This is a genomic window from Paenibacillus sp. J31R34 (assembly GCF_059383715.1).
Genome location: NZ_JBXENU010000004.1, coordinates 173,015 through 230,685, shown reverse-complemented (window position 1 = coordinate 230,685; position 57,671 = coordinate 173,015). Strand labels below are relative to the sequence as shown.

The window sequence follows — 57,671 nt, the reverse complement described above, 5'->3', positions numbered from 1 at the left end:
GATGTCCGCGAATTTTAATTTGCGAATCCCGACGTCCCACATATTCAATTGTGCCGTCCGGCAGCAGCTTCGCAATATCGCCTGACTTATAAATTTGACCATCGCCAAATGGATTGGCTACAAACGCATCCGCCGTTTTTTCCGGTTGATTTAAATACCCTTTCGCAAGTCCAATTGTTTCAATCAGCACCTCGCCATGCACATGTACGGGGCATAGCTGGTTCAGCTCGTTGACGATATACACTTTGTAGTTTTGAATTGGCTTGCCAATTGGCACGTTTGTCAAATCATCGGAAATATAGCTGCTGATTTTATGCGTAGTGGTGCACACCGTGCATTCCGTTGGCCCATATACATTGACGATCGCAATGCTGTCCTGGAACTTCCGCTGGAACGCCCGAACCTGCTCGCCATAAAGCGCCTCTCCTGCTACAGTGATCAGCTTTACGCCTGCAAGCTTTTTGTAACCCTCATCTGATAAATAAGCAGAAAGCTGGTTAAAAAAGACAGTTGGCAAAATCGTAATAATCGTCGTTTTCGTCCGTTCAATGGCTGAAGCAAATTCCTCAACAGATACGCGCTCCTCTGGAGAAAGCAAATACAAATGCGCACCATAGAACAGCGCTCCAATCGTATCCCATACCGATGCGTCAAAGCTGTAGGTGGCGAACTGCGTCAGTATATCCTCATGTCCGATTTCACAGTCCAGCCGCACCGTGTCGCCTAGATTGACGACGCCTTCATGCGCAATGAGAGCTCCCTTCGGTCTTCCCGTAGAGCCGGACGTATAAATAATATAAGCCAAATCATCCGGCGCTACCTGAGCATTCGGGTTCGAAGCCTCTACCCGGTCATAAGCGATATGCTCCACTACGATGATTTCCTTCAACTGCTCAAGCCCTTCGGACTGATGCTGCGCCTGCTCCTCATATTTCGCTTTGGTCAGCACGAACACCGACCGGGTATCTTGCAAAATGTAACGGTTGCGCTCCTCCGGATGCTCGGGGTCTAGCGGCACATAAGCGGCTCCCGCCTTCAAAATGCCAAGCAAGCTGACGATCAATTCCAAGCTTCGCTCCATATAAATGGTGACGAAATCGCCTTTGCTCACGCCTTTGCTGATCAGCAGGTTCGCCATTTGATTCGCCTGCTCATTGAGCTGACGGTAGGTAAGCTCCCCGTGTACAGATGATACAGCCGTTCGCTCGCCATGCTGCGCAGCTGCAAGCTCAATCATGCCATGAATCGTCTGCTTGCGGTCATAAGCGCCGGTTGTTGCATTCATTTTCTCATAGACGAGCCGGTCCACATCGGTTAATAGATCAATGGCTGCCACACGCGCGGCCGAATCAGTTAAGGCCGCTAGGAACAGCGTCGTATAATAAGCGGCATAGCGGTCGACGGTCGCTTTTCCCAGCAACGATTGATCATATTGAATGCTGAGCTGCCACTTTCCACTGCGTTCTTGAAGCTGAAGGTTAATCATTTCCGAAGTAGGCTGTACCGGGTGTCGATGCGAGAAGCGAGTGTCATAATGGGCTTGGTCCGAGGATGATCCATCATCTACAGCATGCAATAACGAGGTTTTCAGGCTTGCAAATGTGTTCGTTTCTTCGATATGGGCTAGCCATGGCTTAACCTTGCCTTGGGCTCCCTGCACGCCGATGAGCAGCTGCTTCTCGCTTGAAAGTCGGTACAAGAGCGCTGCATACGCCGCAGCGGCCTCTGCTTCTAAATCCTGTTCTTTTCTCGTTTCTATCAGTTGGCTTACCTGTTCGCCCAGCGCGTATTCTTCCGTTGCATAAGAATACGTGCGGTTATGACGCGAAAAATCTAGTGGGATTAATAAGACAAATTCGCTGGAAGCAATCTGGTTAATTGTAGTGTGTTTATTTTCCGTCATAATTGTAAAACCTCCTGTGGGGGAATTTCCCTGCAGCTGTAAGCAGCCGCAGGGCTCCCTTTATGATAGTTATACTGGGATTAAGAAGTACGGACTTGGAAATGGTTGATGAGCTCTTGCAGTTCTTCCGACATTTGTGTCAATTGCGTCGACGATTCCACAATGGCATTCATCGATTCTTTTTGCTCGGCTATCGATTTAGAAATTTTCGCACTGTTTGCTGCTGTAATGCCTGCGGAAGCCGATAGATTTTCAGCCGTAGCCGTCAACTCTTCCGTACCTGCAGAAATTTGCTCTGTAGAGCTCGATACTTCTTGAATTTGGAGCGTTACACTGCGAGTAGCGGACAAAATATCGTCCAGAAGCGAACCCGTCTCGCTGGAAATTTGCAAGCCCGTACGAACTTGGCCTGTCCCCAGATTCAATGCATCAACAGCTGTCGTAATTTCCTGCTGGATTTCTTTAATCAATGTGGAAATCTGCGTTGCCGAGCTATTGGACTGCTCAGCGAGCTTGCGAACTTCGCCTGCTACGACTGCAAAACCTTTGCCATGTTCGCCGACTCTAGCCGCTTCGATCGCTGCGTTCAGCGCTAGAAGATTCGTCTGCGTCGCAACTCCCATAATGAGCGAAACGATGTTTTCAATTTCCTGTGAACGGCTGGCAAGGGATTGAATCGCACCGGAGGACTCCACCACAAACTTTTCAATCTGCTCCATTTGCTCAACAACTTGGCCAACGACCTTGTTGCCTTCCTTCGATTTGTGTTCCATATCGCCAGCTTCTACTGCTACGCTCGACGAGCTGTGAGCAATGTTCTGAATAACGGTTGACATTTCATTCATCGCTTTGGCTGCTTCGCTGGAGGACAGCTCCTGGTTAGCAATTTCAACGTTGATTTCCCGCATGTTTTCGGTAATTTCTTCTACCGTCTTGCTGTTCTTTTCGGAAAACTCATACAAGGATTTAGCAGAATCTGTTACAGCATTCGACGTTAGACGCACTTTGACCATCATGTCGTTGATCCGGCGAATCATAATGTTGAATTTGTGATTGACGACACCTAGATCGTCTACGCCCGATTTCAGCTCGACATTCAAGTTGCCTCCGCTCACTTCCTCAATGCCTTTAATGAGCTCTTTAATCGGCTTCATTGTCATACGTGAAATAAAGAACTGAAGCAAGAAAATGAGCACAAGGAAAATGAGCATGATCGAAATGCCGCTGATCAGCAGCGTGTGCAAACCGTTAGGCACAGCACTCGCATCTACATCCGCCGCGAAGAAAGCAAATACATTGCCACTACTGTCTTTAATCGGATAAAGAATCGTCGTCCAAATACCAAAATCATCGGAGTAAAAGCTGGTGAATGTAGGTACTCCTGTATTCAGCATTTCCCCTATAGCGGTCGACATCGCCGCTGGCTGCTCATACATCGTGCCCACGCCCATATTTTCGCTGGAGAAAGCTTCTACCAGATTCGTAGGCATAGCAATAATTGACGTTTGATTGCCATTCGTCAGCTCTGTTCCGAATACATAAGCCTGCGCGATATTCGGATTATATTTATGTATCAGGTCCAGTGTTGCTTTCAATTCCAATTGTGTGGCACCTTCGTAGCTTTTCTCGTTGATCGCTTGCTGGATTTTCGCAGGGTCCATTTCCTGTGCCCATTCCTGTGTAATTGCACTAATTTGTCCGCGAAGCTGCTTTATCAAAATATCCTTTTGAATGATGTAGCCTGATGCAATTAAGATCGATCCAATTAGTACAATGTTAAAGAAGGCAAGCAGCAAATTTTTAGAAAAAAAGGACATTCGTTTTATGAATTGCATTCTGTCAACGCTCCTATGTGTATGATGTAATGCTACTTTCAAAAAAATGGTGATGGTTCGCTCACGGTTTTATCATCCGGCTGTTGCAGTTGTCTGCATTCTATTCGCTTCCCATCCGCGACTGAGACTAAAGATCTATCTTCGAAATTTTCTAATTCCCGATTCGTTCTTTAGCCTTATACAGGTTTATTTATCAGAAAATTCTAAACATTAACCACTCCCTCGCTCTTCTACCTATTTCTCTATATATGATCTGCCGAAAGTTTCCCCTCAAACTAGTTCAATACATTATTCAACAGATACTATTAATACTATCGACCTATTCGATACGAATAGTAATAGATTTTGCTAAATTGTTATTTATCTTATGTAAAAATTTATACAACAGGCAAAACGCAAATAAGCGGACGACAGGAAATCCCTGTGTCCGCCTGCTTTCAAACCGAGTATAACAGCTTGCTAAAACGACTATATCACTTGCCTGACCACACCACTGTAATTTCGTTATAGCCATCTTTGTCCCGGTCAGGAGCACCGGTAATCGTTACAGCTATATCATCACCCTTTTTGCCTACCATCGTTAAAGATGTGCTGCTTACATCCTCTGAAGTGTCCGTCAGCTCTTTCGTTTGGAAATAGGCTTTGTAGGATACGCCAAGCGAGTCTAAATCATTTTGCGTCTCATAAACGAAGTACACTGATTTTTTGTTGTCCCGGTTGTTTTCCACCGTCTCTTTTATTTTCGCATCTTTCGGAATCGGGAAATCTGCCGGCAAATATTTCGGGCGTTGGCCCGTGTACACATTGCTGCCGGTACCTCCGCCTCCCGTGGAGCTGCTGCTGCCAATTTTCACTTTATTGCTCCCTGCATCATAAGTAACGGGCACGTTCAAAGCATCTGCAATCGAGCGTACCGGCAAGTAAGTAGAGCCTTTATAAGTAATTGGAGCCTGCTTGGCGCCATTGCCATCAACTGGCGTATAAGTGCTGCCATTAAGCTCGATTTTCAAACCATTATTCAAATATGCTTTAATTTGCTCCAAATTGCTTCCTGCATATACACCTGCCGAGCCGGTAAGCACCATGCAGAATACCGCTGCGGATATGACCATTTTTTTGCTTTTCACATCTATCTACCCCTGTCTATTGATAATAATATTCCCCCAATCATTACCTCCTCTGCATGCGCTTAAAACCATTTTCTGCAAAAATAGTTCTAATTTCCTTGCTGCTTCCGGGCAGCCGTCTAGAAGACTGCATCTGAGGAACCAGAAGCGGTGCTGCATTAGCCCGTTTCTTCAAGCAGCTCTTTGGACAGCAGGCAGGCTGTTCCATACCGGATGGTTCAAAATCGTCCTTCCTTGCTGTTCATCGACTCCGGTATGGGCAAGCGAAAAAACACCCGGTCACCTGCATAAACGGGCAGCTCCTCCAGCTGTATCGGCATCCATTTCAGCTGCTTATTCCGCTCCGTCATTGCTTTCAAACGCTCCGGCTGCTCAAAGCCGCCCCCTTGATAGAGCGTATGCCCAAAATGATGTGTCCCATACATATACAGCGTCTGATCCACATAAACGAACGCCGAAGCCGTCTCGCCCAATTCCCTAGCCGCTCACCCATCGTACGCAGCCGTCCATACACATCATCCTGCCAGCTCACGTGTGCCATAGGCGCAGTTTTTACCAGTTGATCGACGAGCGCCGCCTTTGTAAAACTGGGATATAAAATCAAATCGGGATTGAGCCGCACAATTTGCTCTGCATCAACAGGCTCCTCAATACTATGAACACCGCGCAGCAGCTCTTCTGCAAAACAGGGAACATCGCGCTGCTCCCCGCAATCGGACGAATGCCAAGCGCCAGCAGCTCCCCAATTTATTGAATCGAAAATATACGCGGAGCGCGACCGAACTCCTGCATGTATTGCGTCGGTGTAAGCCCGGTCATTTGCTTGAAGCGCCGGCTAAAATAATATTCATCTCCGAAGCCGACCCGCCCGGCAATATCGCGAACACGGGACGTTTGACTCAGCAGCAGCTGCTTCGCCCGCTCAATCCGCAGTGCAGTCAAATAAGCGGTTGGCGTACTGTCCGTCAACGCTTTGAACTTTTCCCCATATTGCCAACGGCTCATATTCACTTCCTGCGCTGGAGCGCCTCCAGCTTTCCACGGGGCGGCTTGTCACGAAGCGACAGCAGCATGTCTTCCAATAATGTAAATGGCTCAAGGTGAAACGGCTGTCGCCGTCCTCTGGTGGCGCGGCGCGTTTCATTCCGAGAAATATAGAGAAAGGATGGAAAAATCATATCCTTTCCTACATTTAAAAAAGAAGCCTTCACACGCCAAAAAAGCGCATAAAGACTTCCTAAGAATTTTGCGGCGGCCTAACCTGACCTAAACGGCGGCAAACAACAAAAAAACCACTGGGTTACAGTGGTTTTTTGTCAAGCTCTGCATTCTCCGGCTTCTCCACATCCAGCACATCCATAAGGAACATGAAGATAGGGATACCGATTATGAGACCCCATATACCCATATAATGCTGGGAGAAAATGAGGATGATAAAGGTGTAAAACATCGGAAGCTTTGTTTTATGTGCATACAGCCTTGGATTCAAGAAATACGTCTCCACTGCGTGAATGAACAAAATAATGCCGATCGCCCACAATACCATCGGCAGCCCGCCAATCTGGTAGCCGATAATACCAATCGGGATGAACGAAATGATCACGCCTGCAACCGGAATCAGGCTGAGCAGGAATACCATAATCGTCAGCGCGATTAAATAAGGGAAACCGAGTATCCAGAGGCCAATCATCGTCAGCGCTGTATTAAACAGGGCGATCAGCAGTTGAACCTCTATCACCTTACCGAAGGAAGAAGCAAATTTGCTGCCGAAATAATGAAACTCCCGATAGGCCCAGGAAATTTTGCTATAACGGAATTTCTCGGTAAATTGATCGACCTTGTTTTTTTGCAAAAGGTAGAAAAAGCTGAGCAGAATAACGAACAAAATAATTTCCAGCCATTTTCCCAGCTTCATAATATAATCAACGGCACTGCCCAAATACTTCTGGTAGTCCACCTTCTCCAAGGCATCGACCAGTACTCCAACAACCTGGTTGTCTTGAGAGGTATCTAAAAACCTCGTAATATTATTAATCATATCCACAACTTGATTGATCATCTTAGGCAAATAATTTGATATCCCGAAAACTAATCCGGTCACCAACAATATGTACAACACAACCGTCACCAAGACGGGCGATATAGGAAACAGCTTGCTAAGCTTTTTCGTTACAAATCCTTCAAGCCGTCCCATAACGAACGTTACAAGAAAGAGCAGCAGCAGTAAATTAAGCATATTGTGTAGGCTGTAGAATAACAGCACAACCAACATAATAAACAATATTCTTCTAACAACTGAATGGGCAAAAAATGTGCGCATCGCTTCCATAGACTTCCCTCATTTTTATCTAGTCTCGTCTCTTGAACCCTTTCACCTTATACGGCGCAAGCCTGTACATGTTTCACTTTTTTTGTAGAAGGCTACGGACTTAAAGCAACGTGTTCATCACTAATAGTACCTGATACCTAAGCGAGACACAAGCAATCGCCGCGCTTTTATCCTTCATATAAAATTCAAACAAAATCATAAATTTACGGCATCGCAACCAGCCCGGCCAAACCTTTAAGATAAAGGAGGATGGAACATCAGCTGATTTAAGCAATCCGCCCTTTGGAGGGGATCTATGACTACGATGAAGCTTAAAGATAAAGTCGTCTTTATTACCGATGCGGACAGCGGATCTGGAAGAGCGCTTTTTCGCCTTTTTGCCGAGCAGGGCGCGCATTTTATTTTAAATAGCATGTCTGATGGTGCCCAAATTAACGAGGAGCTTAAGCGGGCCAGTACCTTGGGGCTTAGTGTCTTCGTGAGCACTGCAGATCTTTGCAGCAGCAGTGGCCTGCATGCGGTGCTAGAGCAAGCAACGCTCAAACTTGGCCGAGTAGATGTGCTTATTCATAATAATGATCTCATGAAACCAACCTCTATTGAATATGGCGAGGAGGATTTGTTTCTGGATCTACTGAATACGAATGCTAAATCCGCTTTTATATGTACGAAGGTAATCGGCCAGCAAATGGCTGAGGCTGGGTCAGGTTCGATTATCTACGTCTCCTCGATTCATGCGCAGAAGCCGACCGGCTCCTCCTTCGCCTACAGCGCGTCCAAAGGCGCGGTCAGCATGCTGGCGAAAGAAGCAGCTCTCGTACTTGGGCGCAGCGGCGTAACCGTCAATACGATTGAGCTGGGCCCCATCGAAGGCGATGATGAACGGTTCGCGAGTGAGCTATCCACGCTATATGTGGATTACGCGTACAAAGTGCCAAATGCAGTACTCGGCAGCTATGATGATTTGGCTCAGCTTTCGCTGTTCTTAGCCTCTGGCGAGGCGCAATACGTGAATGGCGCGGACATTCGGCTGGATGGCGGATTTTTGCAGCATTATATGGATTTCAAAATGAAGCGTCCCCCACTACTGGACAGTCAAGGAGGATGAGCATGGACCTGACAGGCAAGGTGGCCCTCGTAACGGGTGCCGGAACAGGTATCGGCCAAGGTGTTGCCGTCCAGCTCGCACAATGTGGCGCGAAAGTCGTCATTCATTATAATCGCAGCGATGCCGGAGCGAAAGAAACGCTAGCGCAAATTCAGGCAGCCGGTGGAGAGGCCGTTATAGTGCAAGCCGATGTTGCCAGCAAAGCAGAAATCGAACGGTTGATGGAGCAAGCCGCACATGCTTTTCCTGCATCGGAGTCTGGAGGCTCAATCGATATTTTAGTCAACAATGCCGCTTTGCAGCTTAATTATGGGCTATTTGACCATGACGAGACGTCCTTTGACCGCATGATGAACATTAATTTAAAGGCTTATTGGCAGTGTATGCAAGCAGCTATTCCTTATATGAAAAATAACGCTGCTGGAGGCCGTATTATTCTCATCTCCTCAGTTCACAGCAAGCGTCCAACTGATTTCGACGCCGTTTATTCCATGACCAAGGGCGGCATCCGCATGCTGGGGCGGGAAGCGGCGATCGAACTGGCTAAGTATGGCATTACCGTTAATACAATAGAGCCTGGGCAAATCAACGTTGGCGTACAGTCTGCAAGAGAATCTCGGCCCATTGGACCTACTGCCTCAGACACGGACGGAGCAAAGCCCGTACGCCCAAAGCGGGATATCCGCAAAAAGTTTCCGCTCGGACGCGTCGGCAAGCCGCTTGATGTCGCTCGGCTCGTCTGCTTTATCGCATCTGATGAAAGCGAGTTTATGACCGGCTCCGCCATCCGATTGGATGGCGGCAGCATGCTGCTGTAGCTGATGGGTGATTCTTACGATAACGATAATAGGGGAGTGACGGTTGTGATTAATAAAGAAACGTATGAGGAAACGCTAGCCCATGTGCCAACAAGCTCCAATCCGACACAGCTTCGCATTACCGATATCCGGTTTACTGACATTGTAGGCGGACCTTTCCACAGCAGCCTCATTAAAGTGTATACAAATCAGGGACTGGTCGGGTTTGGCGAAGTTCGTGACGGAGCCGATAAGGTGTATGCACAAATGCTGAAGGCACGGCTGCTGGGTGAGAACCCTTGCCATGTCGATAAGCTGTTCCGCCGCATCAAGCAGTTTGGCGGCCACGCCCGTCAAGCCGGCGGGGTAAGCGGCCTTGAAATTGCCCTATGGGATTTGGCTGGAAAAGCTTATGGCGTTCCCGTCTATCAAATGTTAGGCGGACGCTTTCGCGACCGCATACGCATGTACTGCGACACGGAAGTCGTAGGCAAAGACACCGGTAAAGCAATGGGCGAAGCCTTGAAGAAGCGTATGGACGAAGGCTTTACTTTTCTAAAAATGGATCTCGGTATTGGCCAAATCATCCATGAACCGGGCACCTTAAGCGCGCCGCTCGGCTTTCTCGAGGAAATGCGGGAAAAATCGCGCAACCGCTACAATCAAAATTTTGACGGCATGTCAGATGAACAGCTTCGCGAAATAACGAACCGCCATTATGATATTTATAATATTGCTCACCCGTTTACCGCCATTCAGGTGACTGAAAAAGGGCTCGATCTGCTTGAGCAATATGTAGCGGATGTCCGTTCCGTCATCGGCTATCAAGTGCCGCTCGCTATTGACCACTTTGGACATATCGGGCTGGAAAGCTGTATCAAGCTTGGCCGCCGCGTCGAGAAGTTCAACCTCGCTTGGATGGAGGATATGCTGCCGTGGCAGTATACCGAGCAATACGCTAAGCTTGCACGGGCAGTGGCCACGCCGATTTGTACAGGCGAGGACATCTATTTGAAGGAAAACTTCAAGCCTTTGCTGGAAGCGGGCGGCGTATCCGTCATTCATCCGGATGTGCTGACGACCGGGGGGATATTGGAGACGAAAAAAATCGGTGATATGGCTCAGGATTACGGGGCGGCGATGGCCATCCATATGGCGGAGAGCCCGATTGCCTGCTTGGCGGCCGCGCATGTTGCAGCCGCAACGGAAAATTTCCTCGCCCTCGAATACCATTCCTGCGAGGTGCCTTGGTGGGATGATATTATAATTAGCAGCAAGCTGCCAAACAAGCTGGTGCAGGATGGCTTCATTACGATCAGTGATGCGCCTGGACTTGGCATTGATGATTTGAATGACGAGGTGCTTGCCGAGCACCTGCATCCCGATATTCCCGGCATCTGGGAGTCTACCGACTCGTGGAACAAGCTGCTGTCGAATGACCGTTTGTGGAGTTAGTCAAACGGCAGAATACGAAGGAACCATCATTTTAGTAAAGATAAGTGTGTATAGCAAACAAGCTGCTTCACATGTCCTAAAGGGATTTGTGAAGCAGCTTGTTTGCTCTTGCAGTTCCCTTTTTGAGGATAGCTTGTTGATGAGCTCCCCGCCGTTCATGACGAGGAACAAATTCGATAATCATTCCTTTATGGCCGCTGAACTTGTTATAATGGACAGGAAGTGTTAACTGCAAGATAAAAACAGGAGTGCACCTATTGGAGGTAGAGAAATGACTGCAAACCAAGCAGCCTATGAAGTAACCAGCTATATCGATACGTATCAGATCTTTGAGCTAAAGGAACACGCAACAAATTCCCGCGTCCTCATCTGCCCTGAACGCGGCGGCATCGTAATTGGCTGCCAGCTGCAAGGCCAAGAGCTGCTGTACCTCGATCGCGATACCTTTATTGATCCGGCTGCCAACATTCGCGGCGGCATTCCGGTTTTGTTTCCCATTTGCGGGCAAGTGCGAAACGGTGCCTACGAATGGGATGGCGTAAGATATAATATGCGCAATCATGGCGTAGCCCGCCAAGCTTCCTGGAACGTTGAAGGGCAGTCTGCTGAAAATGGAGCCTCGCTTACGCTTTCTCTGGAAAGCAGCGCACAGACACAGGCTGCGTATCCGTTCAGCTTTAAGCTGACATTCACCTATCGCTTGAAGGACGGCAAACTGGACATTGAGCAAGTATACAGCAACTTGTCCGAGACTAGCATGCCTGTGCATGCCGGCTTCCATCCTTATTTTGCAATTGACGAAAAAAATCTAACTTATCGCTCTGACGCGCAGCAAGCGCTGGATTACAATGACAATCAGGTGAAGCCGTTTGCAGGCCCGCTGGATTTGAACGGTCTCGTTGAATCCGTAGCTTTGCTGGATGCGACTACACCGGAAATTTCATTTCCTTTCGGTGATCAGCATATTAAATTAAGCTACAGCGAAGTGTTCGGTACAACCGTCATTTGGTCGGTAGAAGGCAAACCTTTTGTATGCGTGGAGCCTTGGACTGCTCCGAATGAAGCGCTGAACGATAAAAAAGGGCTTGTAATGGTCGAGCCAGGCCAAGCTTTGGAAGCCAGCATCACGCTAGCCTTGGAGGCTTAATTTAACTGCAACTAGGTGAAACGGCTGTCGCCGTCCTCTGGCGGCGCAGCGCGTTTCATTCCGATCCTATATTTTAAAAAAGGTACTGCTCTTGGCCAGCATGTCAACATGCCAGCCGAGGACAGTACCGTTATTTTACCCGCAGCTTATTCTACAGCTATTTTTTGTGCTTCTGCCGTGTTTGTGCTGGTTTGCGCGCCTTCCACTTGCCGTCTGGACGCTGCCTCCATCAACCCTTTAATGTAGCCTACCCCGAACAATCGTCCCAGCAGCTCATAGCCGGGATTGTCATTCGTCTCGCCTTCCATCGTCGGCACGTGGTCGGGCCTTGCCGGTCCAGCAAAGCCAACATCATAGTAGGTGTACATCGCCTCCAGCATGTCGGTAATGCCATCATCGTGGAACGTTTCCTCAAACTTTTCCGCTGTGCCGCGCACATCTCTAAAATGAACAAAAAACATTTTGTCCTGTCCGCCAAAATGGCGAATGACGCTTGGGATATGCTCCCCCGCCGTCGCCAGCGTACCTTGGCATAGCGTAATGCCATTATAAGCGCTTGGCACAAGATCGATGGCTCGCTGCAAGGCATCGGCACTGCGCAAAATACGCGACACTCCGCGAATAGGGGTAATCGGTGGATCATCGGGATGCAGCGCCAGCTTGACCTTCGCTTCCTCCGCCACAGGCACAATCTGCTCCATAAAATAATGCAGATTTTCCCACAGCTGTTGTTCGGAAACGATGCCTGCTTCGGTAAGCGGCGCATCCTGCATCAAGCTGTGATCATAGCTGGAGACGAGCGCCCCGCCCCGCGTACGAGTCGTCGTTGAGGTGCGGAACCAATTGAACTGCGCCATAAAATTGTAGCATAGCACAGGGATACCCGCCCTCCCCATATGAACTATAAATTGCTGAAATGTTTCAATTTCCGCATCGCGCCCTGCTGTGCCAAGCTTAATTTCATTGCTTGGCGGCATCGATTCAATAACAGCCAGATTGATGCCGCTGTCGGCAAACCGCTGCTTCATGCGGATCAGCGGCATTAGATCCCATGGCTTTTCATTTTTTTCATCCCATGCCAGACCGCTCACCGCGTAATTGACATCCATTTGCTTCGCAAGCTGCCACAGGCGGTCAGGCCGCGGCGAGAAAAATTCTGCTAGCTGCATTAATAATTCCTCCTATAACGTTTACAAGCTCTGCATCCATCACGTGAATTAAGATTTTCCCGCTTTGGCGGCCAGCTCCTTGCCCAGCTTGTCGATTTTATTAAAGGCGTCTTCAATCGATTGCTGGCCGAAGGAGACGGCATCCATTTCTTTTTTGTACGTATCCACCCATTCCGAAAATCCGGCGGAAGGCGAATAAAACGGCAGCGCTTTGTCCACCGACATATCGTAAATCTCCTTGCCCAGCAAATCCTTGGCTTCAAGCGTCGGCTCAAGCGCCTTGAATATTTCCGGATTAATCGGCAGTCCGCGCGTCAAGCCAAGTGCTTTGCCCGCCTCCTGATCCGTTATAAACCATTTCACAAACTTCTTCGCTTCCTCCTTGTTTTTTGAATTGGCGCTTACGCTGAGAAAAATCGTCGATTGCGCCCAGCCGCCGCCAGCTGGTCCCGTCTGCAAATTGACAACGCCCAGCTTGCCAGGCATCAGCTGCTCCAGTGCGCTTACGGAGCCAGTCGTCGCGCCTCGCGTCAGCACTACGCCTGAAGCCATAGGGTCGGCTTGCGGGTCATTTTCCAGGAAAGAAGCGGCTAGCTCTGCTGGTGGAACGATTTTATTTTTGCGGAAATCATCATAAATGCCATAAAACGTCATGAACAGCTCCTTATCGAGCGTGAACGTTTTGCCGCCGTCCGACATAATGGGCGGTTTGCCCATCGCCGTCTGGTAATAGTTGAAGCCATCCCAGGTCGATGTATCACCAATCGGATATTTGCCCTCAGGCAGCTTGGCACGAGCATCCCTCGCCCACTGAAAAAACGCATCATATGTCCAATCCTTATGCGGCAGCGGGATACCGAGCTGCTCCAGCTCTGTTTTGTTGTAGGCAAAGCCTTGCGCGTTCTGGCTGAGCGGGATGCCATACAGCTTGCCGTCTATTTGCAAATTTTTCAGCACATTCGGGTCCACTATGCCGCTGAGGTCAATGTCGGATAAATCCTCCAGTTGGCCTCTGGACACGTATTCCTGAATGTAAGCCGCATCCATTTGCAGCACGTCGGTAATCGACTTGGAGGCTGCCAGTGTCGGAAGCTTCTGCCAATAAGCATCCCAGGCCATAAATTCCGGCTTGAATTTCACGTTTGAAAATTGCTGAGAATAGATGTCCAGCGCTTTTTTCGTCGCTTCATGACGGGCATCCGAGCCCCACCACATAATGCTGAGCGTCGTCGCTGCCCCGCCTGCTTCCCCAGCCGCCGCTGTCTCCGTTGCCGAGCTTGGCTCCGCGCCCTGATTGCCTCCGCTCCCGCTATTGCCGCTGCATGCGGTCATTGTCAGCACCACAGCGAGCGTCAGCACCGCCCAGCCTTTGCTTTTCAGCCACCTTTTTCCCATTATCAGCTCATCCCCTTCAAATGAAATATCTTTTTCTATAAGCGATTTTCACAAAAGCCGTTACCCTTTGAGTCCTGTTGTAGCAATACCTTCTACAAAGTGCTTTTGGGCCAGAAAAAAGATGAGAACGGAAGGCATAATTGACAGCAGCGACATCGCAAGCAGCTGCCCCCACTGAATATCGAACTGGTCGATGAACATGCGCAGCGCAAGGCCGACCGTGAACTTCTCAACCGAGCTTAAATACAGCACCTGCGCAAAAAAATCGTCCCAGCTCCAAATAAAGGTGAAAATCCCCACGGTCACCAGCGCTGGCTTAATGAGCGGAAAAATAATTCGCAGAAAAATGCCGTAGACGGAAGCTCCGTCGATTTTGGCCGCCTCATCAAGATCACGCGGGATACCGCGAATAAACTGCACCAGCAAAAAAATAAAGAAGGCGCCGCCCCCGAAAAAATGCGGCAGCACAAGTGGAACGTAGCTGTCGACCAGCCCCAGCTTATTGAACAAAATGTATTGCGGCACGACCGTTACCTGGCCCGGCAGCATCATCGTCAGCAGCAAAATCGAAAACCAGAAGCCTTTAAGCCCGAAGTACAAGCGGCCAAAGCCATAAGCTACAATCGCCGCCGTCAAGACGCCGCCTGCCACATTGCCCAGTTCCATCAGCAGCGTATTTCCGAAAAAGTGAGCAAATGTATATTCGCCGGAGAAACGCCAGCCTTTGCTGTAATTTTCCCACATCGGAATGGAGGGCCAGATCGTCGGCAGGCTCAGCTCGGACGTTTTTTTGAGCGAAGCGCCCACCCACCAAATGACGGGATAAATCATGATGAAGGAAAACAGCGCCAGAAAGATATGATCGAAACCTTTTGCACCCAGCCTTCTCATTTCGCTTTCCCTCCATCCGACTCGTAAAATACCCAATAGCGGGAAGCGGCAAAGTTAATAATGGTCAGCAGCGCTACGATAACGAGCAGAATCCAGGCCAGTGCAGAGGCATAGCCCATCTGGTAATGCTTGAACGCTTTTTCATAGAGGAACATGGCGTACATGTAGGTTGAGTTGATCGGCCCGCCCTTCGTAATAATGTAGGCTGACGTAAACGTTTGAAAGGAACCAATAATGCCAAGCACCAGGTTGAAAAACATAACGGGAGAGAGCATGGGGAGTGTAATGCTAATAAATTTTCGCGTTTTGCCCGCTCCGTCGACCGAGGCGGATTCGTACAGCTCCTGCGGAATTTGCTTAAGCCCGGCCAGGAAGATAACCATGGTGGAACCGAACTGCCACGTATTGAGCAGGATGAGCGTAGCCAGCGACGTATCGGGATTGGATATCCAAGCGATGCCTTGAATGCCAAACCAGCCAAGCACCTGATTCACATACCCGTCTAGGCTGAACATGTTGCGCCACAATGCCGCTACTGCAATACTGCCGCCGATGAGCGACGGAAAATAAATCGCGGTGCGGTAAATATTCATGCCGCGCAAGCTTTTATTCAGCGCCATTGCTACCATAAGCGAGAAAAACAGCTTGAGCGGCACGGAGAACAGCACGAACATAAACGTAACTTTTAACGACGTGGTGAATGTGGAATCATTCGTAAAAATGTTGACATAGTTGTCCATCCCGGTCCACTCGGGCGCTTCAAGCAGCGAATACTCCGTAAAGGATAAATAAAATGACTGGGCAATCGGCCACAATGTCAGCAGTAAAAACCCTAGCAGCCATGGCGAAATAAACACGTAACCAGCCAAATGTGTAATCCGGTTATCTTTACGCTTCACCCCATTTCTCCCCTCCCTTTGCTTATTCGAGTCAAATGCTTGCCTGAGTCAGTTGCTTTTTGTCTAGCCTTACTTTATACGAAAACGCTTTCATAAATGAAGGAGACAATTTTATGAAATGGTTGGTTTTTTTTAGAGTCCGCTGTGTAAAACCTTAAAAACGTCGCATCGACAAATTTGCCGCTGCCTGCAACAATAAAACTATAGCTTGAACAGCTCTAATTTGAACCAATTACAGTAGCGGAAGAGGTGCTGCAAGATGAAGTTCGATAATCCGGAAGATATAAGACAATTGACCCCGCTTTGGGAGGGTGAGCGCTTTGAGAATGGCCGCCCTAAAGTAGATGAAGATATATTGCGCCGCATGCGAAAAATAACGCTGGAGGAAGCGTGGGGCCCACTGTGGAATCGGGGCTATACGTTTCAATTCGAAGGAGAGTTCAAAATCATGCATCCCGAGCAGGTGATGGTCGGTCGTGCGGTTACTGCGGTCATGGTGCCCAAGCGGCCTGACCTGCATGAAACGTTGCTCGATTACGGGCATGAGCAGGAGGATCGCCACGGCTTTTTCAACCAATGGGTCATTGATTCGCTGGTGGAGGACGATGTGGTCGTCGTCGATATGTTTGATAAAATTCATAGCGGCACTTACGTTGGCGGTAATTTATCTACGGCGATAGCTACTCGCACGAAGCGCGGCGGCGCCGTAATCTGGGGCGGTATCCGCGATAATCAGCAGGTAAAGGAAATCGGCGGCATTAACGTCTATTATCGGGGCAGCGATCCGACGGCGATTGCCGATGTGACGATGGTCGGGATGAATGTGCCGACACGCATTGGCAAGGCGATCTGTATGCCTGGGGATGTCGTGCTGGGCACGCCTGCGGGAGTTATTTTTATTCCGCCGCATTTGGCTGAGCTGACCGTTGTGCAGGCAGAGAAGTCGCAGGTGCGCGACGTATTCGGCTTCATTCGCCTTAAGCAGCAGGTGTATTCAACGGCGCAAATAGACGCTGCTTGGAATACGGCGCTGTGGCAGGATTTCATCGACTGGTTCAATAACGATGACGCCGCTGCGGAATATCGGCATTTGAGCTGGGACGATGAGCTTGAGGATGCGAAGAAGAGAGAGCATGATGGGCCGCGGAGCGATGTGCGTCTGTAGAACGCAAAAGGAGGTTAGGAAAATTTTCCTGACCTTTTCGCATTTTTCAATTAACCCTTTTTAGGAATCCGTTTAATCAGTCTATCATTGCTGTCGTAGACCAGGACGCATAAATCTTTGAATTCTCCCTTCAATTCGAAGTACATTTTAATAGCCTCATCCTTTGACATTGCTTCTCCAAATCGCTCATTCTTGTATGCAATATAGTATTTTGTCATAAACAAATACTGACAATTTTCTACATTTTTATCAATTTTCTATTTTCACCGGACAACCATTAGGATAATTGACGCAGCCTTCTGAGATATAAATGAGAACGATACTTTCGTTTAGCAAATTCCGGTTTCTTATTTTGCATGGTATAATCATGTTGAATGGAGCTGATTTGGGATGAACGAGTTGCTTGATCCTCGTAATGATTTCGTCTTTAAGCGCATTTTTGGCAGTGAAGAAAATAAAGATGTATTGCTTGCCTTTTTGAATCGCACTTTTGCAGAGTCAAACGAACCTCCGCTAACTGAAATTGTACTTTTGAACCCCTATACGGATAAGGATGCCCCATTGGACAAACAGTCTATTTTTGATATCTGGGCCAAAACATCTGAGGGTACGCTGATTAATATTGAAATGCAGTTATTTAATAAGTACGATATAGAGAAACGTACTCTGTTTTATTGGAGCAAACGGTACTCAAGTCAATTGCAGGAAGGAAATACGTATAAAGAGCCAAGGTGAAACGGTTTTCGCCATCCTTCGGCGGCGCAGCGCGTTTCATTCCGAGAAATATAGAAAAAGGATGAGAACATCATATCCTTTTCTATATTTTCAAAAAATGTGTGACCATTAATATATTGAATTATTCCTTCCTGTCTAATGACCGTTACCATAATGTGTTCCATTTGCGGGAAGACCACACCGGCCTCGCCTTAACGGATGATATTGAAGTTCATTTTATGGAGCTTTCCAAGCTAAATGATCAATTACTGCCTCATGAGGGCGGCTTAATCAATTGGCTGTTATTTCTGAAAGGTGCCGATAAATCAAATTGGGAGGTGCTAAAGATGAATGAACCGACACTAGGCAAAGCGATGGATACCTTGGAATTTCTAAGTCAGGATGGGGAGGCTCGCCGTTTGTATGAGGAGCGGCAGAAATTTTTGCACGATGAGGCTTCCATGATTGAATGGGCTACGGAAAAGGGTATGAAACAAGGGATCGCAAAAGGGATTGAGAAAGGGATTGAGAAAGGGATTGAAAAAGGCGAACGCCAAAAAGCGATTGAAATCGCCAAAAACATGCTGGCCTTGGGCATCGAAATTCCGCTCATCGCCAAAGCAAGTGGCCTGTCTGAAACGGAAGTTAAAGCGTTATAGCTGGAGCTGTCTATCATTCAGTAAATAATCATGTTGGTAGACTGTCCATAGCACAGAGGGAGCACACCATTGCGTGGGCTCCCTCTTCCTTTATGCATCCGATCTAATGCCCCGCTGACTCGCGGTACTCGCTTGGAGACAAGCCGACCCGCTTTTTGAAAATTTGGCTAAAATAGCGCGAATCCTGATAGCCGACCTTTTCCGCCACCTCGTAGTTTTTAAAATGCGTCGACTTGAGCATCGCTTTCGCCTTGTCGATTCGGATATCGGTCAAATGCTCGATGAACGTTTTGCCAGTATTGGTCTTGAACAGCAGGCTCAAATAGGTTGGCGTCATGTACACCTTCTCCGCCACGCTTTGCAGCGAAACATGCTGACATTCCTGCTCCATATAATACATCGTTTTTTTAATGATGCTGCGATGGCTCTCGCCCTGGTAGGGCGCTACCGCTTTCCACAAGCCTGTGACAAACTCGCTGACACAGCGAACCAATTCATGAAGCGTTTTCATTTTCAAAATGGATAAAATTTCATAAGGTTTATTAGCTGCAGCGGTATCCGTATCAGCTAGCACTCTTCGCTCCATCCCCACGAGCAAACGCAGCGTCAGCTCATACATATGTGAAATATCAATCGGCCCGCCCCTCATCACGCTGCGATAAAACGCCTTTACCGCCTCTTCAAGCTGCCCCTCCGACGTCGCCGCCTTGCAGCCATCAAACAGCTCCTTCTCCATATGCTCCGGATATTCCTGAAGCGGCACATAAGCGCGAAGCTCGCTAAAATAAATGATTTCGCCAATGCCCTGATAAAATTGATGCTGGAGCGCCTGCCCCGCCTGTTCATAGGAATGCTTTACTTCGTGCAAATAGCCACAGGGCTTCCCTACACCAATCGTAATCGGATCGGAAAACTGTTCGCCCAGCATCGCCTGCACATTATCGAGCATCTTCTTCGACACCCAGGAAAACAGTAGCACGAGCCGATGCTCCTCATCTAAAAAAAGCACACTTCCCGCCGGAATACGCGGCTGCAAATATTCCCTTATTTTCTCCATATAGCCGAGCCGGTCATGCTCCTGATGAAAATAGGCCGCTGGTGCAAGCATGGCTACAGCCGGATACGTAAAATATGGATTTACATTCAGCTTCACCAGTTGCTCCTTCACATTCGCCTTTCCACTGCCGCTGACTCTGTCCAACACCAGCTCCTGCAGCAAACGATCCCTCATCCAGGTCAGCATATAATCGTCCTTCAGCCATTTTTCTTCTTTCACCATGCTCCATTTCCCCTTTAAATTGAAAGGTTAACAAGCAAGCTGCCCCTCGTCTTAAGTCACGGCCTAGTCCAGATGAATGATTTTGTAAGCGTGCATATGATCGATAAACGCCCGCTCAGCCGCTGCAACATCCCCTTTGCGCAGCACGTCAATTAGTACAGTATGGTAATCTGCCAGCCCTAGAGTCGTGTAATGCCGATTGGAAATCGCCATAAACCGCATAAGCTTCGTCTTCATATCCTTCCATAACGTCAAAATAGCCCCATTATCACATTTGCGGTAGAAAAAACCATGAAAATCCATGTCTAGCTCCAATATGCTAAGTATATCGTTTTGCTTAACCGCTTGGTCCATCTGCTCAATAATGCCAGCCAGCTCGGAGAAATCCTGCTCCGTAAGCAGCGGCATTGACTGCCTAACCGCGAAGCCTTCAATCATTTCCCGCAGCACGAACAAATCCTTGATTTCCTTCGCCGTTATGTTGGAGACCACCGAGCCTTTGTTCGGAACACCAATAATGAGCCCTTCTTGCTTGAGCCGTTCAAGCGCCTCTCTTACAGGAGCCTGGCTAATCTGGAATTGTCCGGCGATTTCCAGTACAATAAGGCGGGCACCCGGTTGAAGCTCGCCAGCCAAAATCTCTTTCTTCAGCTTCATATATACATGTGTACTTATAGAATGAATGGGCACGATTGCTGGATTTTCTGACACATAAACACGTCCCTATTTCAAATTATCGATTATCGTTAATCTATACACTTCCCATTATATCGGCTCATTTCCAGCTTCACAACCCAATTTTGGAAATAAGACCGAAACAGCCTTTGCAATAGCTTTTACTTCTAACTTCCCCTAAAGTATGAGAAGCTGGCCTAAAGGGGATATTGCAAGAAAAGGAGGAACTTCCCACATGCTCAAAAAAATGACTTCATTGCTTCTTGCTTCATTTCTCGTTATAAGTGCGAGTTCCTGCGGCAGTGCGGTCGATCGTACCAACAGCGGGAACGGCAGCCATTCCGGCTCTAATCAACCAGCCACTGCCACGATGCCAGGCCCTTCCGCCACAGAATCGGCAGCAGCATCAGCCATTCCAACTATAGCGCCTTCGCCAACGGCGACGGAAGCGCCGGACCCCATCAAACAAGAAATGGCCAGCATGTCGGTCGATGAGAAAATCGGACAGCTCGTGCTCGTTGGACTTGAAGGCACCACCATTCAAGCCGATGCCATCGAAATGATGAATACCTATCATGTAGGCGGCTTTATTTTGTACAAAAGAAATATTACGGACGCTTCGCAGACGCTAGCCCTGCTGAACGAGCTTAAAAAACAAAATGAAAAAAATCCCGTCCCGCTGTGGCTGAGCATCGATCAAGAAGGTGGAACGGTGAGCCGAATGCCCCAGGATTTCGTGAAAATTCCATCCGCACAGTCTATTGGCAGCAAAAACAAACCACAATACGCCTACGGAATAGGTGAAGCTATTGGCGCCGAGCTGTATTCCATAGGGTTTAATATGGATTTTGCCCCTGTGCTCGATATTAACAGCAACCCGGACAATCCGGTCATTGGCAATCGGGCGTTTGGCTCCACCGCGGAAAGCGTCATAACGAGCGGCATTGAGACGATGAAGGGCATACAGGCGGGACATGTTGTGCCTGTCGTCAAGCATTTTCCAGGCCATGGGGATACGTCGGTCGATTCACATCTGGATTTGCCGGTAGTAGACAAAAGCTTGAAGCAATTAGAGCAGTTCGAGCTTCTTCCCTTTAAGGAAGCGATTAAGCAGCAAGCCCCTGCTGTCATGATCGGGCATTTGCTTATTCCGGCCATCGACAAGCAATACCCTGCTTCCTTGTCCAAGACGATCATAACTGAGCTATTGCGGGACAAGCTCGGGTTTACGGGTGTTGTCATTACGGATGATATGACGATGCTTGGCATTACGAAGCATTTTGGCATTCAGGATGCGGCGGTCAAAGCCGTTCAAGCGGGCAACGATATTCTTCTTGTCGGACATGATGCCAAGCAGCAGATCGCCGTGCTAAGGGCGCTAAAAAAAGCGGTCAAAGCAGGCGACATCTCCATGCAAGCGCTCGATGACAGCGTTTATCGGATCATTCGGCTCAAAAGCGCTTTTACGCTAAAAGATGAGCTCATCACCCGCGCCAATGTCGATGCGGTCAACCGTCAAATTAAAAAAGCGCTGAACGCTTCTAAATAGAAGCAATCGGCGCTTTTTTCGTTGTTCAAATAAATGCCTGGCATAGATTACACTGGCGACATATAACGGCCATAGCTAAGGTCGAGCTCGGAAAACTTGCCATCCTTCTCTGAAAGGAACGACACATCTTCCCCTTCCGCCCCCATCCATTTGACCCCAAGAACGATACCATCAGCCGTCTTCGCAGCGAAAAGGAAGGAAAACATTTCCGGCATGACCTCGCCGCCATCATCCACACGCCAAGTCGAGCTTTCATTAAACACAGCCGGATAGTCTTGGAAAACGAAGCCGTCTGTAGTCTGCAGCGCCAAGCTCGCCAGCATATCCTTGCCCTGACGCTCGAACTGCACCAGATACAAGGTATTCCCCTCGTCCCCTATTTCCTCAAGCGGCCATAGCTTCTCCACGCTGCGGTTCTTGCTCTTGGCGATTGCCGACAACACCTCATCTGTTGCCTGCCCGTTTCGCTTTCCAGTTACGGACAGCAGCATTTCCGGCTTTACCGACTGATCATCGATTAGATAATACGTTTCATTCGGCTCCGCCTTGCCCTCCACGACCTCAAACAGCTGGCCCTGCTGGTTTGCAAAATTTTGCGCCGTTTGCCTGCCGTTATCGGCTTCGGTGGCCGTTTGCTCCGTTTTGTATTTAATTTTGAGCAATTGCCCATTGTGGCCAACAGCGAGATTGAAGCCGGGCCACTGCTCGCCGCTCCCTTCAGTCGGGCCGACAAGCAGCTGTTTGCCCGCTTCATCCGCAAAGCCAAATGCTCCTTTGCCAAGCACGGCGGTATCCAGCAGCGGTGCGGCTGTTGGATCAGCTGCCGACCCAGCGACGGGCCCCTTCGTCGCCTCTTCGCCGCTACCTCCTCCAGATGGCTTAAGCTCTGAAGAGCATGCGCCTAAACATATCGTCAATATGAGTGAAATGATCAACAAACTGCTTTTTCTCATCCTAAATCTACCCCTTTAAACAAATGATGCAACGTCTACAAACTTAAGACGAAGCAGCTATTCAAAAAGGTGCAGTCCGTAAGCAGTCGGTTTTAGATTTCGTTTATTTGGTTTGGCCTTGCGCTTCGTAATAATGGGCCACTTCAATGATCATTGCACCCATTCGTTCAATATCCGGCACGATATAACGTTGTACCCCGTTTAATTGCAGCGCCTCGGCGGTTACTTTACCCACAGCTGCTGCTAGAACCTGCCCAGCGAATATTTCCTGAAGCTGCTGCTCAAGACCTATTTTTCTTGCATAGCGGAATAAATACTGCACTTGAACGGCAGTTGTAAAGCAGACCACGTCAACCTCGCCTGCCGTCAGCTCTTCCATGAGCTGAGTAAGTACGCTCACCTCGGGCGGAACATGTTTGTAGGGCAGCAGCGAAATAACCTCACCCGCTTTTTTCGCAGCAAAAAAACGCTCCAGCTCGGGCGAAGGTTCGCCATGCAGCTGAATGACAATACGCTGCCCGGCAAAATCAAATTCCTCCAGCTTGTCGATTAGATTTTGCACCGTGCCATCATCATCCGCTACAACGGCTTTCAAGCCTGCCCGCTTAAGATAAGCAGTCGTCTTGTAACCTCTGGAAGCAATCGATGCCTGCGACAGCTGCTCCAAAAACGGCTCCTGGATATTCAGCTTTTCCGCATTGCTGGCAAGCGTCTCCGAGCCAATACCCGTCGTTAAAATAACCCAATCAGCACCCTCGACTGCAAACTGTCGCAGTGGCGCCTCCAACGTTTCCTCATCGAGCAATGTCATTCCCTGAAGCGAACGCACGACCGACGTCCCGCCCTGTTTTTCAATGATGGCGCTCATTTCCTCTGTCTTGCGAGATCCTGCTATGACCAATCTTTTCCCCTTCAATGCACCCATTCCCATGCTTGCCCCGTCACCATGCTTTCTCCAAATGTGTTTGTCATATATCTTAACACAAGCGGAAACAGCTGTCGCCATTTCAAGGTAGGCAAAACTTGTTTTACCCTTTAATAACTGCGGAACACATGTAAAAAACCGTTCTCTAAGCCAAGAACGGCGATTTCTTAACATCAATAAATTGTTCCAAAATAACGATAAATAGCGAAAAACAGAGAAAAACATCGAAAACTAGATATAACATATATTTCTTTATGTATGTTATAATTCCAATTGTCAATCAGGCGTCCACATTTTTGATCACATTTTAATTCCACTTTTAGGAGAAAAGAGGAAGTTGATGCAGGAAGCAATAGACACAGGCAGCATCTACAACGAGCTCCCCCTATTGATTACCGGATCTGGAAGCGTTACCGTCACTGAGCCCGACCGTTGCCCTGGAGGCAGCCCTGATTACAAAATCGTAAACTGCGTAGGAGGTACAGGCCGCCTTGTTTTTCAAGAACGGGAAATTCAGCTGAAGGAAGGCGTCGCCATTCTTTATTTTTCCCACACCGCTTCTATTTCCTGCGAAATTAGTGAAACGCTCAGCATCAAATATTTAACCTTTACCGGTTATTTGCTGCCAGCATTTCTGCAGGCGTTACATATCGCCAACCTTTCCGTATTTCGGCTGGATCCCGCTCCGCAAATGCTCATCGACGAAATTATTTTAAGCCAGCAATCCACCCGTCAGGAGCGTAATTTCACTGGATCAGCGCTCTTGTATATGCTGCTCATCAAGCTGAAGCTCTCCAAGGACCTTTACCTTGTTCCTGAACGCAAGGAGCATACACCGAAGCTGTCCAGTATCCTGACCTATATTAAGCAAAACTATCATCTCGACATTTCCCTATCTATGCTGGCCGGGCAGCTCTACATAACCGAGCAGCATTTGAATCGCATGTTCAAAAAAGAATATGCGATGACCCCGCTCGATTTTTTAACCCGCTACCGACTGCTCAAGGCAAAAGAAATGCTCATTCATGACGATTCCATGACAGCTCATGACATTGCCAAGGCAGTCGGTTTTAATAGTGCGAGTTATTTTGGCTCCGTTTTCAAAAAGCATGAAGGCTGCTCACCAATGGTGCTGCGCAAAAGCTACAAAGCCTCTAAATCAAATTCGGCGATTGAGGCAAGCCGCTGATCAAAATTCAAAAATTCCAAATCCCTCGTCACTTCATTCGGCACCACGATACAGCGGATGCCAGCCGCCTTCGCAGCTTTCAAACCATTTGGCGAGTCTTCAAAGACGATGGCTTCTGAGGCATCAATGCCAAGCCGTGCCAGCGTCAGCTCATACAGCTCCGGATCGGGCTTTACCCGCCCCACATCTTCAGAGGTGTGGATGACATCAAAGGCTTCAAAGATGCCGAGCTTCTTCAAATAACTATGAACCCAGTCTCTTGTAGAGCTCGAAGCAACCGCAAGGCGCAGATTTCGCTGCTTCACGCTCGCCAGCAGCTCCGCAACACCGGGCAATAGCCCGGCTTCGCCAATATAAACCGCATATTTTTGCTCAGAGAGCTCTTTAATATGGTCATGGTCAATCGGCGTTTGCAGCGCTTCCTCCAAATAATGGAAAGGATTGAATTCGTCGAAGTTTGTACCCACATTGCGGGACCATAGGCTTAGCGACAACTCTACGCCATGCTCCTGATAAATGTCCCGAAAAGCATAATACCAAGGGGTCTCCGTATCCATAATCAAGCCATCGAAATCAAAAATGATTGCTTTCAGACTCATCGCTGTCATCAGCTTCCTTTCCTGCTTTTACTTGCAGCTTACCTGGAGCCGACTCTTAGCTTGCAGCTGCCGCTGCTAAAATCGGCTTTCCTCGTTCGCCTCGGTGAGATGAACAAAGCTAAACTCGCTCGTGCTGCCGCTGCCTTTTGGCGATTGCGCAACGATGCCAACCTTCACTTCATCCGGCGTACGCATGCCGAAATAACGAATCAGCTTCCATTCCTCACCATCAGGCGAATAATAGAAGGACACGCAGTCCTCGACTTTATTGATTCGCAAATAAGGATTGTCCGACTGGATCTCTTCCGAGTTGCAATCATCTGACCAGCCGTCCTTAGTGACGACCGAGACGATTGAGGCAGCCCGCCCATTAAATTCAAAGCATAATTTACACCAATTGTCTTTATCGACGTACAGCATTAGGCATCCCGAGTCATACTGCTGCTTCATCTCCACCGTTAGCCTTGCCGTCAATTCGAAGGAGCGCTTGACCGGAGCATACAAGAAAGGAGCGGAGCTGGCAAAATGCTTGCCTGATGGATCGCAGAAAAAATCCGCCTCCGGTGGTGCCTCAATAATAACGCCGCCCTGCTCTGTGAACTGCCACTGAGATGGTTCGTTAATCCATGCCAGTTTATCGCGTGTTTCATGGTTTAATACATTAATCATTAATTATCCCTCCGTAGCCATTTTCTGTATAACCATTCGACCTAATTGGCAAAAAACCTTCTTTTGTAAAAATATAAGAATTTATAAGTTTCCCCTTATAAATGGGCTTATATTTCTCGGACAAAGCTCTTCGCACGTCCTGGAAGGACGACGAAGTCGTTTTTGCTTGCAAATGGTTATTAGACATGATGGTTCGCTTCCATAACCTGCTGTTGCCGGGAAGGAAGCGGGAGGAAAAATACGACAGCCATGAGCACCATATAAAGCGCAACAATGACGGTGAACAGCAGCTTTGGACTATAGTTATAGATGAGTCCCGTCAAATAACCAGAAGGTATAGCAATCAGTGTCATGACCGTCTGTACGGCCGAAAACATATCTGCTTTCTCATGCGTGCCGAGGCGATTCATCAGCAGCGCATCCCGGTACGTTTGCAAAATAAACGTCCCTGCCGCCAATATAACAATCGTCAGCATGAGCAGCGGCACATTGCCGGAAGGAATAAAGAGCAGCAGCAAGGAGCCCGCGGTGCATAAGGTGATCGACAAACTCACGTATTTTTCATCCGAGCGCTGTTTCAGCCGAGGAATGACGACCAAATACAGCACCATGACCGTTACCGCAGTGACGACTGGAATGTAGGAAATCGTCCAATCACCGAAATGCAGCTCCTCTTTAAAAAACACGACCTGGAAAAAATTCAGCTGCAAAATAAAATTGGACAGCACCGTGATTAAAATAATCGGGAACAGCCGGCGAGTATAAAACGCTTTGCCGAATAGCCGCAGGCTGGCTCCCAAACTTTTCAGCACCTTGGTCTGGCTATGTACCGCAATGAGCTCTTTGCCCGCCTCCGTCTCCTCCGTCAGCCGGTTCCTTACAATAAACATAATCGTCATCATTACGCCTCCGGCAAAATAAATGACGGCGAGCGTTTTCCCGATACCAAAATCGGCGATGACAAAACCCGCTAGCGGCGTGAGCACTCCAGCTGCGGTAATAATCATATTCATGATGCCAAATACTTTCGGTCGCTTTCGCTCCTCCACATCTTCAATAATGAGCAAATTGAACGATACGGTGACGAACTTGGATGTCGCATTTAATAGATAGGCAATCATAAACAGCCAGAAGCTTTGCGAGAACGCCCAAATAAACATCGGAACGCTCCAGGCTACAATATCAAAAATGAGCGAGGTGCGTTTTCGGCCCAGCTTATTCGTAATCGATCCGGCAAACAACTGAAATACAAAAGCAAAATACAGGTTAATGGAATTAATCAGTCCAATTTCAATATCGCTTAGTCCGGCATCCTTCATATAGAGCGGCGCATAAAACAAAACGATCGTTCCAGGAATCGCCCAGAGCGGCTCCAGAAAAATCGAATACCGCGGATTTTTTGGCAAATCGGCAAGCAGCTTCATCTTTAAGGCTCATCCCCTCTTCTTCATGCGTCATTGCTGCGCGGCGCCCCGTAAGCCTTTCGCCGCGCAGCCATAACGCCCTTGCCTTGCCCTACATTATGAAATAAGTGCTGTCTTCACGGAGGTCATCGCTCTTGGCGCGCCTGTACTCATGTCATAACCAATCGTTTCATTAAAAGCGCCTTCGTAGTCCTGCAGCTTTTTGGTTGAAGTGACCATGTTTTCGAGCTCCGGCATGCTCTGAGCAAACTTGAGCGCCGTGCTGATCATTTGATGAACCGCAACATCGCCAATGACATTGACACCGTTATTAATAAAATCAGTCGGCTTAAACGATACTTCATAGCTGTCGTCATAGCCCATTGGGATAATTCTGCCGCCTTTGCCGATCAGCTCAAGAGCAACATGCAGCTGATTGCCGACCGCATCAATAATAATATCGAATTTATGGCCATTGTTAATTTCGAGCACTTTCTCAAGCGTCAGCTCCTGAGGATGGAACACATAATCTGCAATGTTCGCAGCGAAGCTTTTACGATATTCATCCACCTCTGTACCAACGGTCAGGCGGCCCAGCCGCTTGCCAACGAGCTGGCACAAGGAACCGATTGCGCCGGAGCCAAGCACAAGCACCGAATCGCTAGGTTTAACGCGAGCTTTCAAGAAGCTGTTGAGCACGCAGCCAAGCGGCTCGACCATCATTGCCGCTTCCCAGCTCATCGTGTCAGGAATTTTGAACACATATCTTTCTTCGCCCGCGTAATATTCCGCGAAAGTGCCATGGATGGTCATGCCAACCTGATGATCCTCGAAATTTTCGCAATAGCAGTGCAGCCCCTCACGGCAATAGGAGCAAATGCCGCATGATTGGGTCGGATCGATGAGCACACGGTCGCCTACTTTAACGCTTCTTACTTTAGGACCAACCTCAACGACGGTTCCAACCCCTTCATGACCGATAATCGTGCCGGAATTGGCAGGAATTTTTCCTTTTACAATGTTAAGGTCTGTTCCGCAAATACCTGAGCCAAAAATTTTAACCTTGACGCCTGTCGGCGACACAATGGTCGGCTCCTCCATCTCCAGAAGTTCCACCTTGCGATAATCCTGATATACTAATGCTTTCATTAAAATTGCCTCCTCTTTCTATTTGTGAATATTAGATTAAACAGCCGACTTGCTAGGCCTAAGTTCTTGTTTGCTCCACTCCAGCAAAACTTCCTTAAGCGACTCTTGTACGAGCAGCAGCTCCGCCTCCGTATGCGCATCTGAGAAGACGAAGAAGCCTTTCGTAAAAATGCCCTGCTGAGCGAGCCGCTTCATCATATAAGCGCGGAACGGATCGCGGTAAAAGTCCTGCTCCGCCCGCGACCTCAGGCAGAAGCTCGCATAGGTGCCGTGCAGTGCGAGCTCCTCTGTCAGCCCCAGCGTATCCAGCTGAGCCTGCAGCTCTGCCATCAGCTTCTGCGTACCGCCGCGCCAGCTTGGCCAGCTCGGTGCCGCCTGCATCAGCTTCTCGCAGGCAATAAGCGCTGCCAGCGCAATCGTCTCGCTCGAATGGGCGCTGCTGAACTTGACCTGCCCACATAGCCGCATAATCGGCTCTGATCCCAATACGACGCCCAGCGGCAGGCCATTGGCCAGCCCCTTCGACAAGCAAAGAATATCCGGCCACAGCCCGTATTCGCCCGCGGTCGCCTGCTTGCCCATTCTTGCGCCCGACGTTACCTCGTCGAACACGATTAGAATGCTGTGTCGTGCGGCCAGCTCCATCACCTTGGCCAGCTCCTCGCGCTGCCACTCGCTCGGGCATAACACGATGCAGGCCAACTGGTCGCCATGCCGGCGCACCTCGTCTTCGATTCGCCGCAGGCTTGCATGCGGCACCCAAACGGTACTGCTGCGAATTTCCGCCGGAATCCCCATCGCTTCCGCGTCTCCGCCGTAATAGCCATAGGCCGACCAATCGCTCCAGCCATGGTAAGCCGTCGACATCACCTTCGGCCTGCGGGTGTAAGCTCTTGCCAGCCGGACTGCGCCGCTAACTGCATCGGCTCCGCCCTTGCAGAAGCGCAGTGCTGCATAACGCTGCTCGAAGCGGGCGAGTACAAGCTCCGCTGCCGTCAGCTCCACATCAGCGGGCACCGAGAAGCTTGTCCCTTTAGCGAGCTGCTTTACAATCGCCGCGTGCACTTCCTCGCGGGCATGTCCCCATGAGGCGGTGCCCATCGCCATCTCGCAATCGAGCCACTCATTGCCATCGATATCGATAAATCTGGATTGTCTGGCTTCTACGCAGCAGATGGCCGTTTCGCCGGGGAATAAGCGCTCTGGCGTCTTCGCCAGCGTGCTGCATCCGCTCGGAATCAATTGCTGCACGCGCTCCAACCATTGCAGGCTTTGGGTAAATACCGCCTGCTCCTCTCTCGTCTTCATGGTTTCTCCTCCATTTAGCGCGTTCTAGCGCACCTTTGTTCCTGGCCAGCAGCTTTCGTAAATCCGGTCGATGGAGATGACATTGCCGTAGAGGTCAATGATTAAATCCTGTGCCCGGTGGGCATGGCGCATTTCAATCCAGTAGCGATTTTCCAGCAGCCGCGTGAAGTTGTCTACGAGGAACAATAGACGGCTCCGGCTCTGAATGAGCTCCTTGCCCAGCACCTGCGGCAGCCAAATCGCCCCATTCGAGTTGAAGCGGTTCGAATAGTCATACACTTCGGTGAGCGTAGCGAACTCTGCCTCGCGAAGCTGGCTCCAGAACATGTCCGCATCGCTGCGCACCTCAGCCAGATCGACGCCAATCATTGGCAGCGATGCAGATGCTGCGTCCTGCTGCTCCAGATGCGACTTCAAATGGTCAAACATGAACGGCCAAATATCGGCCTTAATGTCGCTGCCCCATTTTTTCCAGAAGCGGGCCAGATTGTTTTTGCGATTGAAGCTGCGGTGAATGCCGCTGCTGCGCTCCCAGTGATAGGCCAAAACTTCCGGGTTAATTACGATGTCATAGCCGGCTGCCCGCGCTCTCATCTGATAATCGAAATCCTCGTAGCCGTTGAAAAACTTCTCATCGAGTAGCCCCACCTTCTCATACACTTCGCGCTTCATGCCAAACATCGCGAATATGACGAGCTGTACGGAAAACGTCTGCTTCGGAATATCCATTGGGGAAGCGTTCAGGAAGAGATGACGGCCAATCGTATCCGCAAAGGCGATGCCGCAATGCTGAACGCCGCCTGTCTGCGGATAAAGCAGCACGCCGCCTGCCATGCCAATTTTGTCGCTGCTGTCCAGCGTTTCGCTCATCAGCTGCTGCCAATTGTGATTCAAGATCGTGTCGGAATCGAGAAAATAAATATATTGCCCCTGTGCAATTTTTAGCGCGCTATTAATCGAAACGGCGCATCCAAGCGGATAGTCGTGCTGCAAAATCTCCACCGTCACGCCTTCCTTGCACTCTGACTGAAGCTTATCCAAATGCTGTCTGACTGCTGTGCCGGAACCGTCATTGATGAAGATAATCTGGGTGGATGGGCTTACTGTCCGCAGCAATGAATCCGTAAATAAGTTCAAAATGTTATAATCCTGGTTTACTGGCACAATAACTGTGTGTAGCATGTAATCTCCTCCACGTGATTTATAGTTTCAATTTCGTTCGACGCCAGCTGCCCTCCCTTTATCCCGACTTGACTCTATCTAATTTTGGAATTTATGACGTGTGACTGGAATAGAATCTGGTTACAGTGTATGTTTATGCACCTTGCTGTGTAAATCTCAACATCTGAACTCTATTAAATTTTGAACCTGTTCACTAGATTAGGCGGCAAATTTGACAAGGGGTTTTAATTCGTTTTAACTAGAGATAACTGGTTTTTTTTAATATAAGAATTTATAAGTTTCACACTTATAAAACGGCTTATATTTCTCGGATTGAAACGCGCCGCGCCGCCAAAGGACGGCGAAAGCCTTTTCACCTTGGCAGAGAATCATTTCGCAAAATTCATATAGATCGGAGCTATTTCAACATGTATCGCCACTTGGAACAATGTGTACTGGATTTGGAGCAGAACGGACATCTCGTCCGGATAAAAGAAGAGGTCGACCCCCATTTGGAAATGGCGGCGATTCATATGAAGGTATTTGAAGCTGGCGGTCCCGCCCTATTATTTGAAAATGTAAAAGGCTCCAAATTTCGTGCCGTCTCGAATTTGTTTGGAACGGTTGAGCGGAGCAAATTTATGTTTCGCCATACATGGAACTCAGTCGAGCGCGTCATGGACTTGCGCGGCGACCCCATGAAAGCGATGAAAAACCCGTTTGGACATATCGGAACAGGTCTCGCAGCATGGAAAGCACTGCCGAAGCAAAGCTCGGGCAGCGTGCCTGTAGCCGCGCAGGAAATTCAAATTTCCGACCTGCCGCTCATTAAGCATTGGCCGGAAGACGGCGGCGCTTTCGTGACGCTGCCGCAGGTGTTTACCGAGGAGCCGGGCAAGCCGGGACTCATGAATGCGAATCTCGGCATGTACCGCGTTCAGCTTAGCGGCAATGATTATGAGCTGAATAAGGAAATCGGCGTTCATTACCAGATTCACCGTGGTATCGGCATTCATCAGGATATGGCGAATAAGCTGGGCAAGCCGCTGAAGGTCAGCATTTTCATTGGCGGTCCGCCAGCCCATACGCTGGCGGCCGTTATGCCGCTGCCAGAAGGCTTAAGCGAGATGACCTTTGCCGGCTTGCTGGCGGGACGCCGTTTCCGCTATAGCTACCGGGACGGCTTCGTGCTTAGCAATGACGCAGATTTCGTCATTACTGGGGAAATCTATCCCGGCGAGACGAAACCGGAAGGTCCTTTTGGCGACCATCTGGGCTATTACAGTCTGACGCATCCGTTTCCGCTAATGAAGGTGCATAAAGTGTATGCAAAGCCCCATGCAATCTGGCCGTTTACCGTTGTCGGCAGGCCACCGCAGGAGGATACCGCCTTCGGAGCGCTTATCCATGAGCTTACGGGAGATGCGATCAAGCAGGAAATTCCCGGCGTGAAGGAAGTCCACGCCGTTGATGCAGCAGGCGTGCATCCGCTGCTGTTCGCGATTGGCAGCGAGCGGTATACGCCGTATCAGCAGGTCAAGCGGCCAACGGAAATTTTGACGCTGGCGAACCGGATTTTGGGCACGGGGCAGCTTAGCCTGGCCAAATATTTATTTATTACGGCGGAGGACAAGCAGCCTGTAACGACGCATCATGAGGCGGAATTTCTCGCTTATGTGCTGGAACGGCTGGAACTGCGCCGCGATATTCATTTTTATACGAATACGACGATTGATACGCTCGATTATTCGGGAACGGGGCTTAATGAAGGCAGCAAGGTCGTTTTTGCCGCCTATGGAGAGAAGATTCGCGAGCTGTGCCGCGAAACGCCGGCGGCGCTGAAGGAACTGCGCGGATTTGAGAATGCACGTCTCGTTATGCCTGGCATCGTAGCGATTCAAGGGCCAGCTTTCACAAGCTATGCCGACGCGAAGGTGCAATTGCAGAGCTTGAGCGAGGCAATTGCCGAGAAGGGGCCGCTGCCGTCCTGCCCAATGATTATTTTATGCCACGACAGCACGTTTTTAAGCGCGAAGGTGGACAACTTCCTGTGGGCAACGTTTACCCGCAGCAACCCATCCCATGATATTTACGGGGTAAATAGCGGCTACGAACATAAGCACTGGGCCTGCGATAACGTTATTATTGATGCGCGGACGAAGCCGCATCAAGCGCCGCCGCTCATCGCCGATTCAGCGGTGGAGAAGCGAATTGAGCGCTTGTTCACAACTGGCGCAAGCCTTGGCGGGCTTAAGCTTTAAGCTGGTTGAATGCCGAATGATCAATAGACAAACAAAGGAGTACAGGCACATGTCCTGTACTCCTTTGCCTGTGTTTGACAAATATGTGGCTGCCGCCTTAATCACGAATAATATAGCCTTGACCAGGCTCAAGCTCCACGAATCCAGCCATGTGGCGAGCTTGAAAGACGATGGGCCGGCTGCTGCCTATTATGACGATATTTTGCAAGTCAGCTGCTCCACCCGTTGGCAAAATAAAAGCTTTAGTATAATCAAACAGCTCACCCAGCGTAGTTATAGTGGCATGTATTTGCCCATCTCGCGCTCCCTTGCCCATCAGATTCAAAATCACTGAGCCTCCTTCACTCAGCTTCTGCTGAATCAAGGAAAAAAACTCCAACGACACAAGCCGCCGCGGTGTCCCCTCACGGGTGAAAGCATCCACAATGACGTAATCATAAGCACGATCCGCTTCGTCTTCAAGCAAAGCACGTCCATCCCCAATGAAGACATTATCCCGATCATAGTCAAAATACGTCCGACTCAGCTCCACGACCGTCTCATCAAGCTCAGCGACCTTGAACGTCTTCTCTACAAAGTAACTTGCTATGGTGCCAATACCATGCCCAATGAGAAAAACCTTATCGAAAGCTTGCTGATTGCTTTCCATTAAATGAATGATCGCCCGCGGATATTCGAACAATATACGCCTCGGGCGTTCCAGATCAAGTGCTCCCTGCGTTGCATCTCCGGCAAATTGCAGAACGCGAAAGCGTCCTTTTTCCCCATCCAACTCTGTCGTGTCGTAGACGGCTATTTCGTGATGAGCAGTATGCTCCTCAAACCAAACGCGTTCTATTTTAGTTCCTGAATGATCCATATCATTATGTTCTTCCATTTCCCTTCTGAGCTTCATTTGCACCTCCAAAAATTCGACAATATTCTACGGATTCCTTTTTAAAGCTTAGAAGACTGGGGCAACCCTTAATTATAATGCGTTTCGTTCAATTTCAAAGCCCATATCTTCAATCATCTGATGATCAGCAGTGATATCTTGTCCCCCTGTCGTCAAGTAATCGCCCACAAACAGCGAATTCGCGGCATATAGCGCTAAAGGCTGAAGCGATCGCAAGCTGCGCTCTCGTCCCCCGGCGACGCGAATTTCCCGAGACGGGCAAATGAAACGAAACAGGGCCAGCACCTTTAAAGCCTGCAGCGGCGATACGCAGCCCGCATCTGCAAGCGGCGTACCTTTTATCGCATGAAGAAAGTTAATGGGGATGGAGTCTGCCTCAAGCTCGCGGAGGGCGAATGCCATTTCAACTATTTCCTCGTTTGTTTCCCCCATTCCGATAATCACGCCAGAGCACGGCGAGAGACCGTGGACTTTAGCGGTTTGTATCGTATGTACACGCTGCTCATAAGTATGTGTCGTTGTAATGGAAGGATAATGCTTCGGGCTCGTATTCAAATTATGATTATATCGATGAACGCCTGCATCAGCTAAACGCTTCGCGTGCTCCTCTTTCAGCAGCCCGAGACAGGCACAAATTTTCAGTGGCATCGTCGCGCGAATTTCCCGCACCGCTTCCACCACTTGGCTGAGCTCCTTGTCTGTTGGTCCCCGGCCTGCTGCAACGATGCAGTAGGTTCCCGCCTTGCGGGCCAATGCTTCGCGTGCGCCAGCTAGCAGCGTCGTTTTATCAAGCAAGGTGTATTTGGGAATGGAAGCAGTTGACACAATCGATTGCGAGCAGTAGCCGCAGTCTTCGGGACAGAGTCCGCTTTTCGCATTAATGAGCATATTAAGCTTTACCTTCCTGCCAAAAAAATGCTGCCTCACCCGAAATGCCGCCTGCAAAAGAGGCAGCAGCTCCTCCTGCTGCGCCTCAAGAATAGACCGCCCCTCCGCTAACGTTAGTCGTTCCCCAGCAAGCGCTTTTTGCGCCATTGCCTCCCACATACTCCAACTAAGGTGCTGCTCTATCATCATACAACCTGCCTCCCACTTAATAAAAAACTACTCCGCGTTTATCCGTACATAGTCCTTTTATTTTAAGCTCATTTAATTGTTAACCTCAAAAAATAATTTTAAGTTAACAATTAACCCTTGTTATTTTAGCAAAACATGCCTCCTCTGTAAAGATCGACTTCATTCCTTGTCTGAGCAATGCATAACAAAAAGACTATCCCCTTTACAGTTTGCACTGCGAAAGAAATAGCCTTCGGGTGTTTTTTTAATAGGACTTAGCCTGCCTGAACCTCTTTCAAATAAGCTTCAAGCTGGTCGAATGTTCCGCCAAAGCCTTGTCTCATGGAATCGAACATGCCAATGAAAAATTGGTGTTCTTCCTCCGTCGCATTAACCGGTCCTCCGCGCAAGGTGAGAATCGTTTTGCCATCCTGCTCGGTGAACGTTAACGTATTGGAAATTTCAATCGGGAACGTTTCGCTGAAAGGGGCACGTACGGCATTGCCATCCTTGTCCGAAAAAGAGTTAACGAAAACAATTTTTTCCGGCTCTACAATTTCTGCAAACACGAATCTACCCCACATTTCAGCACCATCCGGCGCCGTCATCTTGTAATGGAACATGCCGCCCGGTCTAAAATCCAGCTTGGCATAGCTAATTTCAAGCCCGGTTGGTCCCCACCATTTTTTCAAATGCTCTACCTCAGACCATACTTTAAATACAAGCTCGCGCGGCGCATGCAGTTCCCTTGTAATTTCCAATTGCTCACTCATGTTCATCCTCCGTCTTTAGCTTAGTCATCGGCTGCTGTGCTTGTGCTGCCTCTTGCTTCTGAAGCTCCTTCAAATAAGCTTCCAAATTGTCGAAGCGCTGCTCCCACATGCTGCGGAACGTCTCCGACCATTCATTCAATTGCTGTAAAGACTGCGGCCGCAGCTTGTAAATTCGCTTATTGGCAGCCGGCTGCACCTCCACCAGTCCCGCGTCGCTGAGCACGCGAAGATGCTTCGACGTCTGGGGCTGGTTCAGCTCCAGCTGCTGGGCAATAGCGCCTACGGGCAGCGGCCCGTCACGCAGAAGCTCCACAATACTAAGGCGGTTCGGCTCGGCTAAAGCGCTGAAGGTCATCGCTTTCATCATCATAAATCTACTCCAGACTTGTTATCCATTAAAGTATACTCCAAAAGGAATATTCCTGTAAATGCATATTTATTTCAATTTTAATTTTATATTCCTACCAGCTACTTCATTATAGCATGCCGAGCCGCCGCCGCACGCCTCATTTGCCGCTTCCGTTTTGAAGGCTTTACATAGGTTATCCCTTTAGCTCAGAAAAAATGAATGAGGCCGGTTGCTAAAACCATTAACACAATCACCCACATCTTCTCCAACTATAGGGAAGGGATTATTCGTGTGATTTTCAGGTGAACGTTCAGTCAAACATTAAGCCCATCCTTGCATGCATTTCGTTTCTGAGCTAAGGGGATAACAACGCAAAGCAAATAAAACGAGCAGGGCAAGAAGAAAGCGGCGGATCGCGTGTAAGGATAGACGAATCAACGGGCTCATGCCGCTCGCTATTCAAACTTGACGTCATTGCCGTCCTTTGCGGCGGCATTATCCTTTTGCACATAAAAAAACCGCAAAGCAGCCCATCACTGCCTTGCGGTTTCAAATAGCCTCGTCTTATTTAAACGCCCTTGCAGCGTTCACTGCTTTTTTCCAGCCGGTATAGAGCTTTTCTTTACGCTCTTCCTCCATAGACGGCTGGAAAGCCCGCTCCTTGTGCCACTGCTCCATAATTTCCTCGCGGCTGGTCCAGAAGCCTACGGCGAGTCCAGCTAAATAGGCTGCGCCAAGTGCCGTCGTTTCTGCATTAACCGGCCGTTCGACCGGAACGCCGAGAATATCGCTTTGGAACTGCATCAGGAAGTCATTTTTCACGGCTCCGCCATCGACGCGCAGCGTTTTGAGCGTCAGCCCTGAATCAGCCTCCATTGCGGCAAGCACATCGCGCGCCTGATAAGCGAGCGCCTCCAGCGTCGCTCTAATAAAATGCTCCTTGGTCGTGCCGCGTGTCAGTCCGAATACCGCACCGCGCACGTCGCTATCCCAATAAGGCGTACCGAGTCCAACAAACGCTGGAACGACATAAACGCCTTCCGTTGAATCGACTCGTGCTGCGTACTGCTCGCTGTCCGTCGCATTTTGCAGCATACGAAGACCATCCCGCAGCCATTGAATAGCAGAGCCCGCAACAAAAATACTGCCCTCCAGTGCATATTCAACTTTTCCATCTATCCCCCAAGCGATGGTGGTCAGCAAGCCATGCTCGGAAACAACGGCTTTTTCCCCGGTGTTCATCAGCATGAAGCAGCCGGTTCCGTAAGTATTTTTAGCCATGCCTTCCTGATAGCAGGCTTGACCGAACAAGGCTGCTTGCTGGTCGCCTGCAATACCGGAGATCGGAATTTTACAGCCGAAGAAATGATATTCATCGGTATAGCCGTAAACTTCGGAGGAAGGACGTACCTCCGGAAGCATATTAGCTGGTATGGTGAGCAGCTCCAGCAGCTCTTCATCCCATTTTAGCTCGTTAATGTTATACATTAGTGTCCGTGATGCATTGGAATAATCCGTCACATGGACTTTGCGTCCAGACAGACGCCAGATCAGCCATGTATCAACCGTTCCAAACATAAGCTCGCCACGCTCAGCCTTCTCACGCGCACCCTCCACATGATCAAGAATCCATTTTACCTTCGTACCGGAAAAATAAGCATCAATAAGCAAGCCTGTCTTGCTGCGGAACAAAGGCTCGTGACCGCCCGCTTTAAGCTGCTCACAAATTTCTGCCGTTTGGCGTGATTGCCAGACGACTGCATTGTAAATCGGAACCCCTGTCTCGCGATCCCACACAATTGCCGTTTCACGCTGGTTCGTAATGCCGATTCCAGCAATCTGCTGTGTTTTAATGCCCGACTCAGACAGGCACGCGGCAATGACAGCCAAAATAGAGCCCCAAATTTCATTGGCATTGTGCTCGACCCAACCTGATTTTGGAAAATACTGCTTAAACTCCTGCTGGGCTGTATGAACCTTTTCTCCCTTTTTATTAAAAAGAATAGCTCGTGAGCTTGTCGTGCCTTGATCGAGCGCCAATATATATTTTTCCATTCGATTAAAACCTCCTGATTTACACGTTATGCCTAATCGTAATCATCGATTTATAATTTCCAAAGCGCCGCATTGCTGGATGAAACCGCGATGGCCCCGGAGCCGAACAAGGCGGGCAAATCCTCGCGCGTATGCACAAAGCCGCCCAAAATAATTTCCGTATTCGTCTCCTGCCTGATTTTGCCGACCATGGAGTGGGCGAAGCTTGGCAGCAGCTCGATGTAATCGGGCTTCACATGCGCCGCCGTATTAATAATCGTCTTGACCGAATGCGAATCAATGAGAAATCCGCGTTGGATCGCTGCCAGCTTATGTTTCTTGGCAAGCAGAAGGCTGGATGTTCTTGTGCTGATGACGCCATCAATCTTGATTGCCTTGGCCAAATAATGAATGGAGGCCTCATCGTCTTTAATGCCCTTGACCATATCCAGATGCAAAAACAGCTTTTTGCCCGCACTTCTCACCGCAGCCGCAATGCCCTGCAATTGTATAAGCTCGCCCTCGAGCAAAAATAAAATCTGCTGCGGCGAGGCCAGCGCCTGCTCTAATTCCTTGAAATTCCGAATCGCAGGAATAACCGTATTCGGCTGCATGCTTGTTCCCTCCAAACCTCGCAACCATTCACGGCTGCTAAAATCACTGCTTTGGCTGTAAGGCTGTAAACGATTTCAACGGCTATCAATTAAAAAAAGCCGACAGAAAGAATGTATACACCCCATATTCGGAATTTATATACTCAATCCAGCGGCTGTTCTCATTAGTCTCACAGCGAGTTTTATTTACTTGTCAGTGACGATTATAATATACTAAGGTCAAGCTGTAAACCCAATCATTCCTTAAGAAAGCTTAAGAAGGCCAAGCTCTTCCAGTTCCTCAAGCGCTTCCTCAGCGTCCCGCTGCGGATTCAGTCTGGCAATGAGTTCTTGTGTGATTTCGGCGCCTTCAAAAACCGCACGCACGGCTGCCAATTCCAGCTTCTCCTCGAAATAGTCCTGCGCCCATTCCTGATAGCTTTCAGGGGAATCGTACAAATAACCCAGCAGAAAATCTGCTCCATTTTCCCAACCCTCTGGCTGCTCATATTCGCTAGTATGCCACGCGGAATCGCCATTTTCCCGCCAAATGCAAAAGGTGACATCCTCATGGGTGAATGCCACATCCTGTATACGATGCAGCAGCGCTTCCGGCACCTCATTATAAATACCCGGCCAAGTACCGTATTCCTCCTGCGCATGCGGACTGTACGGGGATTCATGGTCAAAGCCTTTAATAATGGTCCCTTCCGGTGCAAAAACAACAAATACAACATCGCCCGAGCCATTGTTCAAGCTGCCCATCGTTTCATCATCCGACCATGTGGAATCATAGCGATGAACGCGAAGCCAGTCTTCCTCACACATAATCAAATCCAGCGCAGCGAGTATGCGCATCTGCTTCTCCAACTGCTCCGGTGCCGGCAACCGCGGCTTCTCCCATATTATCATTCGTATCTACCTCTTTCTCGGTGATCCTACTTAAGCTGTATATTTCCCATTATACAGCAAAAGCACCCAACGTACCGCCCGCTCCGAAATACGAATACTGGCAGCATTATTTCGATTGGGCTGGAAAAAGTTTTTTTCTGCCAAACTATTTTACGCTACACTACGAATATATACATAAGCGGCGAAAAATGACTGGCAACTTAACGTTTGAGGAAAAGAGAGGGCGCATGGAGACGGAAGCAGCATGGATTAAGCAAATTCAAAAGCAATCAAGCGAGGCGGCAGCAAATGCGCTGGTCCGCCATTATTACAAAGAAATGTACAGCTATGTGTATAGACAGACGACAAATAAACAGCTGTCCATGGATCTCACACAGGACATCTTTATCCATATGCTGCAGGCGATTGGACGCTATGATGGAGGCAAGGGGTCCTTCCGCTCATGGCTGTACAAGCTTGCAACGAACCGGATCGTCGACTATTACCGTTCGCGTTATTATCGCTACGATCAACGGACGACAGCGCTGGATGCAGAGCTCGCCGGGGATGAGGATTTCACACTGGAATTTGAGCAAAAAGAACAGGTCGAAGCCGTTTTGCAGCTTGTCAACGAGATGGATGCTGCCGCTCAGCATATTTTCCGGCTCAAATTTTTCGCCGGATATACGTTTGCCGACATTGCGCCGCTGCTGCATATGCCGGAGTCGACCGTCAAAACGAAATATTACGCTATGCTCAGAACGCTGAAATACAGGTTGGGAGACGATTACGATGAAAACCGATAAAAGGGAGCCGATTGAGCTGCCGAGCGAGCTGGAAATGGAGCAGCAAGTGAATAGGATTGTGGCACGCGGACTTGTGCCGAAGCAAACCTTTTTAGCCGATTTGCGCTTGATGCACGCTCGTCTTGGCTTTCGCTATATATTTCATGACTGGACGGAAATTGTCTTTGCGCTCGCTGCCGGCTCCCTGCTTATGCTATTCGCCCTATATGTGAAATCAAGCCATTCACAGGTCATGATTGAGGAGGTTTATGCAGCTATCTTTATGGGGTCGCCCATCCTCTATCTCCTTGTATCCACCCTCTTCTTCATCCGACCTAAGCATAGCGATACGTTTGAGACGGAAATGGTGTGCAAATACAATGTGTATCAGCTTGCTTCGCTGCGGATGCTGGCTTTTAGCATAATCTGTCTGGCGCTAAATGCAGCGCTCGTGCTTGCCGCTTCCGCTATGTTTCAGCAAATTCAATTGCTGTTTGCGCTGGCGCTGTCAGCCTCGTCGCTGTTTCTGTTTTCCGTTGTTTTTCTCTATATCGTTCTCCGCATTCGCTCGGACATGATGAAATATGTGCTGATTTCGCTCTGGTTCGCTGGCAATATCAGCTTGAAAGCTTTGTACAGCACAGGTTATATGCAGCTGCTTCAAACGATACCTGTCTCCGTTTATTTGCTATTAACAGCTGTCTGCGGGGCGTTATATATCAAAAGCCTAAACCAATTGCGAAAATTGCAAAACCCGGAAGGAGCGATTTAAAATGCTGACTGTACAGCAGGTTTCCAAACGCTTCGGCAGCTTTAGCGCGCTGGAGGACATTAATCTTGAATTTACGAATGGCGTATATGGGCTGCTTGCCCCGAATGGCGCTGGCAAAACAACGCTCATTAAGATGCTCGTCACGCTGCTGTTTCCAAGCGAAGGCGAAATTTTATACAACGGTGAAAATATTATAAAAGCGGATGAGCGCTATCGCGAGCAGCTCGGCTATCTTCCGCAGCAATTCGGCTATTACAAGCACTACAGCCCGCGCAACTATTTGCTGTATATCGCTGCCCTGAAAGGCATGCGCACAGCAGACGCCAAACCGCGAATTGCCGAGCTGCTGAAGCTCGTTGCGCTGGAGGATGTAATGGATAAAAAGATGCGCAAGTTTTCCGGTGGCATGATACAGCGCGTGGGCATTGCACAGGCGATGCTGAATGATCCGCGCATTCTCATCCTTGACGAGCCAACCGCGGGGCTTGATCCGAAGGAGCGCGTCCGTTTCCGCAATATGCTGGCGCAGCTGGCGCGCAATCGCATCGTCATTTTATCGACCCATATCGTCTCTGATGTGGAATCGATTGCCGATGAAATTATTATGATCAAGGACAAGCGTGTGCTGCACAAACGCCCGATCGCGGACATTTGCCGCTTGCTTGCGGGAATGGTATACGAAACGACTGTCGATTATGAGGAAGCTGATCACTTTCGCGGCAAATATTTGTCCATCTCGGAGCGACAGGAGCAAGGAAGGCTAAAAATCCGTTTTATCAGCAGCGGCGAGCCGCAGCCGGATTGGACGATAGCTATTCCCCATTTGGAGGACGTGTTTATTTATATTTACCAGGATGAGGCGCAGGCGGATGAAACGCCATGAGGTCAGTCATCTGGCGATATGAGCTAAGAAAAGCGCTGCTGTCCCCCGTCCTTTTAGCGCTGCTAGCTCTCTTCATCGCATTCAATTTGCTGCTCATTGTCCAGCAGCTTCATAAACGACCAGATATGACCGTGTTGAATGCAATGGTAGAGCAGTTCGGCGTACAGATAACCGATCAGATGCAGGCCAAGCTTGAGCGTTTTGATCAGTCGCAGCTCGCGGAAATGAACGCGCTGACCAAGGAACGTGCGGGAAAAATATATGCACAGGCCGATGATTTCTTCATCTATGATAATTTCAACGAGGTCGTTTATGAGCAGCCGGGCCTATTTCTGGAGCAGGAAATTGCCCGCTTTCATCGGCTGAGCCTTGTTCAGCATTATGCTGCGAGAATGCAGAGCATCAATGAAGCCTATGCCAAGCTGGATACGAGCCAGTTGGCTGAAGGCCAAATTCAATTGTACGGCCTTAGCGGGCAAGCTGCTGATGCCTTGATAGCGCGATATGCCAAGATGGACACACGGCTGCAGCAGCTCGAGGCAAGCGGCGAACATAAGCATTTATTTTTCGATGGCCAGGTGTATGGCACGCATTCTATGCTGTTTAAAAGCCTGTTTCGAACGCTGCTGTTCGAGCTTATGATTATAGCGGTGCTCCTTTCCGTCTTTTTGAGTAAAAATGAATTTGAGCAGCATACGCATTTATTGTTTTATGCAACCAAGCATGGGCGAAAGCTGCAATTGGACAAGCTGCTTGCCGCACTTGCTTCTACAGCAGTATTCACAACTATAGTGGTTGGGGTTACCCTTTCCGCCTACTTTCTCACATTCAGCTACAAGGGACTGTGGGAGGTGCCGATCAGCAGCTTTTTCACCTGGGAGCCCGGCATGCTCTTTCCGTTTCTGACCTGGCGCAATCTTACGTTCGGCGAGTATTTTGGCTGCGCTGTAGCACTTATATATGGGCTTCAGCTGATTTTCGCTGCCTTGGCCTTTGTACTCGGCTCTTTTATCCGCAGCAGCTACCTTGTATATGGAAGCTTTGCCGTGCTATTCGGCAGTCTGCTGCTGCTAGGAAGAGTCGTACCGACGAGCTCGGAGCTGCTATTTTATGCGAGCTTTACTCCCTTTCAACTCATATTAAATCCACATATATGGTTCACAGCAGGCGGTGCGTTCAATATGATCCGGGATTGGGAATGGATGACAGCCGGCGGCTGGGCCGCCATGCTTGCTGCCCTCTGCTGCATATGCCTGAAGCAATTTAAACGCCAAAATATTCATTAATCGGAGGTGCAGCTGTGAGGATCATCCTTCACGAGATGAAAAAGCTTTTTAGCCTGAAAATGATCGTTTTAGTTGGTGTGCTGAATGTCCTTTTTTATTTGATGTACATCCAGTTTTTCTTTGAATATTTCCCGAACGGCAGGCCCGATAAAGATACGTATAAAGTTGTCATTGAGATGCAGCAGCAATATGGGCTGGAGCTTGATGAAGCGGAGTTCGATCAGTTCAAGCTGAGCTATCGCGAAAGGGTTCAGGAAGCCGAGCAGCTTATGCTTAATGACCCACAGTTTAAGAAGGTCGGCATTTTTTCTTATGAGGCTTTTCGTGAAATGGACGTGTTCAGCGGGAATAAGGAATGGGATAAATTGAACAGCTACGCCATGTTCAACCCCGGCATCGATTTGTTCTGGGAGCTGCAAGGCAGAGCGTATTTAATCGAGCAATATGAACGCAGGCTGGAGCGACCTTATGCAAATCTTTCAAATGAGGATGCGGCGACTCTACAGCGGATGGATGAAATGGTGGCGTCTGGCACGCTGAATACGATTTTCCCATCGATGATTTATGGCAATTTTAAAAATGTGATGTTTTATGTTTATGCCATAAGCATAATCAGCATTTTGCTAATCGTATCTCCGATTTTTTTGCGCGATAGACGCAGCCGGGTCGTTCATCTCCAGCACGCCTCGCGTATCGGACGCAGCCTGTTCCGCAGCAAGCTAATTGCGGCACTACTGTCCGCTGTGCTCATTATTTCGATACAGCTTGGCAGCTTCTCTCTATTGTACAGTCAGCAGCCAGGCATTGATTTGTTTTACGACGCGCCCATTAACTCCGCCTTTAATTTTCCCTACTTCTGGTATGATCTTACGTTTGTCCAGTTTATCATGCTTACGGTCGCGATCCTTTATGTTCTTGGCTTAATTACAGCGCTGGCGGCAGCTTTCTTCTCCAGCATCTCTGCGAATTATATGGCACTCGTTGCGCTGCAAATCCCTTATATTTACCTCATTACGCAACCACTTTCCCGCGTGCTGATTGAGGAGCTCATTATGTTGTATAGACCAAAATACGTACAGCCACTCGCTTATGGGTTGTTTTTCGCCATCGTCGCTTGCTTGCTCGCGTACCGGTGGCATCGGGAACGAAAAGGAGATTTGCTCCTATAATACATGTTTTAAGGATCGAACAGCAACAAAGGCTTGGCTCCTGTCTTCCAGGAAGCCAAGCCTTTTATTATTTCCGCTAGGAGCACCATTCGACAGTTATCCACAATTTCCAGCAGCAATTTACAAAATAATACTTTCCCATTTTTTTAATCTATTGTAAAATGATAGACGAAATGATATTTTCCTAGATGTATCCATAATTTCAAAATCAAAGTATACGAGGGGAGGAGGATCAACTAGCGTTTTAAAGCAAATCTAATTTCAGAATATGGAGGAATACAAATGTTTAAGAAAACCAGCCTCACCTTGACTTCCTTCTTGCTCTCAACTTCCCTGCTTGCAAGCAGCCTTACAGTCACAGCAGGCGCAGCCTCAGCAGCTCCAACGATTACGCCAGCGGTCGCTTATCAGGCTTCAGCTACCACAGTCAGCAGCATTACGCTTGCCGACATGCCTGCCAATCTCAAAAGCTCCATTGAATGGGTATGGACCAATCGCATGATAACAGAAGGCTCGACGACTCGCAAAAACTTGATTTTCGATCAAATATTTGCTGGAAAAGGCACGATTAATTACGTTGTGCGCTGGCAATCGGGCAAAAACTTGACACTCCAGCAGCGCAAGGACCTTGCCGCCATGCTGCAGCGCCAGATGAATAACTGGACGAAGCATTTGAAAGATTATGACGGCTGGCCATACGGAGACATTCAAGTGAAAATCGTTGGCTGGGCCGTAGCCAATTCCGCACAAATTTTAGACAAGCAAGCAGATGAAATCATCTATACAGACTATATAACGGACCAACTGAGCACCTCTAATCCTGCTATTCCATCGAAGCTTCCTGTCGCACCGAGCGCTTTGTCGCGCTTTGATCATTTTACGAACCCCAACTATGCTTATCCGGGCGGACTCGACAAGCGCTTTGACATGTATTTGTGGGCAACGTCAGGCTTTGGCGGCGGAGCAGGCGGCGATTGGGGACAGCGTATGTCCGACGATTACATTTTGAGCACGGTTAACTCCAATGAAATTCAAATTACAGAGCATGAAATCGGCCATGGCTTCGGTTTAACCGACTTTTATGAAGCGAATGAGCGTCCTCCAGGCGGCTTCCCAGTGCCAACGATTATGTGGGCAGGAAATTCACCAACGATTACGAGCTGGGACATTTGGATGCTGCGATATACGTGGAGCCAAATTAAAAAGGATGCTTCCCGCTTCCCGGCTACGACCGATAATGGCAATACGAATTTGAGCAATATTGCGCTAAACGCGTCCGTTACGTCCTCTTATGTGTCTCCTTGGGAAAGCATTAGTGCGCTAAATGACGGCTTTGATCCCATTCATTCCAACGACCGCAACCATGCTGTTTATGGAAACTGGCCGGAAACGGGTACGCAATGGGTCCAATATACATTTAATAAAAGCTACACTGTTACACAATCCGATGTTTACTGGTTCAAGGACAATGGCGGCATCGACGTGCCAAGCTCTTATAAAATCAAATATTGGACTGGCAGCGCCTGGGTTGACGTCCAAAACGCCGTCGGCCTTGGAACGAGCATCAATCAATATAACACAACAACGTTTACTCCTGTAACAACGACATCGCTGCGAATCGAAATGGTATCTAAAAACCCGGCATCCACCGGCATTTTAGAGTGGAAGGTCAAAGCTTCCAGCTAGCATTATACACTGCATACTAAGCAAAACAGCATTAGCATAAAAGGAACGCCAAAGGAGACTATCCTCCTTTCGGGGTTCTTTTTTACCTTCTATAATCGTTGTCTTCTAAAAAAGCTGCTAACCTCCCCTCCATCTTGCATGCTATTGACATGACGGCTTAATCGATCGAATATACTGATAAGCATCCTAATGTGGAGGCCTATTCAATGAACGAGTTCCTAGTAATTGACCGTCGCCTGCGGTATCGCAATAGCAGCATTTTTTATAAATGCATGCCCAACCCCGGCAAACAAACGCTGCTGTTTCTCCATCCAGCCTTCGCGGATCATCGGGTCTTTTGCAGGCAGATAAGCTATTTCAATTCCGGCTACCAGGTGATAGCTGTTGATATGCCAGGGCATGGACGCAGCCAAGTTCAAGGCACCAAAGTGACGTTAAAAGACATGCCGCACATTGTAGCTGGGATTTTAGCTAAGCATAACATTGCCGCCTGCCATGTGGTCGGCGTTTCCCTCGGCTCACTAGCAGCCCAAGCTTTCGCAGAACGTTATAACGAGAGGGTGCATTCTGTTACAATCGTCGGAGGCTACTCCATTCATTGCGAACATGCAGAAATTTGGAAGGAGCAGAAGCGTGAGGGGCTGCGTTGGCTGTTTTATTTTTTATTTTCCATGGGGCGGTTTCGCCGCCATGTGACTAGCTTTTCCTGTGCCAGCAGCTATGGCCGGGAAATATTTGCCCGAGGCGCGAAGCTGTTTAATCGGCGCTCTTTCGCAGCGATGACGGGTCTAGGCGATTTTTTCACGAAGAAAGAGTCGCCCGTACCCTACCAAATGCTAATCGTATACGGGGATAAAGATTTGAAGGTGCTTTTGGATAACGCACGCAATTGGCATATGGCAGAAACCCTTTCGCAGCTCGTGCTGCTGCCCGGTGCCGGCCATTGCGCCCAGCTTGATGCGCCAGAGTCGTTTAATCGCATATTGGAGCGTTTTATCACGTCTATATCGTGTTGAGCATGAGACTTTCCAGTGCTCATGCTGCAAAGAAATCAGCGAAGAAAGACTGCAACTATGCAACTTTCCATTACGTATAATTTGAAATATCCCCTTTGATGTTTCGGCGATGTGTCCGAGGCGTAATAATAGGTGATAGACCAAGGTGAAACGGCTGTCGCCGTCCTCTGGCGGAGCGGCTCGTTTCATTCAGAGAAATATAAGGGGGGAGCCTATTTTGAGCTTGAAACGAATATCGACTGTGCTTACGCTGAGCGTATGCATAGGATTGCTCACGGCCTGTGGGCAAAATGAAGATCCGGGGGCATTACCGCCCTCCACGACTGCATCACCAGAAGCGACGTCGGATACAGCTGCTACTGAGGCAACGGCTGCACCGGAATCAAACGCTGAATCAACAGTAGCGTATGAGGTTGTTGCAGAGGAGCTGCGAGCGCCATGGGTCATTGCGTTTTCCGGTGACGTTATTTACGTTAGTGAGCGGGAAGGCAATGTCGTCCAAATCGATGGCGAGCAAAAAACGAGACAAACCGTTAATTTGACTAAATCGGTTCAGGGGGGCGGCGAGAGCGGATTTCTGGGCTTCTTGCTTGCGCCGGATTTCGAACAGTCGCAGCAGGCCTATGCTTACCATACTTACGAGGAAGATGGAGAAATGCTTAACCGCGTCGTGCAGCTGAAGTATACGGGCGAGAGCTGGGATGAGACACATGCATTACTGGAGGGTATTCCAGGCGCTTATAATCATGATGGCGGCAGAATGGCCTATGGACCGGACAAGCTGCTGTATATTACGACAGGCGATGCTCAGCAGCCTGAGCTATCACAGGATAAAGGCAGTCTGGCAGGCAAAATACTGCGCATGACGCTCGATGGCAAAGTACCGGCAGTCAATCCATTCCCGGACTCTTACGTTTATTCGTATGGGCACCGCAATCCGCAGGGACTGGCCTGGACAGATAAAGGCGTCATGCTTGTTACGGAGCATGGCCCATCGGGCTCGCCTGGTGGACATGATGAAATTAACGTCATTGAGCCTGGCGGCAATTATGGATGGCCGAATGTATACGGCAATCAGACGGGGAGCGGTTTGATTCCGCCTGTCTATCATACCGGCGGGCCGGCTATCGCCCCTTCCGGTGCGGCAATCGACGACCAGAATCGGATGCTGATCGCTACGCTCGTGGGCAGTGCGCTGTATCGCTATGACCCGGCGACAAAGGATATGTCTGTCGTCTTTGATGGAGAGGGACGACTCCGCGATGTAAAGATGAAGAATGGCCTCGTATATGTCATCACCAATAATACCGATGGCAGAGGAAATCCTTCAAATACAGATGATCGCTTGCTGATCGTGAACGGAATTAAGTAAACGTACAGAGCTGCTTTTTGCTCGGGCGGAGAGAATAGCTGAAGTGACGCAGCAGAACTGGCAGCAATAACCCGCCGCTTGGCGGACGAAGCACAGTACCCCCGTTTCTAACTGAACGGGGGGGGGACTGTCCTTATTATAGAATTAGACTAAGACAAATTATTTAACTTCCGTTACATTCGGCTGAGCAAAAATTTCATCGTAGTAGGAGTAGCAGGAGCCGCTGTTGCATGCTTTGCTTGTGCCAAATAGATGATTTCCAGACGATTGTCAAAAGCTTGTACAACAGGAACCGGAGCATCCGCCTCCACTCCAAGCGTTAGCCCCGGCAGCATCCAGCGATTGGCTGAAATACCGCGCGCGTCTACCCCTTGCCCCGTAATTTCAAAATAAAATTCAATGTCGACGGCGGCGCTGCACTGAACCTCTATCTCAAGCTGGCGTTCGTTCACTGCCGCTTCATAATAGACACCTCGCAAATGGGTGTTCCAATGCTTGCCAACTTCGCGCCGAATGAGCCGGAGATCGTATTTATGCCCATCGGCCGTTTTCCAATGAATCGTAGCGGGATGCAACTGGCCGTTCGTATTTTTGCTGCCTGACATGGCACCCATCATGATCTCTTTCTCAATCCAGGCTCTCGCTGTACATAAATTTGTATTTACATCCGGCTGATCCCGCTCACACAACTCCCGGAACGACTGCTCCACAAGCCGGTCGCGCTGATGCTCGGCAAGGTGTGGAAGCCATTCCTTCGGCACGTCTACGCCGACAAGGGCGATCATAATATCATGCTCCGTCTCGCAATTTATCGCGGTAAAATGCTCATAGCCTTTGCCGAGTGCCAAATACAGCATAACGCCCAGCGAGCTGTGGGCGGTCATTTCCATTTCGTAGGCACGGGCAAACGGGCCGGAAAGATTTTCGATATAAGGATTATAAAAGTCGGCGATGTTGGACCAAAGTCCCTTCTCCATTGCATGGCCAAGCTGCTGGAAGGCTGCCGTCTTGCCATATTGCCGCCATAAACCAAGCACTGTCAGATCGACGCCGTAATAGGTTGTCGTATTGAATTCGGATAGGGAGCCAAACTCCGCATAACGGGCGTGAAGCTTCTCCGCCTCGCGGTCGGCATGCTCCATCCAATCGCTGCGCTGCAAGCGCGTTCCGTAGTAATGGGTAATAAACGTATGCATCAGCTCAATATTGGAATTCATCGGAACGACATCCGACAATCGGCGCTCAATAGAGCCGGTAACGGCCTTGATCATTGACTGCTCCATGCGCCCAAGCAGCGGCTGCGGCAGCTTGCCTTCGAAATGCTCCAGGATGACCGCAAAAATACAGCTGATGAACTCCCGCCAGTTCGGATCGTAGCTTTTCCAGACAGGAGGCAGCACTTCATCTATAGCCGTCACAAGCCGGTCCGTCCATTCCTTCTTCGCTTGCTCGCCTTCTATGCCGCTTACCAAGCGCTGCGTTATTTTTTCAAAGGTTTGCGCCAAAAAATAAGCATGGCCCGGCCCTAAGCTTTTCCAAGGATAGTTGCCGGCTGGCGGGTCGATCGACTGCAGGGCGCTTTTGAAGGTGCCATGGTAAATTTCATCTGGCGCATCAAGCTGCAAATCGATAATTTTATGGAGCACTTCGCAAGCCCGCTCTACGTCGCCCGGCTCGCCTCGCAGCAGCAGTCCAAGCGCGTAATGTCCGCTACCCCTCGTGCCATGCTTGCCGAACTCCTCGCTGTCGCCAATCAGCTTAGCCTTCTCATCATACTTTGCATCCATATATGCCAGCGCTTGATCGACCAAATAACGGCGCTCCTCCGACAACTGGCTCCACTCATTCAATGCCATGCCCTTTCTCCCCCTAGAAGTTCCGCCATTTACTGCCCTGCTTCCATACCTAAATTAATGCCCAGGCACAGAACGGCTTCTTTTATTCACGCCATATAACAGCAACAAGCCCATTATAGCACTGACCGTGCATGCCAGATACATCAATTGTGCGCCACCCGCATTGTACAAAAATCCATTAAGCAGGTTGCCAATAATGCCTCCCAGCCCGACAAAAACCATATTAAATACACTTTGTCCGGTTGCCTGCATTTCCTTGCCCGACACGTTCGCTACATACTCGACCGCTGCGACATAAAAGAGTCCGAACGACAGACCATGCAACGCTTGGATGCCGATCATGACAGGCGGGTACGGAAACAGCCATTGGACAGCCCAGCGCAGAGCATAAGCAAAAGCGGCAATGACGAGCGTTCGTTCCCTGCCAAGCTTGGCAATAATTTTAGCGGCAAGCAGCATCGAGGGCACATTGGTCATGGAAGCAAGCAGCAGCGCAAAGCCAACCATGGAGAAGCTTCCACCCGCCTCCTGAAAGGAAAGCACAAAAAAGGAATTGTAGGCGGTCAGCGTTTGATTGACAAAAAAGCAGGCCACGAGAAACCAGAGGAAATTGCGATTGCTGAGCATTTTTTTGAACCCTTCGGTCAAGCTCACCGTCGTTCGATAACTATCCGACTTATTCGAAAGCGTCAGCACCATTGCCACTCCAGCCGAACTGAATATAAAAAACGGCAGCCATAGCTGAGTAATGTGAAAAAAAGATAAATACAAGCCGCCCGCATAACCGCCAAGCGCCGTTCCTAAACTCCCGAGGCTGCGAATCGTGCCATAGGAGGTGTGTCCTTCGCGGGCAGCGGTAACGGCATAGGAATCGGCAATCGGGCTTTGCGTCACGCTGAAAATAATCGACGTTGTATACACGATGACGAGCAGCGCAAATAGTTGAACATTGTAAAAGTAAGCAAGCACAGCGGGCACGCCGATGCTGCATATGAGTACCAGCTTTGTCTGGCGGTAACGGTCCACCATATAGCCCCAGAACGGCTGAACGATGATGGACAGCAGCGTGCCAAGCGACATCATCATGCCTACCTGACCCGCCGACATGCCTTGATGAACGAGCAGCGTCGTTAAATAAGGGTTGAACAAACCACCAGCGAGCCCTGTAAACAAGTACAAGGCTCGCAGCTTTAGCAGCATTTTTTTCGCGTCATTCATGATGAGGTTGATTATCCTTTCACTGCTCCAAGCATGACGCCGCTGACAAAATAACGCTGCAGCCATGGGTATACGAGCAAAATCGGAACAGTAGCAAAAATAACACTCGCTGATTTCAAGCTTTCTGGCGTAATTTTCGGTCCACCGCTGTTGCCTTCAAGGCTTGCCAGCTCGGAAACCATATTGTTTTGAATCATTTGATACAGCTTCAGCTGAATCGGATAAAGCTCCGGCTTGGAAATATACATGAGCGTATCCTGAAAGCCATTCCAGCGCCCGACGGCGTAAAAGAGGCAAAGCGTCGCCATAACGGGCAGGGACAGCGGCAATATGATGCGCATCAGCGTTCCAAAATGCGAGCTGCCATCAATTTCAGCCGCTTCCTCCAAGCTTTGCGGAATGCCATTAAAGAAAGAAATCAGAATAATCAGATAAAATGGGCTAATCAGACCCGGCAGCACAAGCGCCCACACGGTATTGAGCAAATTCAGGTCACGCACGAGGATATATTCAGGAATGATGCCACCTGTGAAAAACATCGTAATGACGATTAAAATCATAAACACCTTACGTCCTTTAAGCTGCGATTTCGTAAGCGGATAGGCAGCAACAATCGTCATCACCATACATAGCGCTGCGCACAGCGCCGTCAGAAATACAGTAAAGCCTAAGGAGCGAATCATCGTCATATCCGAAAAAACCTTGCCATATGCATCCCAGTTGAACCCAACCGGGAAGAGGGTTACCTTACCCGATGTAATCGCTAGGTTGGAGCTGAGCGATACTGCAATAATATGCAGAAACGGCAAAATACAAACAACAACTGCCAATGTAAGCAAAACCATATTTACCGTGTCAAATACGCGGTTAGCCATACGTTCATTCATTGATCCTCCGCACCTTTCCGTAAGAGCTATAATATGCTCTCATCTGTTAGTTTTTTAGATGCATAATTGGCACCGAGGACGAAGATCAGTCCTACAATAGCCTGGAACAAGCCGACGACTGTCGCCAGCGTATATTCGCCAGACTGAATACCGACGCGGTACACGAAGGTGCTGAGCACATCCGAATATTCGCGAACCGCCAAATTACCTATAATATACGGCCGTTCAAAACCTATTGTAATCATATTGCCAAGATTGATAATGAGCAGCGTTACAATTGTCGTTTTGAGGCCCGGGAGTGTAATATGCCAAATCCGTTTAAAGCGCCCCGCTCCATCAACCTCCGCCGCTTCGAACAGCTCGCGGTTGATGCCCGTCAATGCGGCCAAATATAAAATCGTTCCCCAGCCTGCGCTTTGCCACACGCCAGTTGCCAAATACGTAACGAGCCAATCCTTTTTATCCGTAAGAAACGGGATCGCATCAAAGCCAAGCGAGCTTAATACATTGTTAATCATGCCGGATTGCGTGCCAAACACTTGATAAACAATGCCGCCTATAATGACCCATGAGATAAAATGGGGAATATACAAAATCGTTTGCGATATTTTTTTGAACCAAACCCATTTCGCTTCATATAGCATGATCGCTAAAATCAATGGAGCCGGGAAGGATACGATTAAATCCAAAATATTAAGCATTAACGTATTTCGAAGCGTCAAATAAAAATCCTTCATTTTGAAAACTTCAACAAAAGCATCGAATCCAATCCACTCACTGCCCGAAATGCCTTGAAACAGGTTAAAATCCTTGAATGCGATTTGCACGCCCCACATCGGTCCATACTTGAACACTAGAAAATAAAGGAGCGGGAGTGAAATCAGCGCGTATAGCTGCCAATACCTGCGAAAATAAATGTTTGTGCTCAATGTTGTTCGCCCCTTCTTCCCTTCATATGCAGTTGGCGCAGAGGGAGCCCCGCCTATACCGGTTCAGTGTCCCCCTGTCCCACTGCCTTCCACTTACCTGCCTATCATTCAAAACGCATGCTGCTTTACTTCGCCTCTGCGTAAGCTTTCGTACGCTCGTCCATTACTTCCTTGCCGCCACGGGACATATAATCTTCCAATGCCGTATCGAAAGTGCTGTCGAATTTATCTGGAGCCGCCATCGTTGTTTTCACGATCATTTCATCCAGCTTGCCTTCGAGTGACGTGCCATATTTCGTCTTGCTCTTGATCGGACGGGCAAATTTAACCGGTGCGATCGTATCCGTATCGGCAAATTCCATCGATTGGCGGACACCTTCTTGATATTTAGTCGGCATCCCGTAAATAAAGGCTTCTTTATTTTTCTCATCATCGCCTGCGATTCTGCCATTAGCTACGATTACAATATCGCCGAGGTTATAAATTCGGTCCTTCGCTTCCTGCGACGCATTTTCCAGTACGACTGGAATGCCATCCTTCAGCTCGTAGTTTTCGCCTACAACGCCGTTTTGCATATCGATTAGCACATTGGTCGATGACATCCAATCCAAATATTTAACCGCTTCTACAGCGTGCTTGCTTGATTTAGGAATCATGATGTAAAGGCCGTTGGAAGCATATTCAGGTTTTGCATGCAGTCCTTCCGCATTCGTATACGTATCAATTGGAGAGAGAACCGCTTTCGGATTATTGGCCTGCAAGTTCTCATAGGCCGCATCATTATAATAGATGTTATCGTAGTCATCGCTGAACATACCGATTTTGCCGCTTTGAATGTCCTGCGTCAGCTGCTTCTTATCTTGGTCAAGTCCAAAGTCCTTGCTCATCAGCCCTTCGTTGTACAGCTTGTTCATGAAGCGCAAGCCTTCCTTGAAGCCCGGCAGCACCGGCAAATAATCACGATTTGCAAGCTGCTCGTCCGTTGTCAGGCTGCTTTGCGGCTGAACGAATGACCAGAGCAATGGCTCCAGCTGTCCAGGCTCTATGGTCATGCCGAGCGGAATGACGCTGCCTCCCGTTTCACCCGGGTCCTTCTCCTTGAACGCTTTAAGCGTCTCGTAGAGCTCATCCGTCGTTGCCGGCATCGGCATCCCCAGCGCATCAAGCCAGTCTTGGCGGATCCATGAGGAATATCTAGCCGTTATCGTTCTTTTGCCCGGAACAGCAAATTGCTTGCCTTCGACTTGTCCATATTCCAATGTATCGTCGCCCAGAAACGTCTTAAGGTTTTGTCCATGCTCATTTAATAAGTCCGTCAAGTCGGTAAGACCGCCTTGCTCCGCATAACGTTCGAATGTCGCTTGATCATACGTAAATACGATATCCGGCACATCATCTCCGCTTGCCATCAGTACGTTCAGCTTGGCAATTTCTTCTGAACGGGGGATCGGCACGAATTGAACATCAATGCTGCTCGTTTTGCTGAAGTTGTCTTTCACGTAACGGGTTAAGTAGCTGTCTGTAATCGTGTAGCCCTGCGGCGTATTGCCGCGGTCGAAAATCTCTACTTTTAATGAAGAAGCCGCTGCGCCGCCTGCATTCGAGCTTGAGCTTGCGCCAGATGTTTCTCCGCCTCCGTTTGAACAGCCCGTAACCAATACAGTTAATGCGAACGTACCCGCCATCCATTTTCTGACCGCCATTTTACTTTTGCTACGCTTCATTTGTTCACAGCCCCTTTTTGTTTGGTTTGCCTCGTCTATTGAGGTGAGCTTTCCTAACCTCTTATTGACGATGCCGCTTGTGGAGATGAGCCAAGTATGACACGATGACAGGAAATCTGACAATAAACAGAATTCCACCTCAAAAATCGGGTGGAAAATCGTCGCAAGCCCCGTATTTTGGCTGATGTGACGCTATTCCTGTAAACATACCTTTTTCCGATCCGCTTGAATTGGCCATCCAAGGTGAAACGGCTGTCGCCATCCTTTGGCGGTGCGGCGTGTTTCATTCCGAGAAATATAAGCACATTTATATGTGTGAAACTTATAAATTCTTATATTAAAAAAAGCCCCCGAACTTGTTCGGGAGCCACCTTCTAGCTTCTGCTTATTCACTTGCAGGTTCTGGCTTCATTTCATATTTTCTATAGTCTCCCGGTGTGACACCGACTATTCTTTTAAACACCCGTCCGAAGGTAACGGAATTGGCGTAGCCGACCTGCAAAGCGATTTGCTGGATAACCTCATCGGTTTGGCTCAGTAAATTTTGGGCGTGCACAATGCGCAGCTGCGCCAGAAAATCAACGAATTTTGTATTGAACTCTTCCTTGAACAAATGGCTCGCATATTTCGCAGACACTTGAAACCGATCGCTCAATATCGTAAGGGACAGATCCGGATTCGTGTAATGCTCTTCAATGTAAGCTTTCATCTCACTAATCATCGCCCGGTAGCTTTTATTTTCATTGGTCGATACATACACCCGGTAAACTTCGTTCATCATTTCCAGCAGCAAGGCTTCCATCTCGGGCAGCCGCTGCGCCTTATCCAGCTCCGCCCGCCACAGCTGTGCCTGCTCGCCAACAAAGTAATCCTTCAAATTATCGGAGAGATCCATCAGCTCTCTGCCCAGCATTTGGCGCAGCCAATGAATAAGCATTCGGATGTCCTGATCCGCAAGCAGCTCGGAGCCGACCCTTTGAAATAGCGTGTGCACCTGCTCCCGCCATTCCTGATTGGTCAAGCGAAACATTTTGACGATACCAGCCATGATAGGGAAATATTTATAAGACTCCATATTCGGCTGCAGCGGCACATCTGAGCCAAACACCATTTCATTTTCACCCAGAGACAATACATATTGCAGCGCTGATTCTGCAGATTGGTAGGATTCCTTTAAGCTGCCGTCCAGATTCGTCACAATGCCAATACCGAATTGCATTGTCAGCTCAAATTGGCTTGCGGCCCACTGGTGGGAGCTCCTGACGGCCAAGCGCAGCCTCTTTTTGAAATTTTCAACTTCTTCCTCTTCCTCTACGGCACCACTTGTAAAAATAATGCCCAACTGGCTGCTGCTTATCCATTCCGCCCAGCTGTCCAGTCCTCTTTCCCGTGCCAGCTCCTGAAAAAGATTCATGAGCGTCAAACGGAACGTTTGCTGATCCTGATGAGAGAAGTCGCCGTAGGCGACCTCAAAATCATGCATTTCCGCAATAACGACTGCGGCGTGCATAGCATGCTCCGATGCTTGCAGTACGGCTAAGGAGTGGCATTTTGTAGCCCGATCCCCTTGAGCCTCAGCCTGGCCTTCGATTAAATCGATAAAAAACTGCCGCCTGCGTATAAGTAAATTCTCATGATGCTGCTGCTCATAATCTGCTGTCTGCTGGATAAGCTGCTCCAGCGCATGATCGATTAACGCAAGCTCATCTCTAGTCGTGACATCGGAGGAGCGCACCGGAAGCGCCTGAATTCGGTTCATCATGACTTGAATCGGCCTATAGTTT

The 57,671-nt window shown here is 48.9% G+C and carries 49 protein-coding genes and 1 pseudogene (2 of these 50 running past the window's edge); 17 read left to right on the top strand and 33 right to left on the bottom strand.

The window, feature by feature from the left end:
* The 6 genes from AC50YG_RS13715 to AC50YG_RS13690 form a co-directional block, all read right to left on the bottom strand.
* On the bottom strand, positions 1–1,903 hold the 5' portion of the coding sequence (locus AC50YG_RS13715) for a non-ribosomal peptide synthetase (protein ID WP_494827471.1). 1,778 nt of this gene lie to the left of the window's left edge; only the first 1,903 of its 3,681 coding nucleotides appear in the window; its start codon is at positions 1,901–1,903; its stop codon lies beyond the left edge, outside the window.
* 80 nt (positions 1,904–1,983) lie between these two features.
* Positions 1,984–3,738 carry a methyl-accepting chemotaxis protein gene (locus AC50YG_RS13710; protein ID WP_494827469.1) on the bottom strand — a complete coding sequence of 585 codons (1,755 nt, stop codon included), beginning with the start codon at positions 3,736–3,738 and terminating at the stop codon, positions 1,984–1,986.
* A 473-nt stretch (positions 3,739–4,211) separates the two neighbouring features.
* Positions 4,212–4,865: a stalk domain-containing protein gene (locus tag AC50YG_RS13705; protein WP_494827467.1), complete on the bottom strand. Its 654-nt coding sequence runs from the start codon at positions 4,863–4,865 to the stop codon at positions 4,212–4,214.
* A 218-nt stretch (positions 4,866–5,083) separates the two neighbouring features.
* The gene (locus AC50YG_RS13700) at positions 5,084–5,338 is read right to left on the bottom strand and encodes a hypothetical protein (protein WP_494827465.1); all 255 of its coding nucleotides are present in this window, start codon (positions 5,336–5,338) and stop codon (positions 5,084–5,086) included.
* 274 nt (positions 5,339–5,612) lie between these two features.
* Complete coding sequence (locus AC50YG_RS13695; RefSeq protein ID WP_494827463.1) at positions 5,613–5,876, bottom strand: helix-turn-helix domain-containing protein; 264 nt, start codon at positions 5,874–5,876, stop codon at positions 5,613–5,615.
* Positions 5,877–6,165: 289 nt separating this feature from the next.
* Entirely contained in the window at positions 6,166–7,194 is a 1,029-nt protein-coding gene (locus AC50YG_RS13690) for an AI-2E family transporter (protein WP_494827461.1), read from the bottom strand.
* Between the two features lie 295 nt (positions 7,195–7,489).
* Between AC50YG_RS13690 and AC50YG_RS13685 the strand changes: the two genes are divergently transcribed.
* The 4 genes from AC50YG_RS13685 (at position 7,490) to AC50YG_RS13670 (ending at position 11,701) form a co-directional block, all read left to right on the top strand.
* Positions 7,490–8,302, top strand: coding sequence for an SDR family NAD(P)-dependent oxidoreductase (locus AC50YG_RS13685; RefSeq protein ID WP_494827459.1), 813 nt, complete (start codon positions 7,490–7,492; stop codon positions 8,300–8,302).
* Between the two features lie 2 nt (positions 8,303–8,304).
* Positions 8,305–9,120 carry an SDR family NAD(P)-dependent oxidoreductase gene (locus AC50YG_RS13680; protein WP_494827457.1) on the top strand — a complete coding sequence of 272 codons (816 nt, stop codon included), beginning with the start codon at positions 8,305–8,307 and terminating at the stop codon, positions 9,118–9,120.
* 45 nt (positions 9,121–9,165) lie between these two features.
* Positions 9,166–10,554 carry a mandelate racemase/muconate lactonizing enzyme family protein gene (locus AC50YG_RS13675; RefSeq protein ID WP_494827455.1) on the top strand — a complete coding sequence of 463 codons (1,389 nt, stop codon included), beginning with the start codon at positions 9,166–9,168 and terminating at the stop codon, positions 10,552–10,554.
* A 271-nt stretch (positions 10,555–10,825) separates the two neighbouring features.
* On the top strand, positions 10,826–11,701 hold the full coding sequence (locus AC50YG_RS13670) for an aldose epimerase family protein (protein WP_494827453.1): 876 nt from the start codon (positions 10,826–10,828) through the stop codon (positions 11,699–11,701).
* Positions 11,702–11,847: 146 nt separating this feature from the next.
* On the opposite strand, the gene AC50YG_RS13665 is transcribed toward AC50YG_RS13670, so the two are convergent.
* From AC50YG_RS13665 to AC50YG_RS13650, 4 genes are read right to left on the bottom strand one after another with little or no spacing between them, the layout of a single operon-like run.
* Positions 11,848–12,870: a mannonate dehydratase gene (locus tag AC50YG_RS13665; protein ID WP_494827451.1), complete on the bottom strand. Its 1,023-nt coding sequence runs from the start codon at positions 12,868–12,870 to the stop codon at positions 11,848–11,850.
* 48 nt (positions 12,871–12,918) lie between these two features.
* Positions 12,919–14,265 carry an ABC transporter substrate-binding protein gene (locus AC50YG_RS13660; protein WP_494827450.1) on the bottom strand — a complete coding sequence of 449 codons (1,347 nt, stop codon included), beginning with the start codon at positions 14,263–14,265 and terminating at the stop codon, positions 12,919–12,921.
* Positions 14,266–14,325: 60 nt separating this feature from the next.
* Positions 14,326–15,156 (bottom strand): carbohydrate ABC transporter permease, encoded by an 831-nt coding sequence (locus AC50YG_RS13655; protein WP_341278565.1) that lies wholly within the window; start codon positions 15,154–15,156, stop codon positions 14,326–14,328.
* Entirely contained in the window at positions 15,153–16,055 is a 903-nt protein-coding gene (locus AC50YG_RS13650) for a carbohydrate ABC transporter permease (RefSeq protein ID WP_494827448.1), read from the bottom strand. Before AC50YG_RS13650 ends, AC50YG_RS13655 begins: the two co-directional genes overlap by 4 nt.
* A 259-nt stretch (positions 16,056–16,314) precedes the next feature.
* Between AC50YG_RS13650 and AC50YG_RS13645 the strand changes: the two genes are divergently transcribed.
* Together AC50YG_RS13645 and AC50YG_RS13640 are read left to right on the top strand one after the other, a co-directional pair.
* Positions 16,315–17,220 carry an RraA family protein gene (locus AC50YG_RS13645; protein WP_494827446.1) on the top strand — a complete coding sequence of 302 codons (906 nt, stop codon included), beginning with the start codon at positions 16,315–16,317 and terminating at the stop codon, positions 17,218–17,220.
* A 390-nt stretch (positions 17,221–17,610) separates the two neighbouring features.
* Positions 17,611–18,593, top strand: a pseudogene (locus tag AC50YG_RS13640) (Rpn family recombination-promoting nuclease/putative transposase).
* A gap of 103 nt (positions 18,594–18,696) precedes the next feature.
* Here the strand turns inward: AC50YG_RS13640 and AC50YG_RS13635 are convergent.
* Both AC50YG_RS13635 and AC50YG_RS13630 read right to left on the bottom strand, forming a co-directional pair.
* Positions 18,697–19,872, bottom strand: coding sequence for a helix-turn-helix domain-containing protein (locus AC50YG_RS13635; RefSeq protein ID WP_494827444.1), 1,176 nt, complete (start codon positions 19,870–19,872; stop codon positions 18,697–18,699).
* 63 nt (positions 19,873–19,935) lie between these two features.
* Positions 19,936–20,583 (bottom strand): GntR family transcriptional regulator, encoded by a 648-nt coding sequence (locus AC50YG_RS13630; RefSeq protein WP_473757935.1) that lies wholly within the window; start codon positions 20,581–20,583, stop codon positions 19,936–19,938.
* Positions 20,584–20,782: 199 nt separating this feature from the next.
* Between AC50YG_RS13630 and nagZ the strand changes: the two genes are divergently transcribed.
* A complete protein-coding gene (gene nagZ / locus AC50YG_RS13625; protein ID WP_494827440.1) occupies positions 20,783–22,096 on the top strand; it encodes a beta-N-acetylhexosaminidase in 1,314 nt (437 codons plus the stop codon).
* A 47-nt stretch (positions 22,097–22,143) separates the two neighbouring features.
* Here the strand turns inward: nagZ and AC50YG_RS13620 are convergent, their stop codons facing one another.
* Together AC50YG_RS13620 and AC50YG_RS13615 are read right to left on the bottom strand one after the other, a co-directional pair.
* Entirely contained in the window at positions 22,144–23,049 is a 906-nt protein-coding gene (locus tag AC50YG_RS13620; protein WP_494827437.1) for a hypothetical protein, read from the bottom strand.
* 103 nt (positions 23,050–23,152) lie between these two features.
* A complete protein-coding gene (locus AC50YG_RS13615) occupies positions 23,153–23,980 on the bottom strand; it encodes a uroporphyrinogen-III synthase (protein ID WP_494827435.1) in 828 nt (275 codons plus the stop codon).
* Positions 23,981–24,314: 334 nt separating this feature from the next.
* Here AC50YG_RS13615 and AC50YG_RS13610 point away from each other — a divergent pair, with 334 nt between their 5' ends.
* Positions 24,315–25,163 carry a helix-turn-helix transcriptional regulator gene (locus tag AC50YG_RS13610; RefSeq protein WP_494827780.1) on the top strand — a complete coding sequence of 283 codons (849 nt, stop codon included), beginning with the start codon at positions 24,315–24,317 and terminating at the stop codon, positions 25,161–25,163.
* Here the strand turns inward: AC50YG_RS13610 and AC50YG_RS13605 are convergent.
* The 6 genes from AC50YG_RS13605 to AC50YG_RS13580 form a co-directional block, all read right to left on the bottom strand.
* Entirely contained in the window at positions 25,118–25,762 is a 645-nt protein-coding gene (locus AC50YG_RS13605; protein WP_494827431.1) for an HAD family hydrolase, read from the bottom strand. The two genes, AC50YG_RS13610 and AC50YG_RS13605, sit on opposite strands and share 46 nt — an antisense overlap.
* 75 nt (positions 25,763–25,837) lie before the next feature.
* On the bottom strand, positions 25,838–26,431 hold the full coding sequence (locus AC50YG_RS13600) for a DUF1349 domain-containing protein (RefSeq protein ID WP_473757941.1): 594 nt from the start codon (positions 26,429–26,431) through the stop codon (positions 25,838–25,840).
* Between the two features lie 179 nt (positions 26,432–26,610).
* A complete protein-coding gene (locus AC50YG_RS13595) occupies positions 26,611–27,855 on the bottom strand; it encodes an MFS transporter (RefSeq protein ID WP_341278576.1) in 1,245 nt (414 codons plus the stop codon).
* A gap of 96 nt (positions 27,856–27,951) precedes the next feature.
* Complete coding sequence (locus tag AC50YG_RS13590; protein WP_341278577.1) at positions 27,952–28,983, bottom strand: zinc-dependent alcohol dehydrogenase; 1,032 nt, start codon at positions 28,981–28,983, stop codon at positions 27,952–27,954.
* Between the two features lie 36 nt (positions 28,984–29,019).
* The gene (locus AC50YG_RS13585; protein WP_494827425.1) at positions 29,020–30,291 is read right to left on the bottom strand and encodes an aminotransferase class III-fold pyridoxal phosphate-dependent enzyme; all 1,272 of its coding nucleotides are present in this window, start codon (positions 30,289–30,291) and stop codon (positions 29,020–29,022) included.
* 24 nt (positions 30,292–30,315) lie between these two features.
* The gene (locus tag AC50YG_RS13580; protein WP_494827423.1) at positions 30,316–31,473 is read right to left on the bottom strand and encodes a glycosyltransferase family 2 protein; all 1,158 of its coding nucleotides are present in this window, start codon (positions 31,471–31,473) and stop codon (positions 30,316–30,318) included.
* A gap of 407 nt (positions 31,474–31,880) precedes the next feature.
* Between AC50YG_RS13580 and AC50YG_RS13575 the strand changes: the two genes are divergently transcribed.
* Positions 31,881–33,713, top strand: coding sequence for a UbiD family decarboxylase (locus tag AC50YG_RS13575; RefSeq protein ID WP_494827421.1), 1,833 nt, complete (start codon positions 31,881–31,883; stop codon positions 33,711–33,713).
* A 97-nt stretch (positions 33,714–33,810) separates the two neighbouring features.
* Here the strand turns inward: AC50YG_RS13575 and AC50YG_RS13570 are convergent, their stop codons facing one another.
* The 7 genes from AC50YG_RS13570 to AC50YG_RS13540 form a co-directional block, all read right to left on the bottom strand.
* The gene (locus tag AC50YG_RS13570) at positions 33,811–34,572 is read right to left on the bottom strand and encodes a spermidine synthase (protein ID WP_494827779.1); all 762 of its coding nucleotides are present in this window, start codon (positions 34,570–34,572) and stop codon (positions 33,811–33,813) included.
* A 108-nt stretch (positions 34,573–34,680) separates the two neighbouring features.
* Positions 34,681–35,682: a biotin synthase BioB gene (bioB, locus tag AC50YG_RS13565; protein WP_494827778.1), complete on the bottom strand. Its 1,002-nt coding sequence runs from the start codon at positions 35,680–35,682 to the stop codon at positions 34,681–34,683.
* Between the two features lie 257 nt (positions 35,683–35,939).
* On the bottom strand, positions 35,940–36,437 hold the full coding sequence (locus tag AC50YG_RS13560; protein WP_494827419.1) for an SRPBCC family protein: 498 nt from the start codon (positions 36,435–36,437) through the stop codon (positions 35,940–35,942).
* Complete coding sequence (locus AC50YG_RS13555; RefSeq protein WP_494827777.1) at positions 36,430–36,801, bottom strand: ArsR/SmtB family transcription factor; 372 nt, start codon at positions 36,799–36,801, stop codon at positions 36,430–36,432. Before AC50YG_RS13555 ends, AC50YG_RS13560 begins: the two co-directional genes overlap by 8 nt.
* Positions 36,802–37,350: 549 nt before the next feature.
* Positions 37,351–38,841, bottom strand: coding sequence for a glycerol kinase GlpK (glpK, locus tag AC50YG_RS13550; RefSeq protein WP_494827417.1), 1,491 nt, complete (start codon positions 38,839–38,841; stop codon positions 37,351–37,353).
* Between the two features lie 50 nt (positions 38,842–38,891).
* Positions 38,892–39,434 (bottom strand): glycerol-3-phosphate responsive antiterminator, encoded by a 543-nt coding sequence (locus AC50YG_RS13545; RefSeq protein WP_494827416.1) that lies wholly within the window; start codon positions 39,432–39,434, stop codon positions 38,892–38,894.
* A gap of 243 nt (positions 39,435–39,677) precedes the next feature.
* Positions 39,678–40,325, bottom strand: coding sequence for a hypothetical protein (locus AC50YG_RS13540; protein WP_494827415.1), 648 nt, complete (start codon positions 40,323–40,325; stop codon positions 39,678–39,680).
* Positions 40,326–40,513: 188 nt separating this feature from the next.
* Between AC50YG_RS13540 and AC50YG_RS13535 the strand changes: the two genes are divergently transcribed.
* The 8 genes from AC50YG_RS13535 to AC50YG_RS13500 all read left to right on the top strand — a co-directional run bounded on the left by AC50YG_RS13535 (position 40,514) and on the right by AC50YG_RS13500 (position 49,273).
* Positions 40,514–41,110: an RNA polymerase sigma factor gene (locus tag AC50YG_RS13535; protein ID WP_494827413.1), complete on the top strand. Its 597-nt coding sequence runs from the start codon at positions 40,514–40,516 to the stop codon at positions 41,108–41,110.
* On the top strand, positions 41,097–41,861 hold the full coding sequence (locus AC50YG_RS13530) for a hypothetical protein (protein ID WP_494827411.1): 765 nt from the start codon (positions 41,097–41,099) through the stop codon (positions 41,859–41,861). The genes AC50YG_RS13535 and AC50YG_RS13530 overlap by 14 nt, the downstream gene beginning before the upstream one ends.
* 1 nt (position 41,862) lies before the next feature.
* Complete coding sequence (locus tag AC50YG_RS13525; protein WP_494827409.1) at positions 41,863–42,744, top strand: ABC transporter ATP-binding protein; 882 nt, start codon at positions 41,863–41,865, stop codon at positions 42,742–42,744.
* Positions 42,741–44,030, top strand: a complete 1,290-nt coding sequence (locus AC50YG_RS13520; protein ID WP_494827407.1) for a hypothetical protein — start codon at positions 42,741–42,743, stop codon at positions 44,028–44,030. The genes AC50YG_RS13525 and AC50YG_RS13520 overlap by 4 nt, the downstream gene beginning before the upstream one ends.
* Before the next feature lie 35 nt (positions 44,031–44,065).
* The gene (locus AC50YG_RS13515; RefSeq protein ID WP_494827405.1) at positions 44,066–45,199 is read left to right on the top strand and encodes a hypothetical protein; all 1,134 of its coding nucleotides are present in this window, start codon (positions 44,066–44,068) and stop codon (positions 45,197–45,199) included.
* A 282-nt stretch (positions 45,200–45,481) separates the two neighbouring features.
* Positions 45,482–46,885, top strand: a complete 1,404-nt coding sequence (locus tag AC50YG_RS13510) for a discoidin domain-containing protein (protein WP_494827404.1) — start codon at positions 45,482–45,484, stop codon at positions 46,883–46,885.
* 206 nt (positions 46,886–47,091) lie between these two features.
* Positions 47,092–47,901 carry an alpha/beta fold hydrolase gene (locus AC50YG_RS13505; protein WP_494827403.1) on the top strand — a complete coding sequence of 270 codons (810 nt, stop codon included), beginning with the start codon at positions 47,092–47,094 and terminating at the stop codon, positions 47,899–47,901.
* 217 nt (positions 47,902–48,118) lie between these two features.
* The gene (locus tag AC50YG_RS13500) at positions 48,119–49,273 is read left to right on the top strand and encodes a PQQ-dependent sugar dehydrogenase (protein WP_494827402.1); all 1,155 of its coding nucleotides are present in this window, start codon (positions 48,119–48,121) and stop codon (positions 49,271–49,273) included.
* 173 nt (positions 49,274–49,446) lie between these two features.
* Here the strand turns inward: AC50YG_RS13500 and AC50YG_RS13495 are convergent, their stop codons facing one another.
* The 6 genes from AC50YG_RS13495 to AC50YG_RS13470 form a co-directional block, all read right to left on the bottom strand.
* On the bottom strand, positions 49,447–51,129 hold the full coding sequence (locus tag AC50YG_RS13495; protein ID WP_494827401.1) for a DUF8769 domain-containing protein: 1,683 nt from the start codon (positions 51,127–51,129) through the stop codon (positions 49,447–49,449).
* Between the two features lie 54 nt (positions 51,130–51,183).
* Positions 51,184–52,347 (bottom strand): MFS transporter, encoded by a 1,164-nt coding sequence (locus tag AC50YG_RS13490; RefSeq protein ID WP_494827400.1) that lies wholly within the window; start codon positions 52,345–52,347, stop codon positions 51,184–51,186.
* Positions 52,348–52,358: 11 nt separating this feature from the next.
* Positions 52,359–53,234: a carbohydrate ABC transporter permease gene (locus tag AC50YG_RS13485; RefSeq protein ID WP_494827398.1), complete on the bottom strand. Its 876-nt coding sequence runs from the start codon at positions 53,232–53,234 to the stop codon at positions 52,359–52,361.
* Positions 53,235–53,260: 26 nt separating this feature from the next.
* Positions 53,261–54,163 (bottom strand): ABC transporter permease, encoded by a 903-nt coding sequence (locus AC50YG_RS13480; protein WP_473757969.1) that lies wholly within the window; start codon positions 54,161–54,163, stop codon positions 53,261–53,263.
* 125 nt (positions 54,164–54,288) lie between these two features.
* Complete coding sequence (locus AC50YG_RS13475) at positions 54,289–55,887, bottom strand: extracellular solute-binding protein (RefSeq protein WP_494827396.1); 1,599 nt, start codon at positions 55,885–55,887, stop codon at positions 54,289–54,291.
* A 385-nt stretch (positions 55,888–56,272) separates the two neighbouring features.
* On the bottom strand, positions 56,273–57,671 hold the 3' portion of the coding sequence (locus tag AC50YG_RS13470) for a helix-turn-helix domain-containing protein (RefSeq protein ID WP_494827394.1). 869 nt of this gene lie beyond the right edge of the window; only the last 1,399 of its 2,268 coding nucleotides appear in the window; its start codon lies off the right edge, out of view — the gene reads right to left on this strand; it ends in the stop codon at positions 56,273–56,275.

Coding starts and splice junctions, on each gene's coding strand:
- AC50YG_RS13710 (WP_494827469.1), bottom strand. CDS start 3,738: ATGCAATTCATAAAACGAATGTCCTTTTTTTCTAAAAATTTGCTGCTT.
- AC50YG_RS13690 (WP_494827461.1), bottom strand. CDS start 7,194: ATGGAAGCGATGCGCACATTTTTTGCCCATTCAGTTGTTAGAAGAATA.
- AC50YG_RS13685 (WP_494827459.1), top strand. CDS start 7,490: ATGACTACGATGAAGCTTAAAGATAAAGTCGTCTTTATTACCGATGCG.
- AC50YG_RS13680 (WP_494827457.1), top strand. CDS start 8,305: ATGGACCTGACAGGCAAGGTGGCCCTCGTAACGGGTGCCGGAACAGGT.
- AC50YG_RS13670 (WP_494827453.1), top strand. CDS start 10,826: ATGACTGCAAACCAAGCAGCCTATGAAGTAACCAGCTATATCGATACG.
- AC50YG_RS13665 (WP_494827451.1), bottom strand. CDS start 12,870: ATGCAGCTAGCAGAATTTTTCTCGCCGCGGCCTGACCGCCTGTGGCAG.
- AC50YG_RS13660 (WP_494827450.1), bottom strand. CDS start 14,265: ATGGGAAAAAGGTGGCTGAAAAGCAAAGGCTGGGCGGTGCTGACGCTC.
- AC50YG_RS13655 (WP_341278565.1), bottom strand. CDS start 15,156: ATGAGAAGGCTGGGTGCAAAAGGTTTCGATCATATCTTTCTGGCGCTG.
- AC50YG_RS13645 (WP_494827446.1), top strand. CDS start 16,315: ATGAAGTTCGATAATCCGGAAGATATAAGACAATTGACCCCGCTTTGG.
- AC50YG_RS13635 (WP_494827444.1), bottom strand. CDS start 19,872: ATGGTGAAAGAAGAAAAATGGCTGAAGGACGATTATATGCTGACCTGG.
- nagZ (WP_494827440.1), top strand. CDS start 20,783: ATGCTCAAAAAAATGACTTCATTGCTTCTTGCTTCATTTCTCGTTATA.
- AC50YG_RS13620 (WP_494827437.1), bottom strand. CDS start 23,049: ATGAGAAAAAGCAGTTTGTTGATCATTTCACTCATATTGACGATATGT.
- AC50YG_RS13615 (WP_494827435.1), bottom strand. CDS start 23,980: ATGGGAATGGGTGCATTGAAGGGGAAAAGATTGGTCATAGCAGGATCT.
- AC50YG_RS13610 (WP_494827780.1), top strand. CDS start 24,315: ATGCAGGAAGCAATAGACACAGGCAGCATCTACAACGAGCTCCCCCTA.
- AC50YG_RS13605 (WP_494827431.1), bottom strand. CDS start 25,762: ATGAGTCTGAAAGCAATCATTTTTGATTTCGATGGCTTGATTATGGAT.
- AC50YG_RS13600 (WP_473757941.1), bottom strand. CDS start 26,431: ATGATTAATGTATTAAACCATGAAACACGCGATAAACTGGCATGGATT.
- AC50YG_RS13595 (WP_341278576.1), bottom strand. CDS start 27,855: ATGAAGCTGCTTGCCGATTTGCCAAAAAATCCGCGGTATTCGATTTTT.
- AC50YG_RS13590 (WP_341278577.1), bottom strand. CDS start 28,983: ATGAAAGCATTAGTATATCAGGATTATCGCAAGGTGGAACTTCTGGAG.
- AC50YG_RS13585 (WP_494827425.1), bottom strand. CDS start 30,291: ATGAAGACGAGAGAGGAGCAGGCGGTATTTACCCAAAGCCTGCAATGG.
- AC50YG_RS13580 (WP_494827423.1), bottom strand. CDS start 31,473: ATGCTACACACAGTTATTGTGCCAGTAAACCAGGATTATAACATTTTG.
- AC50YG_RS13575 (WP_494827421.1), top strand. CDS start 31,881: ATGTATCGCCACTTGGAACAATGTGTACTGGATTTGGAGCAGAACGGA.
- AC50YG_RS13570 (WP_494827779.1), bottom strand. CDS start 34,572: ATGGATCATTCAGGAACTAAAATAGAACGCGTTTGGTTTGAGGAGCAT.
- bioB (WP_494827778.1), bottom strand. CDS start 35,682: ATGATAGAGCAGCACCTTAGTTGGAGTATGTGGGAGGCAATGGCGCAA.
- AC50YG_RS13560 (WP_494827419.1), bottom strand. CDS start 36,437: ATGAGTGAGCAATTGGAAATTACAAGGGAACTGCATGCGCCGCGCGAG.
- AC50YG_RS13555 (WP_494827777.1), bottom strand. CDS start 36,801: ATGAAAGCGATGACCTTCAGCGCTTTAGCCGAGCCGAACCGCCTTAGT.
- glpK (WP_494827417.1), bottom strand. CDS start 38,841: ATGGAAAAATATATATTGGCGCTCGATCAAGGCACGACAAGCTCACGA.
- AC50YG_RS13545 (WP_494827416.1), bottom strand. CDS start 39,434: ATGCAGCCGAATACGGTTATTCCTGCGATTCGGAATTTCAAGGAATTA.
- AC50YG_RS13540 (WP_494827415.1), bottom strand. CDS start 40,325: ATGATAATATGGGAGAAGCCGCGGTTGCCGGCACCGGAGCAGTTGGAG.
- AC50YG_RS13535 (WP_494827413.1), top strand. CDS start 40,514: ATGACTGGCAACTTAACGTTTGAGGAAAAGAGAGGGCGCATGGAGACG.
- AC50YG_RS13530 (WP_494827411.1), top strand. CDS start 41,097: ATGAAAACCGATAAAAGGGAGCCGATTGAGCTGCCGAGCGAGCTGGAA.
- AC50YG_RS13525 (WP_494827409.1), top strand. CDS start 41,863: ATGCTGACTGTACAGCAGGTTTCCAAACGCTTCGGCAGCTTTAGCGCG.
- AC50YG_RS13520 (WP_494827407.1), top strand. CDS start 42,741: ATGAGGTCAGTCATCTGGCGATATGAGCTAAGAAAAGCGCTGCTGTCC.
- AC50YG_RS13515 (WP_494827405.1), top strand. CDS start 44,066: ATGAAAAAGCTTTTTAGCCTGAAAATGATCGTTTTAGTTGGTGTGCTG.
- AC50YG_RS13510 (WP_494827404.1), top strand. CDS start 45,482: ATGTTTAAGAAAACCAGCCTCACCTTGACTTCCTTCTTGCTCTCAACT.
- AC50YG_RS13505 (WP_494827403.1), top strand. CDS start 47,092: ATGAACGAGTTCCTAGTAATTGACCGTCGCCTGCGGTATCGCAATAGC.
- AC50YG_RS13495 (WP_494827401.1), bottom strand. CDS start 51,129: ATGGCATTGAATGAGTGGAGCCAGTTGTCGGAGGAGCGCCGTTATTTG.
- AC50YG_RS13490 (WP_494827400.1), bottom strand. CDS start 52,347: ATGAATGACGCGAAAAAAATGCTGCTAAAGCTGCGAGCCTTGTACTTG.
- AC50YG_RS13485 (WP_494827398.1), bottom strand. CDS start 53,234: ATGAATGAACGTATGGCTAACCGCGTATTTGACACGGTAAATATGGTT.
- AC50YG_RS13475 (WP_494827396.1), bottom strand. CDS start 55,887: ATGAAGCGTAGCAAAAGTAAAATGGCGGTCAGAAAATGGATGGCGGGT.